We start from the raw sequence: 43,074 nt of genomic DNA on the forward strand, positions 1-43,074 counted from the left end.
AATCTATGAAAGTGGGTGCATAGCTCAGCTGGATAGAGTACTCGGCTACGAACCGAGCGGTCGGAGGTTCGAATCCTCCTGCGCCCACCACTTTCATAAACAAGCCGACATTAAGTCGGTTTTTTTGTGCCTGAAATAAAGTGAAATGTAAGCTACCACTCCTGTAGCCGCAGAGCTTGCTCGCGTGAGAAGCGCCAGCTTCTAATTACTTACCACCGACATAACTGATACTTTATTTACGAGCTTCGCTCGTCGCGTCAGCAAGCTGCACGCCTACAAATAAAACCAGCCCTAATCTTTAAATCTAAACTCCGAGCTTATTTATCCGTTGTAGACGCTGAGCTTGCTCGCGTGAGAAGCGCCAGCTTCTAATTACTTACCACCGATATAACTGATACTTTATTTACGAGCTTCGCTCGTCGCGTCAGCAATCTGTATGCCTACAAGTAAAACCAGTGCTAATCGTTAAATCCAAACTCCGAGCTTATTCATTCGTTGTAGCCGCAGAGCTTGCTCGCGTGAGAAGCGACAGCTTCTATTCCCCCCTCAAAAATATAATTTATAAGACTTTATTTATTGGCAACGCCAGAAATAAGTGATTTATTCACAAAGAGACTAAGAGGCGCTACGCTTTTAGAGATAGTAATAAAGCTAAGTTTATCTAATGATCCATGGCTTGTGTTTTCTCATTTACTTCTCTTTCGCTTCTCTTTGTGCAATAGATCTTTAAGTAGTTCATTGACCAAAAAATTAAATAAGCAGAAGCGTTTAAGCCCTAAGAAGGTTAAATACGGTTTGAAGCTTAAAATGAGAGAGGGTATTTCCAAGTAAAACCAGCCCTAATCTTTAAATCCAAACTCGAGTTTATTTATCCGTTGTAGACGCAGAACTTACTCGCGTGAGAAGCGCCAGCTTCTAATCACTGTATCTACTCAAGCCCACTTAACCCTTTTCTAAAGCTGCTCTTTATTATTACCTATGTTATTTTAAACGCCTTGTTTAAAAGGATATTGCAGTATGTTTAAAACCCTATTTATTACTTTATTTTTTATTTTTAGCACCATTTTTATTGCAAGCGTGCAAGCCAACGAAGCTAATAACTCACTCGTTGTAGGTGCGCAGCAATATGCTAAATATTTATCACAGTTAAAAAATAAACGCGTAGGGCTAGTAGTTAATCAAACATCAACAGTAGGGCAAACTCACTTAGTAGATGCGCTGCTGACTAAAAACATAAACATAACTAAAATTTTTGCACCTGAGCATGGCTTTCGCGGCGATCACGATGCGGGCGCCCATGTAAAAAATACCGTTGATAGCAAAACAGGTATTCCGCTTATTTCTATTTATGGTAAAAATAAAAAACCAAGCCAAGCTGCTTTAGCTAATGTTGATGTGATTATTTTTGATATTCAAGATGTGGGAGTGCGTTTTTATACCTACATAAGCTCTATGCACTACATGATGGAAGCCGCTGCAGAGCAGGGGATAGAATTTTTGGTACTCGATAGGCCCAATCCAAATATTGCCTACGTTGATGGGCCAATATTAGAGCCAGAATTTAAATCGTTTGTAGGCATGCACCCAATTCCTGTTTTACACGGCATGACCGTTGGCGAGCTTGCCAAAATGATCAAAGGAAAGGGCTGGATTAATAAAGCGCCCGATTTAAAATTAACTGTGATCCCTGTTGATCATTACACTCGCAAAAGTACATACAGCTTGCCTGTAAAACCCAGCCCTAATTTACCTAACGATCAAGCCATTGCACTTTACCCATCACTTTGCTTTTTTGAGGCAACGCCTATCAGTATTGGTAGAGGCACCGACTTTGCATTTCAAGTAATTGGCTATTCGCCAGTAGCATTAGGTGATTTTAATTTTACACCGCGCGCAATTAAAGGCGCTGCTTTAAACCCTAAATTTAAAAACCAAACCGTGCAAGGGCTTGATTTAAGACAAGCAAATATTTCAGGTTTAAATTTAACTTACTTAATAAACGCGTACACGGAACTTAGTAAAAATAACATCTCGTTTTTTGAGCGCGCTGACTTTATGGATAAGCTAGCAGGTACTAATAAATTGCGCTTAGCTATTGAAGCCGGGCAACCAGAAGCGCAAATAAAACAAAGCTGGCAGGTGGGGCTTGCGCAATTTAAAGCGCAAAGAGCGCCTTACTTGTTATATAAATAAGGGCTACCCATGTTTATCGCTTTAAAAAATCAAAGGTGTGGTTATATCAAACAAGCATTTATAGTGGCATTAAGCTTTATTATTGTGGGTTGTAGTACACCACCGGAGCCTATTAGCTCGTTGCTACCACTTACAAAAAGCCAACTTGTAGAGCTGCCTAATGCACAAGTGGTTGTAACGTTTCCGGAGGTCAATCCAAGTAGCCGGTTTTATGTAAATAACCGAGGAACGTTTAAAGCTTACAAAGGGCGCGGGCAATTATTAATACAAAACCACAACGCACAAAGCGCCGATATTTACATTAATAATCAAAAGCTCGACGTTAGCCAACTGAGCGCCAACACCTTATACAATTACAGTTTGGCAAAAAATACTCACAATGGTGTTAATACCTTTAAAGTTGAAAATATTCTCCCTGCTAGCGCAAGCTTAACACTGCGTTTTGCATTTCCTACTTTAAGTGATGAACCAAAAAAGCATATAGATTTTACTGAAGTAGATACATTAATTGAGCGCGATGTAAAAGCAGGTTTTCCTGGGGCTGTGCTGGCTGTTATTAAAAATGGCGAGCTAATAAAGTTAACAGCCTATGGCGATGCAAAGCAATATCAGCAAAGTGATTTAATGTTACTTCGACCAGAGCCCATGCAAACTAATACCTTGTTTGACCTTGCCTCAAACACCAAAATATTTGCCACCAACTTTGCACTTATGAAATTAGTAAGCGAAGGGTTGTTAAATATTAATAAACCCGTACAAAACTACCTAAGCGAATATAAAGGTGAAGGGCGAGCAAAGCGCACAGCAAAAGACTTACTTACACATAGCGCCGGATACCCGCCAGTATTTGACTTTCATCGTAAAGATGGCAGCTACGGCGACGCGTTTTATTCGCAAAACAGTAAAACCACCAAACAGCTATTACTTACCAGCGTGCCTTTTAGTAGTAAATCATCTGGGCAGCCTGTTTACTCAGATATTGATTACATGATTTTAGGCGTACTCATTGAGCGCATTACAGGGCAGCCCCTTGACGAATACCTAGAGCGGCAAGTGTATGCGCCACTAAAATTAACTAACACGTTATTTAATCCACTTAAAAAAGGCTTTAAGCCGCAGCAATTTGCAGCCACTGAGCTTAGCGGCAACACACGAGACGGGCGCATTAAGTTTGATAATGTTCGTACCACTGTTTTACAAGGCCAAGTGCATGATGAGCGCGCTTACTACTCACTTGATGGCGTAGCAGGGCATGCAGGATTATTTAGTAACGCCCAGGACTTAGCCGTGCTTTGCCAGCTATTATTAAATAGCGGCGGCTACGGCGATCAACAATTATTTAGTGCAAGTGCCTTAGCGCAATTTTTAACACCGCAATCAAGAGACGAAACCTATGGGCTTGGCTTTAGGCTTGCCGGTAATAACCAAGCAAGGCGTTGGCACTTTGGTCCTTATGCAAGCGCACAAGCTTACGGGCACACAGGTTGGACGGGGACAGTGACCGTAATTGACCCCGCCTACGACTTAGCTATTGTTTTACTTACCAATGCTCGCCATAGTGCTATTAAAGGCTCGCAAAAACGTTACGAATTTACAGGCAAACAATTTGAAACCGCGCAGTACGGATCGGTGGTGTCACTCATTTATGAAGCCCTACTAAATCAATAGGCTATCGCATAGGTTAAAACGTACTAACAGCATTACCCTAAGCGATTTATTTACAGGTGACTTGAGTAAAGCAATCTATTAAGCTAAGCGGCTTACAAATCTAAGCCAGCTTATGCTGCTAGGCTTAACAAATAAGCGATAAAACGCGTACAAAGCGAGAGTGGCTCGCTAATAATTAAGGTTAACTTTTTATGCATTGGTATTCTATTTTACCGCCGCTAATTGCGATTGCTATCGTGTTTTGGCGAAAAGAAGTAATTATGGCGCTACTTGTTGCAGTTGCTTCTTCAGAGTTTTTGCTCGCCTTGCAAGGTGAAGGTAGTAGCGTGTTTACTGCTTTTTTAAATACCATTGAACGTATTATTTCGGTTGCCAGTTCACCAGGTAATACACGCATATTAATATTTAGTATTTTAATTGGTGCACTGCTTGCCTACATTCGCGAATCTGGCGGCGTTGCAGCAACTGTTAATATGCTAATGAACAAAGGCATTGCAAAAAGTAAGCGCCAAGTGGGCTTTTTAACCATGTTTACCGGTATTGCGGTGTTTATAGAATCTAACTTGAGCGTACTTACCTCAGGTATTTTATCGCGTGGCTTGTTCGACAAATTTAAAATGAGCCGAGCGCGTTTAGCGTACATTATTGACAGCACCAGTGCGCCAGTGTGTATTTTAATACTACTTAACGGCTGGGGTGCATTTGTACTTGGTTTGTTAGGTAACTACGAGCTAGGTGAGTCGGCTGTATCGGTATTGTGGGGCAGCGTAGGGTATAACTTTTACGCCATAATTACCCTCGTTATTGTTTTTTACACAATCGCGTTTGATAAAGTGCATGGCCTAATGAAAGAAGCCGAAGAAAAACTAGAGCTTCAAATAACCGACTTAAAAGATGAAATAAAAGCCTCTAAAGCGCGTTACATGCTAATCCCGCTTATTACGCTAATTACCAGCATGGTTGGCTTTATGTATTACACCGGTAATGGTGTGTTGGCAGAGGGTAGTGGCTCTAAGTCAGTATTGTACGCAACGGTTTTAGCCATTGTTGTCGCTTACTTTTTAATGATTGGTTCTCGCAAATTTACGCATCATCAATTAGTTGATACCGGTTTTAAAGGTATGGGCGAATTAATGCCATTGGTCGCCATTGTACTGCTTTCGCTTACACTTGGCGCAAGCTTAAAAGAGTTGGGTACAGGTGTATTTGTAGCATCACTTGTTGGCGACTACCTACCTATTTACTTAATAGTACCAGTGCTGTTTTTAACCGGCGCGGTAATGTCGTTTACTACGGGTACATCGTGGGGCACGTTTGCTATATTAATCCCAATTGGTGTGCCACTTATTCAAGCGCTAGGTTTACCACCGTCGCTTGTGGTAGGTGCTATTTTGGGTGGTGGTATATTTGGCGATCACTGCTCGCCTATATCCGACACCAGCGCTGTATCGGCTATTGCATCGGGGTGTGACTTACTCACCCACGTTAAAACACAGCTACCGTATGCCTTATTTGGTGGCGCACTTACCTTTATAGCTTATTTGGTTATTAGCATTATTGTGTTGTAAACACATTTTAGAACACGACAGTTCCAAATACTCAAAAGCCTGCTTAATTGCAGGCTTTTTTTTCAAAATAAAGCATAAAGCGTGCGTAGATACCATCTCTTCTAACCAGCCTCAAGCTTTCTTTAAATAGCTTGGGGCTGATATTCAGTTTGATTCTTCACAACACCAAAACAGATATGTGTCAGCTTTCTCATTGCAGCACCAATTGCCTGCATTTTTGTTTTACCTTGCTCCACTAATCGCTTATTTTGGGCTTTTATATCTGGATTATGTTGTACAGCTACTACAGCAGCCATATACAATTTAGCCCTTATATACCCAGGCCCTTCTTTGCTTAAGGTTGTTTTTCCAGCCCGTTTGCCTGACTCATTAAGCTTAGGTATTAAGCCTAAGTAACAAGCTAATTGCTTGGCATTTTTAAACTGTTTACATGCCATCAAGGACACCATCATACGTGATATTACCTCTCCAACACCTTTGATACTTTGAAGCAATTGGCGGTTCTTTTTTAATTGTGGGTGTCTATCAATATGCTCATCAATGTCATTTTTTAGCTTGCCTATCTCAGTTTTTAGTACAGCTATCATATCTTCAATTGACTGAGTAACTCGAGTAGATGCACCTGAGAAACCAACAGCTTCATAACGATTTTCTTCGCGACGTAAGTCTTGCTCAAGTGCTTCAAGTCTACGCGTCATTACTTTTAACTCTCTCGCTTCAACAGGCTCAGGCTGCCAACTTAAAAGTGAGTGCTGTTGGTCATGACCATAACGAGCAAGCATTGTGGCGTCTGACTTGTCTGTCTTATGGACAAGCCCTAATGAACTTGCGTACTGTTTTGCTTTACCAGGATTTACATGTAATAAAATAAATCCTTGCTCATATAGGAAATACATCAGCGGCTCGCTATAAACACCTGTGGGCTCTGTTGTAATAACAATATCTTGTGCTTCTAAATTTGTATTCTTTATCAACCAGGCAACTAACTCTTGATAGCCCTGCGGGTTATTTTTAAAAATCTTCGTTTTCTTTTTACTTTTGACTACATCGCGTAGCCAGGAAATATCTAACTTTTCTTTACCCACATCAATGCCAATAAAAGCTTTCATCTCTATCTACTCCCCTTGTACATGCAGCGTCACCCTTAGTTGGGGCGCTAGGATACCATTCAGTTTAATGGAGGTTAGGAAGTCAGGGCTCAATCTACGTCACAGCATTTTCACACTCTGGTTGGGTACGAGCTCACTGTCTTCCCGATGTGACAAGTGCTAGCTAAACACTCATCAAGAAGAGATACAAGGTTGGGTTGAGTGACACGAAACCCAACGGATCTCCAATCCACTTTGCAGCTTTAACGTTAAATATATGCATTGTTTTTGTAGGCGCTTAGCTTGCTAGCGCGTCGGGTGTGAGTAAAAGAGGGGCTACCGTTACCCTCTCTTTAGCCACTCAGCGCACGCTTAATCCTTCAAAGCATAATTAATGTGAATGTAAACGGCGAAGGTAGGCCATCTATGGCCTAGTTTCGCCTTATCGCGCATATTACTCATCAATTAATTATTTTCAGGGCGTGATGATGGGGAAAGGGTGTTAAACGTTAGATTGGTTTTTAGTCTGTCAATATACAAAGCCGACTTTAAAAACCTAACATAAGTAAACTTCTGATTAAGAGCATTTTATTTATGTATGGTTTTAGGTAAACTATTATTCAAATCTCATTCACAAATATGGAATTAAAGTGTACTCAGGAAAACAAGTTATTAAAGCTGGAGAAACACTTTTATTATCCAACCTAAGCGATACAGACCCTGATTTATTTTCTCGTAGTATGGATATTTTGTCTTTTTGGCGCTTTTCGTTTGAAGATGCATTAGACACAGCCTTTTCAATATTAGTAAGGGAAACCTTACCACATGATAGTGAAGCAATTTTTGCCAAGAGATTAAAACGCCATCCTTCTATAGTTTCAAAACTAAAACGTTTTGATACGATGAAGCTAAAAAATATGCAAGATATCGGTGGTTGTAGAGTAATTTTAAAGGATGAAAAAAAATTACGCAAAGTAGTTCGAAGTTTAAAATTACTTCCTGAGTTTCAAAATAAAAATAGCAAATATAAATATAAGGATTATATCAAAACACCTAAAAAGGATGGTTATCGAGGGTATCATCTAATAGGGCGCTTCATTGATAGTGAAGGGAAAGAGAAGAGTATTGAAATTCAGTTACGAACAAATATTCAGCACTCTTGGGCGACAGCTTTAGAAATTGTCGACTTATTTACTGGACAAGCTTTGAAATCGAGTATTGGTGAAGATAAATGGAAAGATTTTTTCAGTGCTACTAGTGAACAATTTGAAGTTATTGAAAGGATGCCTTTATATTCTGGGTTATCGCCCCAAGAGTTTGTTTCAAAGTTTGCGAAAAAGTTAAGTTCGAGCAATGATATACAACTAATATATAGTCATAAATTATGCTTGTATTATTTAAAGGATTTAGGCGTTATAGAGCGTTTGGGTGCATTTGCAGGTTCTTTAAAGGTAATTGATAACCAACTTTTAGAAATAGATAGTAAGCCTGGTTACATACTTTTGGTAATTGACTTTGATGAAAATAATTTAACCTCTACTTTGTTTTCGGATGATCTGGATGGTAAGAGAGACGCCGAAAAAAGTTATATTGAAGCGGAAAAATATGCCGCTGCAGAAGATGGGATTGTCGTTGCACTCGTTTCATCGTCAAATGTAGGCGGAATAAGGGATGCTTATCCAAACTATTTCGCTGATTCTACAAACTTTTTAAAGTATTTAGAATTGTTAACTAAAATTGACAATCCTATTAGGCTAAATATGAAACGTAGAATGAAATTTGCTGGCGAAAGATAGCATTCAGTAAAAAGTTTGTGTAGTTTTACTTTTTTTGGTTGCCTTTAATAATATTTAAAATGCCACTACGGAACTAAAGGCATTAGGATCTACAAACCTTTACCCCAGCTCCCGCATGCTTAAGCGCAATAATTTGCCCTTTACCGTTATGCGCCATAGCCAGCATATCACCAGTGTTTATATTACTTTCTACCGCATGTTTACCTTTTAAATCACTTAACAGTGAATGCTTAATTTGCACGAGCACCTCGCCATGACAGCTGGCTATAAACCAGTCGTTGTCGACCTTAACGAGCGTGCCGTATTCTATGTGGCGTTGCTGATGGCGCCGTAAATCGTTAGCTAATTGACTATCAAGCGCGTGTTTTTGCTCGTTTATAGAGCTTGCGTAGCTACCAGCTTGGTTTATTTCGTGTGTTTTAATAATTGAATAGTCGTGAATATCTATAGTGTTAAGCACGGTTTTAGGCTCTGTATTTATTACGTTGTTATTATCAAACACAATAAAAGCAAACACACCGAGTGCGCAGGCAAGGCTGGTTAGCTGCAGCGTAAAGCCGAACTTTTTAGGCTTTGTTTGCGTGGACTTTTTAAGTAACACTTTTTGCTGATCGCTTGTAAGTGTAGTGCGCGCTTTTCGCTCTTTGTAATGTTGTGTGAGCTTTTGATCAAACGGCTCATCAGGCTTGTTCATTGTTTGCTCCTAATAAACGTTTAAGGTTTTGCTTGGCATAGCGCAGCCTTGTTTTAATGGTCTCAAGGCTGCTTTGCGTTATAAGTTCTATGTCGGTGAGCGAAAAGCCTTCTTGTTGTAAGGTTATGGCTTCACGCTGTACAAAGCTGAGTTGTTTTAGCGCGGCGTCGAACGCGTCATAGCTTATGTTTGAGCTGCCTATATGCGAGTTTCCACTAGTTAAGTCACTGCTATTTAAGTCGCTTTCGCTTTTATCATTTTGTGCTGCTAAATGCGTGTTTTCGTCAAGCTCTACAAAGTGCTGTTGCCTGCGGTATTCGTCAATGAGTGTGTTGCGGGCAAGTTTAAATAACCACGCTTTTGGTGTGGTTTGGGCTTGGTAAAGGTGGCGTTTTTCGATTACTTTTAGCCATGTTTGTTGGCTTACGTCGTATGCTAAATGAGTATTAGATTGCGTAACAAGGTAGTGGTATAAGTCGTTACTGTAGAGGGCAATAAGCTGCTCTAAGTAACGATTGTCGCCACTTTTTGCGTAACTTGCCATGCAGTCCTTGCTTGGCGTTTCAAATAACCATGACTTAATACTTAGTAGCATAGGCTCATCGCTTTTATTGTTGTAATTTAAAATCGAGCTGTACGGTTTGACCTGTTTGTAATTGTGCCACACCTTCAATTACTTTGGGGCGATATTTCCAGCGTTTAATGGCTCTTATTGCTTCGCGGTCAAAGGTGCGTTTTGGCTCGGCGTTAATAACTACAGGGTCGATTACTTCCCCCGTTGGCGAAATACTAAAACTTAGTTGCACCCAACCTTCAATACCATCGCGCGCTGCTGTGGTTGGGTATTTAGGGTTTATGCGCACTATGGGTGTTGCATCCCCTGTTGGGCGATTAATGGTGTTGTTAATGTCGCCACCAAAATCGTCAATAGTCACCGGCGTAAAGTCGCTAATTGCCAACACAGGATCGGCTGATGTATCAAGCGGTGGAGCTTTTTGCGGCACTTTAGGCATTGGCGGTGGCGGCTGTATTTTTTGTATATGCCTGACTTTTGAATCCTCAGGTGCCTGAAAAATCTCTACTATAATATCGCCCCCTGGTTTAACTGGTGCGCGTTGCTCGCCACTTATTAAATATTGCATAAACGCAAAAGCTGCAAAGGTCATTGCGGCGCCGCCAATAACGGCAGTCGATGTTTTAATAAATACTGGGCTGTTAGGTACTTCAAGTGTGTGCATAAGCCGCTCCAAATTTTATTGACCACTACAATTAGGGGGTTTTCAAAGCTATAACGGGTGGCAAATCAAAAAGGGGTGAAATAATTTTATAAAAAATGTGGGGTTTAGTTACAATAGCCATTCGCAAATATTAAAACTTAACTTTTTAGGCTGTTATGCAACTCATTGAAATAAATAAAGCGCGTTACCGTAAACATTTAAACCGTGTTATTGCAGGATGTGGTATTGGTTTGGCTGTAGGCAGCTTGGCTATATCGCAAACGCTGATTGCTTTATTTCCTGATGAAAGTGGTAGCCACTTTCATTGGAACTTAATAGGTGTTGCTATTACTAGCGTTGGGCTTGCGTGGTTACTTCATAAATATCGTACACATACGTTTATGATAGAAGTTGTTTATGTGTGGGAGCTTAAAAAAGCACTTAATAAAATAACCCGTAAAATGGCTAAATTAAAAGCCGCTGGCCGTGAAGGTAATGCCGATGCGTTATTAGCGATTCACTATAGCTACGCGGGCTCTCGGTTATTGTGGCAGTTAGACGATAACCTAATCACTATGGACGATTTAGCCATTAAACAAGCTGAGCTTGAATCTGTTGCAGCGCAACATAACGTAACGCTTAACGTTGAAGATTACGATGAAAGCATTTTAAAACAGTTTTAAAACGTAGGTTTTTAAATTAGTCAGAGGAGCCTTAATGAAAAAAGTACTCATAGTTTGTTTAGGTAATATTTGCCGCTCGCCAACCGCAGAGGCGGTATTAAAAGCCCGTGCTAAAAAGCTAGGTGTTAACGTTAAAGTCGATTCGGCAGGGACTATTGGTTACCACGAAGGTAAAACGCCTGATAGTCGCTCAATGGCAGCAGGGGAGAAGCGCGGTTATAGTTTTAAAGGTATTTATTCACGTAAAGTACGCACAAGCGACTTTACTGAGTTTGATTTAATTTTAGCGGCCGATACGCAAAACTTAGCTGATTTAAAAGCCCAGTGCCCTGAGCATCTACAGTACAAATTAGCGCTGTTTTTAGAATATGGCGAGCAAGCCCAAAGCGCTATTCCCGATCCTTATTACGGCGGCGATGATGGCTTTGAAAATGTGCTCGATTTAATAGAAGCGGCTAGCGATAAAATACTCGCTAAAATTTAATCCCTATTTTATTACTAAAGCTAAATTTAACGAGCTTTTTGTCGTATTGCATGATGTTCCTAAAGTAAGTACATTTTGTGCTTACTCAAAGGGAACTTTATGAAAACAAAAATATTACTACTCACTTTATCCATCGCTTCTTGTTCTACTTTTGCTAACGATGTTAGTTTTTCGATTGGGGGTGGCTATCCTTACTTAGTTATTCCTGAGGTGTCTTTATCGGCTAACGACAACACACAACGCTGGTATGCAAACTATAAACTAGGCCTTGATGATGGATTTTCTGCCGGTTTTGAACAAGCAGTAAGCGATAATAAAAAACATGCATTTGGCGTACTTGTGGGCGCTATTGGTGCAAGAGATACAGACCAAGAGTGTGAAAGTTCAACTAATGATGTAGCAACTGACTTTGCTAATACTCTCAGTTGTGTAATTGGCGGTATTTTTGATGAAGAAACAACAAACGGCATAGGGCTTACGTACAGCTATAACTTTAATGGACTGAACAGCGCTGGTTTTAGATTAGAGCTAGATGTTGGCTACGGTAAAGCAAGCGACAGCAATGAAAAAAGAGCTGATGGTGGTATTAGTGTAAGTTACGAATTTTAACTACGTAGAATTTGTATTAGTTGGTATTAAAAAATGCGCATAAAGCGCCTTTTTTAATGAGCCGCTTTTGGTGGCGGTTAATTTTAAAGTCGAGTTGTACCTGAGAAATAGCGCTAACGGGTTTGCCATTTTCAAACTTTGGCGTGTAACGCCATGCTCCAAGTGTTTTGTGCTGCGTTTAAAAATAATCCCAATTATTTATAATTATATTTTTAGGAGCATTGCAAGGTGACGCCATGGTTGTTTCTAAATCGGGTAAGTTAAAGTAAGCGTAAAGGTACTTTTGTAGGCTTATTTATTTGTTATTAGCATTGAAAATAGGAGCTGTCGTCGCCATATATTTGCCATAAACAGTCTTGTACTACGGTGTATTTATCCTATTTTGTGATATTATCACTTTATTATCGTGTCGTAGTTATTTAAATATTTGGATTTGTCGTGGCGCAAGTAAGAGCAAGAGTCCAGCTTAATGTTGGCAGAAATAGTGATATCCCTGCAGAAATAATCTCATTTACTGATTTAAAAGATGGTAAAGAACATATTGCTATGGTGTTTAACAACGCCGATATAGAGCAAGATGTACCGCTTATTCGTATGCATTCAGAGTGTTTAACAGGTGATGTATTTTACTCATCGCGTTGTGATTGCGGCGAGCAGCTAAATGAATGTATTGAAATGATGCACGAGCAAGGCGGTATATTATTGTATTTACGCCAAGAAGGCCGTGGCATTGGTTTATACAACAAAATTGACGCTTACGTACTGCAATCGCAAGGTATGAACACCTATGAGGCTAATAATCATTTAGGCTTTGCTGATGATTTACGTGATTTTTCTGATGCGGTACTAATGCTCAATGCGCTTAATTTAAGTCACGTTAAATTAATGACTAATAATCCTAAAAAGCTTAATGCATTAAAAGATGCGGGTATTAGTGTTGATTCGGTTGTGGGCACACATGCGCACATTAAAGCGGGTGTTGCGGGTAATAAATCGTACCTAGAAACAAAAATTAAGCATGGCGCGCATATGTTAGATATTAAGAAAATTAAAAAACCTTAACTATTTAATTACGTTTCGTCTATTAATCCCCCCTCACGCCAAGTTATACTTGGCGTGTTTCGTTTTAAATTAAGAGCAAGTATGTCTACACAATTACGAATTTTTAAAGCCGATGCAGGGCTAAAGTGGTTAAAAGCCGGATGGCTTATTTTTAAAACCCAGCCAGCAACCTTATTTTTATGCATTTATTTATTGGCATTGTAGGGCTGCTGTCTTTATTTTTACCACTGCTGCAAGTAGTAGCAGCACTAGCTACGCCATTTTTAACCGCAGGGTTTTACCAAGCGGTGCTTAGTAAGCAGCAGGGCGGAAAAATTATGCTAGCCGATATTCTCAAGCCATTTACGGCTAAGGGAAATCGTTTAGGGTTATTACGTTTAGCACTTTATCAAATGGGTGCGGGCATTTTAATGGCGTTACTTGCTAATGGCTTATTTGCCGATGCAGTGGCTGTTATGAGCCAACCAGGACTTGATCCAAACGTAGCGCTTGAACAAATGCTTGAGAGTATTTCGGGCGCGAATGTAATTTTATTTTTTATGGCAATGCTAATTTACTTAACTGCATTTGCGTACGCTGTGCCACTTGTTTATTTTAGTAAAGAAACACGCATTTTAACGGCGCTTAAAAAGTCGTTAATGGTGTTTTATCATAATATTTTGCCACTTGGTGTTTTTGGTCTTATTTGCGCATTATTTATGGCGCTTTCGATGTTCTTATCGTTCTTACCACTGTTGATTTTAATGCCGATTTGCTACATTAGCTTTTTTGTATCTTATCAAGCCATTTTTATGCCTGTTGTACCACCAAGTGACGACATTAATGTTAAGCCACTTAGCAGTGAAACAAGCGGGCGTTTTGACGCTTAATGGATGATAAATTAAAGCAAAAACTAAAAAACTATGTACTTTGGTTACTAGGGCGCCAAGAATATTCGCGTCGTGAGTTAACGCTCAAATTACAGCAAAAAGAAGCCACAGAAGAGTTTATTGAAACGCTGCTTGATTGGTGCGAAAAGCATAATTTTATTAACGAGCAGCGATACTGTGAAGGCTTTGTAAGAAAACACATATTTAAATGCCACGGGCTTAAGCGAATACAAAGCGAAGCTATGGGCAAAGGGATTGATCGTTCGCTACTTGAATTGGTAGTTGAAGAGCTTGAAGTAGATTGGTTTGAGCTTGCGCAGGATGCGTACAATAAAAAATATTCGAATACACCGGCCGATCTCGATTACAAAGATAAAGCTAAGCGCGTGCGCTACTTAATGTATCGGGGTTTTAGCTACGATGAAATTAATTTTGCAATGCAAGCACAGTAAATACAGGTGAGACTTTCAAATGCAGCACATGACTACCGCACAAATTAGGCAACAGTTTTTAGACTTTTTTGCCAGCAAGCAACATCAAATAGTACCTTCTAGCTCGCTTATACCGGGTAACGATGCCACGTTGTTATTTAACAATGCCGGCATGGTGCAATTTAAAGATGTATTTTTAGGCGCAGAAAGCCGCCCTTATACACGTGCAACAAGCTCGCAGCGCTGTGTACGTGCTGGCGGTAAGCATAACGATTTAGAAAACGTAGGCTACACTGCTCGCCACCATACATTTTTTGAAATGTTAGGTAACTTCAGCTTTGGTGATTACTTTAAGCAAGACGCGATTAAGTTTGCATGGGAGTTTTTAACTGAGGTAGTAAGCCTACCTAAAGAAAAACTTTTAGTAACTATTTATCACGATGATGAAGAAGCGTTTGGTTACTGGGCTAACGAAATTGGCTTACCAGAGGATCGTATTATTCGTATTGCGACCTCAGACAACTTTTGGTCTATGGGCGATACGGGTCCGTGTGGTCCGTGTTCTGAAATATTTTATGATCACGGCGAGCATATTTGGGGTGGTCCTCCAGGCTCTCCTGAGGAAGACGGCGACCGTTTCATCGAAATTTGGAACCTTGTATTTATGCAATACAACCGTCAAAGCGACGGTACAATGTTGCCTCTACCTAAGCAATCTGTTGATACGGGAATGGGCCTTGAGCGTATTTCTGCTATTTTGCAGGGCGTGCATTCAAACTACGAAATCGATTTATTCCAAGGCTTAATTGCCGCTGCTGCAAGTGTTACTAATGCACAAGACATGGACGACAAGTCACTACGCGTAGTGGCGGATCACATTCGTTCGTGTGCGTTTTTAATCTCAGACGGTGTTATGCCATCTAACGAAGGTCGTGGTTATGTACTGCGCCGTATTATTCGTCGTGCTGTGCGCCACGGTAATAAGTTAGGTGCACAAGGTTCGTTTTTCTATAAATTAGTTGCTGCGCTAATTGAGCAAATGGGTCAAGCGTACCCAGAGCTTGCTAAGCAACAAGAAATTATCGAAAAAGTATTACGCATTGAAGAAGAGCAGTTTGGTAAAACACTTGAACGTGGCTTAGCTATTTTAGAAGAAAGCTTAAGCGACCTTAAAGGCGATATTATACCGGGCGACTTAGTATTTAAACTTTACGATACGTATGGTTTTCCAGCTGACTTAACGGCCGATGTTGCGCGTGAGCGCCAGATGACGATTGATCATCAAGGCTTTGAAGAGTGTATGGCTGTACAACGTAAAACAGCGCAACAAGCGGGTAAGTTTGGTGCTGATTACAATGACCAATTAAAATCAGATAAACACACTGACTTTAAAGGTTACGATAGCACTCATTATAGCGCGACCGTGGTTGAAATTTTTGCCGGTGGCGAAGCTGTTCAGTTATTAGAAGATGGTCAACAAGGTATTGTAGTATTAGACCGCACACCGTTTTACGCTGAATCAGGCGGCCAAACGGGCGACACGGGTACTATTACAGTTGCGGGTGGCGAATTTAATGTTACTAATACCACTAAGCTTGGTAATGCTTTTGCTCACCACGGTACTGTGCAAGGGCGTATTGGTGTTAATGACAAAGTTGACGCCACTATTGATGATACGCGCCGCGACAGCATTAAGAAAAACCACACAGCTACACATATTTTACACGAAGCACTACGCCAATTATTAGGCGATCATGTAGGCCAAAAAGGCTCACTTGTTCAGCCAGATCGTTTACGTTTTGACTTTTCGCATTTTGAAGCAGTTACAAAAGATGAGCTACGTGAAATTGAGCGTGTAGTTAATGACGAAATTCGTCGTAACTTTGCACTTAATACTGAGCTTATGGCTATTGATGATGCTAAAGCGAAAGGTGCTATGGCGTTGTTTGGTGAAAAATACGATGACGAAGTACGTGTGGTAACCATTGGCGACTACTCTATTGAGCTTTGTGGTGGTACTCACGTTGAGCGCGCTGGCGATATTGGTTTATTCAAAATAGTATCTGAAAGCGGTATTGCAGCAGGCGTTCGCCGAATTGAAGCGGTAACCGGTGCAGAGGCTGTAGCGTACGTTAGCGAACAAGAGCAACAATTACATGATGTAGCTGCTTTAGTAAAAGGCGATAGCGCATCGGTACTTGAAAAAGTAACTGCGTTGCTTGAAAAGTCAAAAGGCCTTGAAAAGCAAATTGCACAACTTAGCGATAAGCTAGCAAGTGCTGCGGGCGCGTCTTTACTTGATTCGATTGTTGAAATTAACGGCGTTAAGCTACTTGTAGCAAACGTTGAAGGTACTGAATCTAAAGCGCTTCGCGGTATGGTTGATGACCTTAAAAACAAGATCGGCTCAGGTGTTATTGCACTGGGTGTTGCCAGTGGCGACAAAGTAAGCCTAATTGCCGGTGTAACGAAAGACTTAACAGGCAAAGTAAAAGCCGGTGAGTTAGTTAACCACATGGCAGGCCAAGTAGGTGGTAAAGGTGGCGGTCGTCCAGATATGGCACAAGCCGGTGGTAGTGAGCCACAAAACCTTGCTGCTGCACTAGATAGCGTGACAGCTTGGTTAACTGAGCGTACTTAAGCCTAAGTGGCGCTTATTGTTCAAAAATTCGGTGGCACTTCGGTCGGCTCAATAGAGCGAATTGAAGCAGTCGCCGACCTTGTTGTTAAAACCAGACAACAAGGGCATCAAGTGGTTGTGGTGCTCTCGGCTATGTCGGGAGAAACCAACCGCTTAATTAACCTCGCCAAACAAATTGATACTCGCCCGAGTAGCCGTGAACTAGACGTACTTATTAGCACCGGAGAGCAGGTTTCTGTATCACTGCTTGCTATGGCTATTATAAAACGTGGTCATTCAGCTGTAAGCTTATTAGCCGATCAAGTCAATATTCTAACCGACAACATGTTTGGTAAAGCTCGTATTGCTGAGGTTGCTGCTACGCGCTTAAAGCATGAGCTTGAGCATAATCGTATTGCTATTATTGCTGGGTTTCAGGGACGTGATATTGAGGGCAATATTACAACGCTTGGACGCGGCGGCACCGATACATCGGCTGTAGAAATAGCAGCGGCTATAAAAGCCGACGAATGCCAGATCTATACAGACGTTGATGGCGTATATACTACAGATCCTCGTGTTGAACCTAACGCGCGCAGAATGAGCCAAGTTACTTTTGCCGAAATGCTAGAACTGGCAAGTTTAGGGGCGAAAGTGTTGCATATTCGCTCGGTAGAAGCCGCAGGCAAACATAATGTGCCTCTTAGGGTGCTTTCTAGTTTTAATCCTGATGAAGGCACATTAATAAGTTTTGAGGAGAACGATATGCCTAACAAGGTAGTATCGGGGATTGCGTTTAATCGTGAAGAATGTTTAATTAAGGTACAAGGTGTGCCAACAGGTACGCAATATCTTTCAAAAATATTGAAACTTTTTGCCGAAAATGGCATCGAAATAGATATGATTAATCAAGTTAATCATAACTTTGAAAAAATAGACTATGCTTTTACTGTGCACTCGAATGATTATCTGCAAGCACTTGAATTATTGAGTGAAGATCAAGCTCAACTTGGTGCTCAAAATATAAGCGGATTGCAAGCAGTAGCTAAAGTTTCTGCTGTTGGCATGGGTATGAAATCTCATTCTGGTGTTGCTAGTTTATTTTTTGATGCATTAGCGCAGGAAAATATTAATGTGGTTTTAGTCTCGACTTCAGAGATTAAAATTTCAGTTTTAATAGATGAAAAGTACCTAGAGTTGGCAGTTCGTGCATTACACAAAGCATTTTTAACAGAAAATGGATAGATTGAGAGTTTTTACTTACTTTTCAGTCTAATTTTCATTAGTATGGAAAAGCGGAATCTTATAATTTTTATTGGAACATGGGAGCAAGAGAATGCTAATACTAACTCGTAGAGTAGGTGAAACCCTAATGATTGGTGACGAAGTAACAGTTACTGTTCTAGGTGTTAAAGGAAATCAAGTTCGAATCGGTGTTAATGCACCAAAAGACGTATCAGTGCATCGTGAAGAGATTTACATGCGCATACAAGCTGAAAAGTCGAACCCTAATCCGGGCAATGCTTAATCAACACGTATACGTAGTTGAGTGATTAACTCAGCTAGATTAAAAGCCACTCACTGAGTGGCTTTTTTGTTTATAAAAGCGAGTGTTTCTGGGGTTAATATTTGTTTTGAAATGTACTGCATGCCGCTTTTATTTTTAATGATGATACCTTGCTGCGTATCTATTATTTCGCTTATGTCTTGCCAAGTTAATTGAAAGCTTTTGTAATGATTAGCCGATTTAATGCCTTCTTCATCAAAGGTAAGTGTTACTTCAGAGCCTGATGCTCTGCTGAGCATTTGTCTGGTTACCCACCAAGGCCTGCGGTAGTAAAAAGCGACGCACTCTAGTACACCTAGCATGATCATAAACGAGCCTAGGTAATGGTCGTTTAAAACATAAATACCAAATAAACCAAGCGCAACCAGTAGTACAAGTAAAAAGTATTTAGGTTTTGCACGTTTACTGTAAGGGAGTGACTCATCAAAGCACTCGTAAAAGTAGGGTTTATCTAGTGTGTACGTTGTTGTAAATGCCATATTGCCTTACTTTAATTATCGTTTTTTTATTTTAACAAGCTAACCGCTAAATGAGCAGCTTTATAGTCATTGATTTTATTACAGGCACAAAAAAACGGCTCGAAAGCCGTTTTTTAGCGATACCCAGAAGAATTAACAGTTAGTTTCTTCGGCGTTTACGCCTTCTTTAACATTTTCACATGCATCTTCTACTTTGTTTTGCACGTCAGTTACTGCTTCGTCAATACGCTCACCAGCATCCTCTGCATGGTTATCTTCACAACCCATGATGAAAAAACTTGCGAATACGCCAATTAATGCTGCTTTTAAAGTTGTAGAGTTCATAATGTAATTCCTTGTAAGTATTAATTAAAATTAGTGTTTGTTAGTTGAATGCCTTATCTACCTGGGAGATTTACCACGTAGTGCACCTGAAACTAATGAAATCACTAAAAGTACTATAAAGATAAAAAATATAATTTTTGCTATACCAGCTGCGGCACCTGCGATGCCACCAAAACCTAACACTGCAGCGATTAAAGCAATAACTAAAAATGTAATTGTCCAGCGTAACATTGTTTTCTCCTTGGTTTGTCAAATTGTTCGAATTAACTGATGCCAGTTATATGCCAAAGTTAATTTTTGTTTAATATCAGTTTGTTATGTTTTTTATCTGTGTTTTTAGTTATTAGTAAGTTAGTAACTTTTACGCTTTGTTATGTAAGTTATTCACACTGTTACAAGTTGCTGGTAAATATTCACTGAAAATAATATTTATGGTAAGACCAATTAACAATTTTGCGTAATTTTCTACTTACTTATAATGTTTAGCGTTTATTTTTATTAAGTTAAATAGTTAATTAATAACTTTCATATAACTATTGGCTATAGTCGTTATTTTCTGTATGTATTGTAGGGCGCATGGTTGCTGGATTAAGGCATGCAAATTAGTTGAGTGTTGTGTTGTTTGTAGTTTAATTGGTTTTACCAATTTACAAGATGTAGACAAAGCCATTAGTTTTGTTATTATTCAGTGAATAAATATTTAATTAAATCGATTTTTTATTTTCGATATGATTTTCAAGGGGGATAAAAATGGATATAGGTGCTCTACTCACAACGGCTGGTAGCTTAATGTTAACTGGTATGGTTGGGGTGTTTGTATTTTTGTCGTTATTAATTGGTGCAGTAACGCTTATGTCTAATTTGGTGACGCGCTATAGCGAGCCAGAAGCATCACCAGTTAAATCACCGTCTTTTAAATCTCAAGGTGTGCCTAATGAGCACATCGCTGCTATTAGTGCTGCCATTGCTCAGTACAAATCAAATAACAAATAAGGGGCACACACATGGCTAAATTAAAATTAACAGAATTGGTATTACGCGATGCGCACCAATCATTGCTCGCAACACGTATGCGCTTAGACGATATGTTACCAATTGCTAGTAAGTTAGACGATGCAGGTTACTGGTCTATTGAATCGTGGGGCGGTGCTACATTTGATTCGTGTATTCGTTATTTAGGCGAAGATCCTTGGGAGCGTATTCGTGCGCTTAAAAAAGCGATGCCTAATACTAAACAGCAAATGCTATTACGCGGTCAAAATCTATTAGGCTACCGCCATTACGCTGATGACGTAGTTGAAAAATTTGTAGAGCGCGCACATAAAAATGGCGTTGACGTATTTCGTATATTTGATGCAATGAACGATGTACGTAACCTAGAAACAGCGATTAAAGCGGCTATAAAAGTAGGCGCACATGCTCAAGGTACTATTTCGTATACTGTAAGTCCTGTTCATACGCTTGAAATGTGGTTAACGCTTGCTAAGCAATTAGAAGATTTAGGCTGTCATTCAATTTGTATTAAAGATATGGCGGGTTTATTAAAGCCGTACGATGCTGAAAAACTAATTAAAGCACTCAAAGAAACCGTATCGGTTCCTATTGCTATGCAGTGCCACGCTACAACTGGTTTAAGTACTGCGACTTATCAAAAAGCGATTGATGCAGGCATTGATATGCTTGATACCGCTATTTCATCTATGAGTATGACTTACGGCCACACAGCAACTGAAACTATCGTATCGATAGTTGAAGGGACTGAGCGCGATACTGACCTTGATTTAAACCATCTAGAAGAAATTGCGGCTTACTTTAGAGATGTACGTAAAAAATATGCGGCATTTGAAGGTAGCTTAAAAGGGGTTGATGGCCGTATTTTACTCGCTCAAGTACCTGGTGGCATGCTTACAAACATGGAAAACCAACTTAAAGAGCAAGGCGCGGCAGATAAGCTTAATGAAGTTTTGCTTGAGATCCCACGCGTACGTGAAGATCTTGGCTTTTTACCTTTAGTAACACCCACGTCGCAAATTGTAGGTACGCAAGCCGTACTTAACGTGCTAACGGGTGAGCGTTATAAAACAATTACTAAAGAAACTGCTGGCGTATTAAAAGGTGAATATGGCCTAACACCAGCACCAATGAATAAAGAGCTACAAGAGCGTGTGCTTGATGGCGCTGAGGTTATTACTTGTCGCCCTGCTGATAACATTGCACCAGAGCTTGCAACGCTTGAAGCTGAATTATTAAAAGAAGCGCAAGAGCAAGGTTTAACACTTGCTGATGATCAAATTGATGACGTACTAACTTATGCATTATTTCCACAAGTGGGTTTGAAGTTTATTAAAAACCGTAACAACCCAGATGCATTTGAGCCAGTACCTTCTGTTGAAGATAAAAGTAATAAAGTAGCTTCTAAATCAGCTTCAAATAATAACAGCGTTAAAGCTGAGCAGTACAGCGTAAAAGTAGATGGTAAAGTTTACGACGTAGTTGTGGCGCAAGGTGGTGAGCTAAAAGAGGTAACATTAAAAGACTCTGAGCACATTCCTCAGTCTGCTTCGGTTGCATCAGGCGAAACGCTTAATGCACCTTTAGCCGGTAACATTTTTAAGATTAAGGTAAAAGCGGGTCAAGTTGTTAACGAAGGTGATGTAGTGATTATTATGGAAGCCATGAAAATGGAAACTGAAATACGCGCTACGCATACCGGAACAATTGCTGAGGTGTTAGTTGGTGAAGGCGATGCTGTAACTACCGGCGACGCTATGATTGCATTAGCTTAGGAGTAAATAGAGGATGGAAGGTATTTTAAACCTCTGGAATGCGACAGGCATTGCTAACTTTACAATCCCATCGTTAATTATGATTGCGGTAGGGTGTTTATTACTGTTTTTAGCAATAGCTAAAGGCTTTGAACCACTATTATTACTACCGATTGGTTTTGGTGCAATTTTAACAAATGTACCAGTGGCAGGTTTGTCAGACCCCGGTGGGCTTTTGTATTACGTTTATTACGTGGGTATTGATACGGGGATTTTTCCGTTATTAATATTTATGGGAGTAGGGGCGCTGACCGACTTTAGCGCGCTTATTGCAAACCCTCGTATGTTGCTATTAGGTGCGGCTGCACAGTTTGGTATTTTTGCGACTTTGTTTGGCGCAATATTATTAAACTATGTGCCAGGCTTTGAGTTTACTCTACAGGATGCATCGGCTATTGCCATTATAGGTGGTGCAGATGGCCCAACGGCAATATTTTTAGCATCAAAACTGGCACCTGATTTACTCGGCGCAATAGCAGTAGCTGCATATTCATACATGGCACTTGTGCCAATTATTCAGCCGCCAATTATGCGTGCGTTAACAACTCCAGAAGAACGTAAAATTAAGATGCCAGAGCTTCGCAAAGTATCTAAAAAGGAAAAGATTATTTTCCCACTGATGGTACTTAGTTTAACAGCTATGTTTTTACCGGCTGCTATACCGCTTGTAGGTATGTTTTGTTTAGGTAACTTAATGCGAGAGTCGGGTGTTGTTGATAGATTAAGCAACAGTGCTCAAAACGAAATCATCAATGTTACAACTATATTTTTAGGATTAGCTGTAGGATCTAAATTAGCAGCAGATAAGTTTTTAACTGTTGAGACGATTGGTATTTTAGTGCTTGGCGCATTGGCTTTTGCAATTGGTACGGCATCTGGCGTATTTATGGCAAAAGGACTTAACCGTATATCTAAAACACCTATAAACCCATTAATTGGTGCTGCAGGCGTATCTGCTGTGCCAATGGCAGCACGAGTAGTTAATAAAGTTGGCCTTGAAAGCAACCCACATAACTTTTTACTTATGCATGCTATGGGACCTAACGTAGCGGGTGTACTTGGTAGTGCAGTTGCTGCGGGTATTTTATTAGCACTTGTTGGCTAATAATTAACGTGGTAGTTAATAAATGATTTAGCGCAGTTTACTGCGCTTTTTTTTGCTCTTAATTTGTTCACCGCTAAATAGTTTCTTGTTTAGCGCTTTTTGTTTACAGTAACAGTTCTTCAAAATATTAAGGATAGTTACCATGCTTCACACACCGTTAGCAAAGCACTTACCTCATGTTAGCCAACTTGTATTTGGATGCATGGGTCTGGGCGGTAGTTGGAATAAAGACGCGATCACTGATGCACATGTTAAGCAAGCTCATGAATGCATAGATAACGCTATTGAAGGTGGCATTAATTTTTTTGATCTTGCTGATATTTATACTTTTGGTAAAGCAGAACAGGTTTTTGGTAAAGCATTAAGTGAGCGACCAGAGCTTAGAGAACACATGTATATTCAATCTAAGTGTGGGATTCGTTTTGAAGATGACTTAGGACCAAAGCGCTATGATTTTTCACCAAAGTGGATTGAGCAATCAGTTGAAGCTTCCTTGAAGCGATTAAATACAGACTATTTAGACGTACTTATGCTACATCGTCCTGATCCACTCATGGAGGTTAACGAAATTGCTCGTATATTTAGTTGCTTAAAAGAAAGCGGTAAAGTACGCAATTTTGCAGTATCTAATATGCAGCAACACCAAATGAATTTTTTACAGCATGCACTTGATATGCCGATTGTGGCTAATCAAATTGAGGCTAGTTTACAAAAACATCAGTTTGTTGATGAAGGTGTATATGCCGGTAACCGTGACGGTAAAGATCTTAATTTTACACCCGGTAGTATTGAGTACTGTCGCCATTTTGAAATTCAAATTCAAAGCTGGGGTAGTTTATGCCAAGGTTTATACAGTGGAAGTGATTTATCAAACGCATCGCAGGCTGATATAAACACCAGTCTTTTAGTTAATAAGCTAGCTGCACTTTATGATACTTCTGCTGAGGCGATTGTAATTGCATGGTTACTGCGCCACCCCGCATCTATTCAGCCCATTATTGGAACGACTAATGCTAAGCGTATTAAAGCCTCTTGTGATGCTGTAAACGTACAACTAACTCGTGAGCATTGGTATGCACTTTATGTAAGTGCTAAAGGCCATGAATTACCATAAGTAGGGCGTTAATATGAACATATTCGTTATTTTAATTGGTTTGTTTGTTGCCTTGGCGATACTCATTCCATTGCTTGAAAAATATCAAAGTAAAATAGGCCTCAACGGTGCAACCAAATACAGCAAATATATTTGGCCATTAGTGATGGTGTCTTTAGTTATTCAGCTAATATATGTATTAATGTATTAATGTATTAATGTATTTAGCGGATACAAAAAAGCCTTTGCAGGTTTAACCTGTAAAGGCTTTTTTAATGTTTATTAATAAACTTTATTTAAGTGCTAACTGTAGCTCGCGATTGCGCTCAAGCTGGGCAATAAAGTTATCTGCAATAGGTTTAAACTTAGCAAGTTCTGAGCGAGGTAATGGCTCTGACTTAGGAAGTTTTACTGTTTTAGGATTACGATGAACGCCATTTACTAAAAACTCATAGTGTAAATGCGCACCAGTAACTCGTCCCGTAGAACCCACAGTACCAATTTTTTGACCCTGTTTAACTTTTTGACCCGTTTTAACAAGTTTTTTATTTAAGTGTAAGTACTTAGTCACGTATTGCGTGCCATGGCTAATAAATACGTAGTTACCGTTGTACTTACTGTAACCGGCTTTAACTACCTTACCGTTACCTGATGCAACTACCGGCGTACCGGTGCGTGCAGCAAAGTCAATACCACGGTGAGCTTTGACTTGTCCTGTTACAGGGTGCAAGCGGCGAGGATTAAAACTTGAGCTAATGTATTTAAAGCTTACAGGTGCACGCAAAAATGCTTTTTTCATGCTACGCCCTTCAGGCGTATAAAAATTGCCGTCGGTGTGTCGAATTGCTGCAAAGCGCTGTCCTTGGTTTACAAACTCAGCCGCTATAATTTTGCCTGTACCAATAAATTCACCGTCAACATAATGAGACTCGTAAATTAAACCAAATAAATCGCCTTTACGAATATCGTTTGCAAAATCTACATCCCAACCAAATATGTCAGCAAAGTTCATTATTTGACGTTCGCTTAAACCTGCCGCTATCGCCGAAGTCCAAAAGCTGCTTGATATTTCACCGCCAGCTGTTTTGGTTAATGTTTCAATTTCTTTACTATCAATAGAGGTATCGTAATTACCTTCGTCATTTAAGGTAACAAATAAAGTGTCTGTTTTTGAAATTACATAACGCAGTTGAGCCAAAGAGCCATCTTCAGCTGTAGCAAAACTGAGTATTTCGCCTGGGTGAATTTTAGTTAGCTTACGTGTTTCTGCGTTTGTGTTAATAAGTTTATGAAGCGTTTGCGCAGAAAAACCAGCGCGTTTAAAAATTATAGCTAAATTATCGCCGTTTTTAACTTGATGGTCGACTAAATCGTATTCAGGTAGTTTTTCTGCTGCTTGTTCTGAATTTAATTCAGTTAACTTTTCGTTGTCGTCAACTTTAACTTGTAGTTCATAGCGCTTGCCTATTTCTAACGGATTTGCACTATTGTCTTTAGACGCAGTCGCTTTTTCAGAAGGAAGAAATGCCAATCCGGCAATAGCAGAAACCAAACCTAAAATAAGCCATCTGTGTTTTTTGGGGAGGGTGTTAACCACGTGAACCATAACGTGCCTTTTTCTGCTGTCAAGAGAATAAATACATAATATTGCAGGATATACCTAATAATGTGCGAATACTAGTGTTTTGTAGATTTAAACTGGCGCTGAATTACGCTAAAATCAGCGTTTGAATGCCCTTTTTAATTACCTGCTTGACTCTGACTATACGTATTTTGTTTAGTTGCATTAATCACTTAAAAAGTTGTTTTAATTAGGTAGAAATTTGTTATGTTAGTTGCAAATGTAAGTTTGGTTTAACCCTGTATTAAATTGAGTTTATGCAAATAACTAATAGCCCCCCTTCGTTGGCAGAATTTTGGAGTAATACACAGTGGATTTACAAACCGCTCTAGCAGAGATAAAACGCGGTGCAGAAGAAATATTAATTGAAGACGAATTAGTTGAAAAACTAAAGTCGGGTAAAAAGTTAAAAATCAAAGCGGGTTTCGATCCAACAGCGCCAGATTTACACTTAGGGCACACTGTACTCATTAATAAAATGAAAACCTTTCAAGATTTAGGTCATGAGGTTATTTTTTTAATTGGTGATTTTACTGGCATGATTGGTGATCCAACAGGTAAAAACGTAACGCGTAAACCACTTACCCGCGAAGACGTACTAGCTAATGCCGAAACATACAAAGAACAAGTATTCAAAATTCTAGATCCGGCTAAAACAACTGTCGCATTTAATTCAACTTGGATGGAAGAGTTAGGCGCTGCAGGTATGATTAAACTAGCAGCAAACCAAACTGTTGCTAGAATGCTAGAACGTGATGACTTTAAAAAGCGCTACGGTAGCGGTCAACCAATTGCTATACATGAATTTTTGTATCCACTGGTTCAAGGCTGGGATTCGGTTGCACTCGAATCTGACGTAGAGCTTGGCGGTACTGATCAACGTTTTAATTTACTCATGGGTCGTGAGTTACAAAAAGTAGAAGGCCAAAAACCGCAAACTGTATTAATGATGCCATTGCTAGAAGGCACTGACGGCGTTCAAAAAATGTCAAAGTCACTTGGTAATTACATTGGTATTACCGATGCACCAAATGATATGTTTGGCAAAATAATGTCAATTAGTGACGTGTTAATGTGGCGCTACTACGACTTGTTGAGCGCGCTTTCTATAGAGGACATTGCGGCTCAAAAAGAACGTGTTGAGCAAGGTACTAACCCGCGTGATATTAAAATAGAACTAGCGAAAGAATTAATTGCTCGTTTTCATAGTGAAGCCGATGCACAAAGTGCGCATGATGATTTTATCCAACGTTTTCAGAAAAAAGCGTTACCGGATGAAATCCCTGAGCTGACAATCACTATCGCAGAAGATACTATTTTAATTGCTAACTTGCTTAAAGAAGCAAACCTAGTCGTAAGTACATCAGAAGCAATGCGTATGATTAAACAAGGTGCGGTTAAACTCAACGGTGAAGATAAAATCACTGATACCAAACTTGAAGTAGCAAAAGGTACAACAGCTATTTATCAAGTTGGTAAGCGTAAGTTTGCAAACATCACTGTAGTTTAAATACAGTTTTAAAACTCAAAAACCAGCCTAGGCTGGTTTTTTTGTGCTCGTATTTTGGCTGAAAAATTAGTTACGAGATAACCACTAAATCACTTTTAATATTTCAATACTTACAATTACTAGCAACCAAAATACACGCGCCTGATTTAACCTATAAATTATTACAGGTACATCCTCGGGTGTAGGTAGTCTATCAGCACCAATACGCATTTTATTAAAGCGAGTACCTAAATAAACTGCAGGCCCGCCCAGCTGCACGCCAAGTGATGCAGAGCATGTACTTAGTAGCCAACCTGTATTTGTTTGATAAAAATGTCTGCCATAATGTTTTATGTAGTGCATGCTTTGTTTGCTCGCTCGACTTGCTGCAATAGTTAAAGCGAGTAAGCGCATTGGAATATACTCAATAATAAACAAGAGTGTTTTAAGCGGTTTTAAAAAGTAGCTATTTGGGGATATATCACTACGCCAGGCTTGTTGTATTAAAGTAAGTAATCGGTAGGCAAGGGCAGCAATAGGGCCAAAGGCTAAAAATATAAATATAACTACGAAATAGTATCGAGCAGTGCGCAGTATTAAGCTTTCAATTAATGCTTTGATAATACCAGCTGATGAAAGTCTATTAACTTCACGGGCAAGCAGTGGCTTTAGTAATTCGCGTGCGGTGGATTTTTGATTTTGTTTAGTTAGCTTTGCAATGCGAAGCGCTTTTTTATCAATGCTCTTACTTTCTAGGCATAAATATAAAATAAGACCTGCTAGTAATTCAGGGTAAAAAGCAAACTCGAGTAGTAACACTACAATAATGAGAATGACACTTAAAATAAGTGTGCTTGCGAGTATAGCTGCCAAATATTGATAGCTTTTAGGTTCTTTACTTTTGTATATGCGCTTGCCAATAGCACTAAAAACAGCATTTAACGCCGTATTAGGATGATACCAGCTAATAAGAGGAATAAAGCGCTCAGCAAGGAGCGCGAGTATGAAGGCAATAAAGTCCAAGTGGTTTTGAACAATATTGCTAAGCACTTACAGCGTCACTGCTGTTAGTTTTTCTAAAAGTGCGACAACCATTTTAGACGAGTTGATTGATGCTGTTTCTAGGTATTCTTCAAATGATTGTGGTGATTCTTTACCTGCAATATCAGACATTGAGCGAATTACAACAAATGGTGTGTCAAGTGTAAAACAGGTTTGTGCTATCGATGCGCCTTCCATCTCAACGGCAAGCATTGTAGGGAAATCACTACGTGCTTTGTCAATTCGTATAGGGTCACACATAAATGTGTCGCCAGTACAAATTAAGCCAACCAAGGTTTTTACTTCACTAATTTGTGCAATTGTTTGTTGTGCTGCTTCAACTAATTTAGGGTGAGCTGCAAAACCTGCAGGCATTTGCGGTACTTGGCCAATTTCGTAGCCAAATGCAGTGACGTCTACATCGTGATGACGTACTTCTGAGGATATTACTACATCGCCAACACTTAGCGAAGGATCAAAACCACCGGCAGAGCCTGTGTTAATTACGCAATCAGGTTTAAAGTTATCAATAAGTAAGGTAGTTGCAATAGTTGATGCCACTTTACCAATACCTGATTGAACAAGTGTTACTGTGTTACCAGCGAGCTCGCCAGTATAAAAAGTGAAACCAGCTTTGGTTAAAATTTTTGGGTTTTGCATCGCTTCACGTAAAATTTTAACTTCTGGCTCCATTGCGCCAATAATACCAACATTCATAATGTTTAATTCCTGAGTTTGAATTTTTTTATTATACGTGAAGTTAGTCACAAAAAACAAAAAAGCGAGCTTGTTTATAAGCTCGCTTCAAATACTTTTAGGAGAGTATTTAATTCGGTTTTTAAATTTCAGCTAAAGCGGTTGTTTGTGCTTTTGCTTGTGACGGTGATAGTACCGCTGGCTTATGAGTTCTATTACGCACAGGGCGCTGCGTTTGCGTGGATGAAGGCTTGCCTATTTTAAACATAATTGCATTGCGTACTTCTGAAGGTTGGTAGCCCGATTTTACCTTCATACGAATATGCGGAATTCCCGCAGATTCCAATGCCCCATTTACAAACCAGTCGCGCTGAGCTTTGTGGCCATCTTTGTTAGCATTATTAACTAAATCAACAGCAGCAACAATAGTCAGTTTTTCTTTATCAATTAGAACGTAATCTAGCTGTTTATTTTTAGCCTTAGCTAAAGCAGCACGTTTAGATTTAACCGAAAGACCTTGTTTGCAATCAATAACGTCAATTAATTTAACACGGCTAACAACTTTATACTGATCGCCTACAGCACGTTCAAGAAGATTTAAAAAAGCGCCTTCAACCTGCGTAAAAACAGTTTGTTTGCGGGTAAAAGGATACGGGTTTCCGCCATCGTCATTAAATTTTGACGCAACAACAGACGCCCCAACAACTAACACTAAAATTAATAATAAAGCGAACTCCATACGGTAACTCCATAACAACAAATTGACACTGCTCAAATAAAGCAATTAGCGTGCCTAAAAAATAGTTGTTAAAGATTAATTACCGTATGTGTTAATAAAGCTTAATAGCAAAGCTATTAAGCTTCATAACCGCCGTCAATACCTTTAACTGCAATAGCTACAGCATCGTGTGCATGTAGTGATTCATAATGGTTTATTTGCAGCCAATAATCACTGTAATTGTTTGCCTCTAGCAAGGCTTTAATTTTACGCGCTGCATCTTCACAAAACATAAGGTTCTGCCCATTCAAACGGGCAAATTCTTGCTCATCCTCGCGTTTTACTGCTGCTTGTACTGGTGTTTTAAGTTCGCTTTCAAGGGTATTAATTAGCGTAACTACGTCAAATTCTTGAATGTTGCTATCAAGCTTTACTTTTACATTTGCAATAGAGCGCTGAGAATGAGGTGTAGCTACAATACCTTGTGTAGTGCCTAACCATTCGTGCACATCTTTTTGGCTTAAGGTTTCTTGGTTAAACTTTTCGTTAAACGCGTTTTGTATAAGCTGACGCGCAAGTGCCGCTGAACAAGGGCATGTTGAAGAGTAAGTGACATTTACAGTTAATTCGTAACTAATAATATTGTTTTCAATTGTACTGGTAAGTACAACTGGGTAGCTTTTCCAGCCCGCTTTACCACTTAATAGTGACTTACGGCGTAGCGGTAATTCAAATTTAAACTCTATTTGTGCTTTATCGCTCAGGCCTTCATGGCTAGTTATAAATGTATCGAGTGCCTGCGCTATCGTTTGCGGATTGACTTGCTGCTCGGTTGAAAGCAAATCGAGCGCTAAAAATAAACGCGACATATGAATGCCTTTCGCATCTTCTTTATGTAAATTTACAAATGCACGAGCTTTGGCGTTTACTGTAACTGGAGATAAGTCTCGGGATTCAAAAATAAATGGCAGTTCTATTTCGCCCATGCCAACCCAGTCTAATTTACCTGTTTGTAAAGCGGGTGCAGTGTCTGCTATATCTGGCATATTGGTTTGCATGTGCGCTACTCGTTATTGGAGATAATAAAGTAGGAGATTTTACACTAAATAATTTATTGCTGAAATGATGAGTTTAAGAGATGAGCAAAATCAAACATGATAAATTCTGTTTTTATCGCACAACATGGGTAGTAGTAGGAGAAAAATGCTAAAATCTGGAAAAATGGTATGTTTGAACATACGCATAGCCTTCTTTATATTTAAGTACACAGCTAAGAGATAAAATTACGTATGACCGATTATTCTTTGAGCCCTTGGGCTCGGGTACTTTCCAGCTTAATAACGCGATTTGGTGAATTTAAAAACCGCAGCTATTTGTTACACTTTATTTTTAACTGTATCTCTTATTTTATCGAGCATGTTTTACTATGTGGCTATTGGTGAGCTGCATTTAGTTGATATTTTAGCTGTTGTGTTTTTTGCTGCGGTGGTGTCTCCGCTTATTATTAGCGTACTATTAAATTCAATCCGCCAGTTAGATGCTTCATATGCTCACCTAGACAGCGCAACAAAACAAGAAAAACTATTAAATCAAACCTTAAAAGACAATATTAACCGTTTAAATATTGAAATTGATGAACGTAAAATGGCATTTCATGCTAAGCATCGCGCCATTGAAGAGCTGCGCCGAGAAATTGCTGAACGAAAAAAACCCAACAAGAACTTGCCCAGCAGGGGATGTTATTGCGCTCAATTGTCGACTCTTCCCCTGATTTGTTTTATTACCGTGATAACAATGGCATTTTTGCCGGTTGTAATAAAATGTTTGAAGAAGTTATGGGTAAAACCAGTGCAGAACTTATTGGTAAAAGCGCAGAGCAAATATTTCCAACCCATTTCTTATCTGAAGTATTAACTACCGATAAACAAGTTGAACAAACCCATAAACCAATAACTATAGACGTAGGTTATGAAGTTGATGGTGAAAAGCGTTGGTTTGAACTGCGTAAATTGCCGTTTATTAATGATGAAGGTGATTACATTGGTTTACTTGGTTTTGGGCGTGACATCACTAGCCGTAAAGAAGCAGCACAAGACTTAGAAACGGCCTATAAAGATAAAGGAAAGTTTATTGCCACGCTAAGCCATGAGCTTCGTACGCCATTAAATGGCATTGTTGGTTTAACGCGTATGCTATTAGATACAGAGCTTAATAAGCAGCAGCGAAGTTGGAGTAATACTATTTTTTCGAGTGCTGAGACATTGGGTAATATTTTCAACGATATTATAGATTTAGATAAAATTGATAGAGATCAACTCGATATAGCGACTAATTCTATAAATGTATCTGATTTTATAAACGATGTAGTTAACTTTGCTGGTTTAATAACGGAGCAAAAAGAGCTTGAATTTGATATTAAGCGCAACGGCATGCTTGATATTTACGCATTGCTCGATCCTACGCGTTTACGTCAAGTCGTTTGGAACTTAATAAATAACGCAGTTAAGTTTACCCAGCAAGGTAAAGTAACGCTCGAATGTAGTCGAGAAAACCGAGTGGAAGGTCCATGGTTAGTTATTGAAATATCGGATACAGGCCAGGGAATTCCAGCAGAGCAGCTTTCTCGTATATTTGATATGTATTATAAAGCCCCAGATTTAAAAGGAACTAACGCTATAGGCTCAGGTATTGGTTTAGCTGTAACTAAGGCGCTTGTAAGTGCAATGAAGGGAATAATTACAGTTAATAGCACTGAAGGCAAAGGAAGTTGTTTTACAGTTCAAATACCGCTTAGTTTATGTGTTGCACCAACAGAGCAAAGTTATGTTGGCCGTGGCTTATATATATTATTAGTAGAAGATGTTCCTCTTAACGCCGAAATTGCTACAAACCTATTGGAGCAACGTGGGCATGAGGTGTTATGGGCTGAAACGGGTGAAGATGCACTCTCGTTTGTCGAAACAGAGGACGACCTAGACCTCGTGCTACTTGATATGCAGTTGCCAGATATAAATGGTGACGAAGTTGCTAAGCAAATTCGCTCAGATAGCCACTTTGATAAACTACCCATTGTTGCTTTAACTGCTAATGTGCGCAGTGCTGAAAAAGAGCTTGAAGGTATATCAATACAAGGGGCGCTTGCTAAACCAATTAACACTGTGAAGCTTGATAAAATGCTGGCTGACTTATTTGGCATTAAGCAAAGTGAATGCACAGAGCCACAGCTAAAAGTTAGTGAAGAAGCGCTAGAAGGCATTGATGCACACTTATTAGATATTGAAACAATAGAAGATTTTGTAAATTCGATGGGCTTGGTTGTGTTTAGACGCAGCAGTCAGTTATTCGAGAAGCTAAACCCACAGTACCAAAAAGAGTTACTGACTTCATTGAATACAGGTGATAGAGAAGAATATGAATCAGTGGCACATAAACTTAAAGGAGCAGCTGGGTCGGTTGGTCTTAATGATGTGCAGCTTCATGCCAAAATAATGGAGCATGGTGCAATAGATGAATCAGATGAGGTATTAAAGCAGTGGTTAGATGTTCTAGCAGATAAAATAAATGAAGGACAAAAAGCCCTTCATTTATTTTTACAGCAATTAGAATAAAACTAATTGGCTCTAATTAAGCGTCAATTTTACCAATGAAACGGTAACCTTCACCATGGATGGTGCTTATTAACTCTGACGTTGAGTTATCACTTTCAAAATGCTTACGAATGCGACGAATAGTAACGTCAACAGTGCGGTCATTTGCACGAAGTTCACGGCCTGTCATGTGTTTAATTAATTGCTCACGGCTAAAAATGCGACCTGGAGAATCAAGCATCAAACGCAGTGCTCTATATTCACCTTTTGGTAAACGTTTAGCGTCGCCATTTGGAGAAGTAAGGCAACGGCTATTTTCATCAAGTTCCCAACCGTTAAACGTAATAACACCATTTGTTTCTAGTGCTGACTCTTCACCGCCTAAAGCAGTACGAGTAATTAGGTTGCGCGCCCTAATAGTTAATTCACGTGGATTAAATGGCTTGGTAACATAATCATCTGCGCCAATTTCAAGACCTAATATACGGTCAACATCATTGTCACGACCTGTTAGGAATATAAGACCCACTTTACGCTTTTGACGTAATTCACGAGCCAAAATAAGGCCGTTTTTACCAGGAAGGTTGATATCCATAACTACAAGATTAACGTCGTCGTTATTTGTAAGCTTGTCATGCATATCATCGCCATCAATGGCTTCAATAACTTTGTAACCTTCAGCTTCAAATAAACTAACTAGGTTCAGTCGAGTTACGTCTTCATCTTCTACGATTAGAATGACTGGCGTTTGCATTATTAATTAACCTTTTGGAATATTTTATTTATAAAAGAAAACCGGTGATGAATATATAACCGATTACTAGAGATTATAGGATTATACCCATTTGTTAACAATTAAAAACAAATTGGATAAAAATAATACAGTAGGGTGTCCAGAGTCCATTAAATAAAGGCTGTACAAAAACTACTGTTTAATTTATATATTTTTGGATGTAGTCGTTTGAATCATAAAGTCGAAGCCATTTTCCTGTAATAATTGATACATCTGTCAATAAAACAAGGTACTTAAAAGTAATCAGACTAATTCAAAGCAAAAATATATCGTTTTCTAACCTTTCATCAATGTATGTGATACAACAAAGACAAAAAAGTTCATAAATCGCTTGGTAATATTTATTTAATGTAATTAAACATGTTGCGCTTATCACATGACTCTTAAATGAGGTCATTAAATACTAATTCAAGGATGAATTATAAATATATGCACTTTATAATAATCTTTGTTTAAGGAATAGTAATTATAAATCGAGCGCCTTGTTTTTCTTCTAAATCAAACGTGACTCTACCGCCAAGAGCCTGAGTTACTAAGTTGTAGACTAAGTGCATCCCTAAGCCGCTTGCGCCTTGTCCGCGCTTAGACGTGACAAAAGGGTCAAATATTCGGTTTTTAATATTTTTGTCAACTCCTTGGCCATTATCAGAATAAACAATTGTTAATTTTTTTCCTGTTAATTCAACATCAAAGCGTATTTGATTATTATCATCGTTTACAAAACCATGAATAACAGAGTTTATTAATAGATGCTGAAACACTTGTTGTAAAGGCTCTGACTTACTTTGTATTACTAAGTCGGTTGGGCAATTAATAGTAACAATTGGTTTTTTAGGCAGCAATTCAGATTGAATCGATGTTAAAACATCGGTTATTAGTTTATGAATATTAATATAAGTATTAATACCATCGTCTTGAATAACCGCTACTTTTTTAAAGTTAGATATAAGGTCGGCGGCCCGATTTAAATTACGATAAATTAAATCTAAATTTTCAATACCTTCATCGATAAAGCGTTTTAAGTGGCTTGAGGTCAGTTTTTTATCGTCAAAGCTTTGTTGTATATCTGCTAGTTTATCTCGCAATAGTGTAGAGCCTGTAATACCAAGTCCTATTGGCGTATTAACTTCATGGGCAACACCTGCAACCATTTGGCCAAGCGATGCCATTTTTTCGTTTTCAACAATTTGCGTTTGGTACTGATGCATTCGCTCAAGAGTCGATAAAAGTTCTTGATTTGCCTCTCTGAGGGCGATTGTTCGCTGGTTTACTTTTTCTTCAAGGCTTTGATTTAGTTTTTTTATTTCTTGCTTGTCTTTTTCATGGCGCTCAAGCTGCTTTTTAGTACGTGTAAGCATGATATTTAAACTATTAGACAGCGTGGTGATTTCTTTTACATCAGTTATTGGAGCGCGTGCATCGTAGTTATGATTTTTAGATACATCTTGTAATAACATGCTCAATTGCTCTATTGGCCTGGCTATACGTCGCTGAACCTTTGTAGCAATAAAGTAAACAACTACCAAAATTAACAGAGTTAACAGTATGTCTATTAATATTTTTCTCTCAATATAAGACTCTAAGCTTTCGAGGCTCCCTCGCATGTATACATAACCTACCAACTGTTCGTTATCGTAAATAGGACGGGTTAGTTCAATATTGTCGCTCGTAATTCTTGGCGTTTTTAGCTCATTTACACTGTCTATTCTTAGCGGTACAGGCGGCGTTTTTTTTGCGTTAAAGCTAATAAAAAAATAGGTTTTTGTGATGATTTTTCGATCGAATAAATATGAATATTTTTTACAAGAGGGATATTTTCAAATGATTTGAGGCGTTTTTCTTCTGTTTTTCTATCATCTTCAGTTACTGATTTACCAGCATCAAAGGCTACAATTTCAGAAAGTATGACGAGTTTATTAATGATTAATTGCTTTTGCTCTTTTACGCTTAAATACGTAGAGATAGAAATAGATAGCGATAAGCAAATAGCTGTAATAAGCATAATTAAGTTAATGAGTGCTCTACGAATACTACTTTGATGAACTTTTTTAGGCATTATTTCATTATCGCCTGAGTTAATTTTAATTATTTAGAATTTTAGTTTAGCAAATACGGGGAAAAATGAAGGAAAAAAGCTAAATTAATTCTTAGATTTATACGAAGGTTAACTTGAGCGCGTTTGCGCTCAAGCATTTTAAAAAATAATATTAGCTGCTATATACGGCAAACTTGTTATTTTTAAATACCGTTTGATAGCTTTCAAATTGCGTTTCTAAAATAGGTGGGTACTTTAAAAAGCTGTTAGCAACAATATTTAGCTTTCCTGTTTTAGTTAAGTGTTGTTTTGCATTCGCTAAAAATGTTTCTGCTACTGTGTAGTCCGTTGCAATACCAGTATGAAAAGGTGGATTGCTAATAATTAAATCAAACTTACCGGTAATGCTTTTAAGCCCGTCACTTAATATCGCTTCGCCTTTGATATTGTTAAGCTTTAGAGTTTGCTGTGTTGCATAAGTTGCCAATGCACTTACATCACTACACACAAACTCAAGGGCTGAGTTATGAAGCCCTAAAAATGTCGCTATTAAACCTGCGCCACAACCAAAGTCGAGAACCTTACCTTGTTTAACTGTTGGTGCGTTTTCCAGTAGAACTTTTGTTCCTATATCTAGACTACCGTGATTAAACACCCCAGGAATACTAATAGCTGTAAACTCAGTGTCGGCAACACTGACAACAAACTTTTTATGGTAGGTCGTAATATCAAAATGAGGATGTTTAGTGATTTCAGCAAATGAGTAAAGAACGCAGTGCTTGGCTGAATCAATTTTGTTACTAAATTCAGCTTTACCAGCTAATTGCTTTTCAATTGATTTAACACCACTTTTATTTTCACCCACCACCAATAGTTCAGCATCATCAGTAATAGCAGAGCGAATATTATCAAGTGCCATTAATAACTCTGGTTTTGATTTTGGATAGTAGAGAATAACTAAATCGTAGCCGTTGCCAGGTATAGTGTAGTTTACACAAATATCAACGTTTTTGGTGTTTTTAGCAAACTCCCCGTTGGCATGATTGTAACTAAATGCAGTTACCTTGCTTTGCGGGTTAAGTTTTTTAAGCTCTGTTAAAAAGCCATCTTGAACAAAGTTGACCACCAAGATAGATTTTCCCGTTAGCGCCTCGCTATTACGAAGTAACAGTAAACTTGGGTTGGTTAATACGCTCATAAATGGCTTTGCCTTACAGTATGTTTAATTTATTAAAAATAAAAGTTAGTGCTTAAAGTTACCAATTACTCAGTACGTTCAAACATTAAATCCCATACGCCATGACCTAGGCGATGTCCGCGCTGCTCAAACTTAGTAAGCGGGCGTAAATCTGGACGTGGAACATAATCGTTTGTTTCTGATTGATTTTTAAAACCAGGCGCTACGTTCATAACTTCAAGCATATGTTCTGCGTAGTTTTCCCAATCTGTTGCCATGTGAAAAACACCCCCCATTTTTAGTTGGGCTCTTAGTTTTTCAGCAAACTCTGTTTGTACAATGCGGCGTTTGTGATGACGCTTTTTATGCCAAGGGTCCGGGAAAAACAACTGCACAGTTGTGAGGCTTTCTTTTTCTATACAGTCGGCAAGCACTTCTATTGCGTCGTGTTCAAAAATGCGTAAGTTAGTAATGCCTGCTTCATCTGCATCCATTAAGCATGCACCTACGCCAGGGCGATGAACTTCAACACCAATAAAGTTTAGATGTGGAGCATTTTTTGCCATCTCGACAAGCGATTTCCCCATACCAAAACCAATTTCGAGTACTACATCATTATTGTTGCCAAAAACTTCGCTTAAATTAAGCATACCGTTTTTATGCTCTAAGCCCATTGTTGGCCAGCATTTTTCGATTGCAGCGGCTTGGCCTTTGGTTAATCGACCTTCGCGTTTTACAAAACTGCGAATGGTGCGGATGTATTTACCTTCTTGCTTAGCTTGCTCAAGGTTGGTGTTGCTTGATTCACTCATATTATTGGCCTGACAAAAACAAATGTGTTTAAAAATGGTTGCATATTATCCCTGACCAAGGCGCCAATCACAAGTAATAGCTGGTTTTACAGCTGCTATAGCTTGATCTTTTTATTAACTGCAATAGACTGATTCGCCATTGAGTATTAGAAAAAGTGTAATATGTTGGATTTAAATAAAGAGCAATCTGGTTGGTTTTCTAATCAAGTTGTTGATTGGTATCATCTTCATGGCCGTAAAACACTTCCATGGCAGTTAGGGAAAACGCCTTACAAAGTATGGGTGTCTGAGGTGATGCTACAGCAAACCCAAGTTGCTACTGTTATTCCTTATTTTGAAAAATTTATGCAAAGTTTTCCAAATATTATAGCTTTGGCCGATGCTGATGAAGATTTAGTGCTTCACCACTGGACTGGTCTAGGGTATTACGCACGGGCACGTAACTTACATAAAACAGCTAAAATAGTGCGTGACAGATACTTAGGCGAATTTCCGCAAACGCTTGATGAGGTAATGGATTTACCCGGAATAGGGCGCTCTACTGCCGGGGCTGTTTTATCATTGTCCCTTGGACAGCACCATCCTATTTTAGATGGGAATGTTAAGCGAGTATTAGCGCGCTACTTTATGATAGAAGGTTGGTACGGCGTTAAAAAAGTCGAAAACCAGCTTTGGTATTTATCAGAGCAATTAACACCTAAAAATAATGTTACCGAATTTAATCAAGCTATGATGGATTTAGGTGCGAGTGTTTGCTCACGTAGTCGGTTTGATTGCGAGGCTTGCCCATTAAATTCAGGTTGTGGTGCCTTTAATGCTGGTAAAGTAAAAGAGTTTCCACATTCTAAACCTAAAAAAGCAGTGCCGAAGAAGAGTTGCCATCAGTTAATTGTTCAGTGCGGCGATAAAGTGCTTATGGAAAAACGCCCTAACAGCGGTATTTGGGGAGGACTATTTGGCTTTTTTGAATTTAATGAGTACGAGGATCTTCAAATGTTTTTAGCTCAGCAAGGATTAGAAGCCGACTTAGTAGAGCTTGAAGCGTTTATTCATGTGTTTTCACATTTTGAGCTGAGGATTAATCCGCATGTGCTCAATGTTAAGAAAATTCCTGATGTAGTAAATGACAAACAACTAGTGTGGTATCCGCTTGATCAATCAATAGAGGTTGGCCTAGCAGCACCAACTAAAAAGTTGGTTAAACAAATTACAGCAATAGTATAGAATAGCCCCATATTTAGCGTTAGAGAGAATCAATCATGGCACGTACAGTATTTTGTCAAAAGTTACAAAAAGAAGCCGAAGGGCTTGGCTTTCAGTTATACCCTGGTGAAATTGGTGAAAAGATTTTTAATAACATCTCTAAAGAAGCGTGGGGTCAGTGGCAGCATAAGCAAACAATGTTGATCAATGAAAAGCATTTAAATATGATGGATCCAGAGCACCGCACATTTTTAGAACAGCAAATGGTTGGCTTTTTGTTTGAAAACAAAGATGTAGAAATTGAAGGTTATCGACCGCCTGAAAAATAATATTTTAAAACATAAAAAAGGGCTAAATAGCCCTTTTTTTTATGTGCGATTATTTAATCACTTAATTCATCTTCTTGCTCAGAGATTTTAATTTGTTCTTTTAAAAATTGAGCTGCCTTAGAGTATTCAATTTCTAACTTATCTCTTAAGTCTATTAATTCATCAGTTGTGAGTTCACCTTCTTTACATTTGTCTTCAAATGCATTTGAAAGTTCTGCCACAGTTTGGGCACCAATTGTTTTGGAGATCGACTTTAATTGATGACACCCTTCAATAATTTCATCTAAATCGTTAACCATAACGCCTGAATTAATCCCCTTAATTAACCCTTGGCTTTGTTCTAAATACATTTTGAAAAAGCGTAACTGTTTAGCTTCGTCACCATTTACATATTTAGCAACTGCTTCCATATCAATAGGTAGCGCCATGGTTTGATGGATCACTACATTCGGGTTTTGACTTTGTTTATCGCTCCAGCGTTTTAGCGTGTCTTCTAACGCGTTTAGCTCTATAGGCTTAGTAATGAAGTCGTTTATACCTACGGCTAAACAGCGCTCTTTTTCGCCTTTAAGTGCGTTTGCTGTTACAGCAATAATATAAGGTTGTGCGTCAATTGATTCTAATAGCTCGGCTTCATTACGGATTTTTTCGACCATATCGTAACCCGACATTTTAGGCATGTGTAGGTCGGTTAAAATAAGTGAATAATCACCTTTTCTCCACATATCTAAGCCTTCTTCACCATTGTTCGCTATTTCAACGCCAAAACCTAATATATGCAGTTGATCACTTAATACTTGTTGGTTTAGGAGATTATCTTCAACAAGTAAAACCAATTTGTTTGATTTACGAGCTTGCTCAACATTTAAATAGTTGTTAAGTGTTTTGGTTTTTTAATTTGTTTAGGTGTATGTAAACCTGCTGCCACTAAAATAGAAAGCATAAAGTTAGACTTACAAAGAGGTGATGCATTAATGTAAAAAACATTATTATGATTTATAGCTGCTTCATCAAGCTTACTAAGTACAACAACTTGCTGATTGTAATCCTCTAACGAGTAAAACAAGCGTCTTAGCAGTGCGTTAGTTGTATCTATATTATCTATGCCATCAGCTACCCAAATAACATCTTGCGAATGCTGGTGTGCTTCAATTTCTTCTTCTGTGTGTGCATAAATTATTTTAGCGCCCATAAACGATAAATAACGATACATAGTTTTTTCGCGTTCTAGGTGATTACTAACTACAACAATCTGCTTGCCAATTAAAGCGCCTTTGTGAGCATATTTTATTTTACCAGATGTGCTAAACGGCAGCTCCACAGTAAACTCACTACCAATTCCTGTATGGCTAGTTACATGGATGGTACCTAGCATAAGCTCAGTTAAGCTTTTACAAATAGAAAGACCTAAACCTGTCCCTCCATATTCCCGGGTAATCGAGTTTTCGGCTTGAATAAACGGATTAAATATTTCGCGTAGTTGTGCCTGCGACATGCCTTTACCGTTATCAGTTACACAAAAGCGTAAGGTAAAGTGATCAGTTGTATTATGTACCACCTCGACTGATATTTTTACATGGCCTTGGGTTTTTTCATCAGTGCTAGTGAATTTAATGGCGTTGCTACATAGGTTATAAAGAACCTGGCGTACACGTACGCTATCACCGGTAAGGTTTATAGGAATATCAGGTGCTATTGCCAGCTCTAAATCAAGATCACGTTTTTTAGCAACAGATGAGAGCACACGAGCAACTTCTTCTATGGTATCGGTTACTGAAAATGGAATAGGGTCAATATTTAGTTTTCCAGCCTCAATTTTAGAAAAATCTAAAATATCATCCAAAATACTCAATAAGGAGAAGGCTGATTCACGAATAATTGTACTTAAACGATGCTGAGCGCCATCAAGTTCGGTTTGACGCAGTAAATCAATAGTACCTATAACACCGTTCATTGGTGTTCTTATTTCATGGCTCATTGTTGCTAAAAATGTTGTTTTGGTTTCGCTCGCGCGTTCAGCTTTTATAGTCGCTTGTTCAAGTGCCAAAGTGCGGTTTTGTACTTCTGTCTCTAAACCATTTTGTAATTTTTGAAGCTCTTTTTGTGCAACATTGTTATTGATCATTGCGCTTTGTACTTTTTGCAGCAATAGATTGATATGCTTAGCTACCTCACCTAAACCGATATCGAGTTGTTCATTAACATTGCTGTCGTAATTAGCACCTTCGGTAATCTCTTGAAGCTCTTGCGTCAGTGAATCAGTGCTTATACGTAAGCGATTGTTAATGTATACGTTAAAAAGCAAAGTAAATATAAACAATGTAATCACGCATGCTATAGCTATTATATAAGCAATTACCTGTGAGTCTTTAGTACTCAAAGGGACTATAGGAGGATTTTTTTTAAGAATAAGCTCGCCGATTGGCTGATCGTTTAACAATAGCAGGTGATGTAAAATACCTTGCTCAACTAGGTGAGTATCAGTTTTAATTGAGGCGATAGCAGGCTTGCTACTGCTATATACTAACTCGGTATCAGATGTCGCATTAAAACGGTATAAAGTATATTCAAAGTCACCATCTAATAACGATGTTAAATCAAGTAGCTGCTTTACTTTACCTTGCCCATACATAGTTAACGCATCAACCATTGGCAAGTCTAATTTGTTGGCAAGGGTTGCAATACTAATTGCGGGCTCAGGCTGAACTTTATTAACTTCAGTTTGTGTATAGAAAGAGTGGGCAACAATAGCGAGCGCTGTTACAGCAATATTAATGATTAAAAAAAGTGGCAGTAAGCCTTTAACTGGCGATGAGAATTTACTCTGCATTGATTGTTTCCAATTGATGTGTTTTTACTTACGATAAGTCCCTATCGTAAGTATCTAGGCTAATAGTAGCATTTACAAAAAATAACTTACTACGGTTTTAGTTTGATTTAGTTATATTTATTTATAGTTATAGTCCGGTTTGTGGTAAAAATGAACGTTATTAATAAAAAATGTACTGGGTTGTCTGAAAACCGTTCAAACAGTTATAAAAGAATAAAAAAAAAGTTGACTTGTAAGGGCAAAACTCGTTTAATACGCCGCACGCACAAACAGCTCAGTCGGTAGAGTGTTGTGGGAATTACATTGAAATCCTTGTTAAGGGTTTTATTAAAACCGAGTATTGCCCAGATAGCTCAGTCGGTAGAGCA

General features: G+C 38.8%; 35 protein-coding genes, 1 tRNA gene and 4 pseudogenes. 23 read left to right on the plus strand and 17 right to left on the minus strand.

Annotated elements, in window-relative coordinates:
* The first annotated feature begins 13 nt into the window (after positions 1–13).
* The 4 genes from P20652_RS18930 to P20652_RS03145 all read left to right on the plus strand — a co-directional run bounded on the left by P20652_RS18930 (position 14) and on the right by P20652_RS03145 (position 5,429).
* A tRNA-Arg gene (locus tag P20652_RS18930) sits at positions 14–90 on the plus strand.
* A 927-nt stretch (positions 91–1,017) separates the two neighbouring features.
* Positions 1,018–2,193 (plus strand): exo-beta-N-acetylmuramidase NamZ domain-containing protein, encoded by a 1,176-nt coding sequence (locus P20652_RS03155; RefSeq protein ID WP_008171586.1) that lies wholly within the window; start codon positions 1,018–1,020, stop codon positions 2,191–2,193.
* Positions 2,194–2,202: 9 nt separating this feature from the next.
* Positions 2,203–3,861, plus strand: coding sequence for a penicillin binding protein PBP4B (gene pbp4b / locus P20652_RS03150; RefSeq protein ID WP_008171588.1), 1,659 nt, complete (start codon positions 2,203–2,205; stop codon positions 3,859–3,861).
* A 191-nt stretch (positions 3,862–4,052) separates the two neighbouring features.
* Positions 4,053–5,429, plus strand: a complete 1,377-nt coding sequence (locus P20652_RS03145) for a Na+/H+ antiporter NhaC family protein (protein WP_008171590.1) — start codon at positions 4,053–4,055, stop codon at positions 5,427–5,429.
* A 122-nt stretch (positions 5,430–5,551) separates the two neighbouring features.
* On the opposite strand, the gene P20652_RS03140 is transcribed toward P20652_RS03145, so the two are convergent.
* Positions 5,552–6,538 (minus strand): IS110 family transposase, encoded by a 987-nt coding sequence (locus tag P20652_RS03140; RefSeq protein ID WP_008171592.1) that lies wholly within the window; start codon positions 6,536–6,538, stop codon positions 5,552–5,554.
* A gap of 629 nt (positions 6,539–7,167) precedes the next feature.
* On the opposite strand from P20652_RS03140, the gene P20652_RS03135 reads away from it, so the two are divergent.
* The gene (locus P20652_RS03135) at positions 7,168–8,313 is read left to right on the plus strand and encodes a RelA/SpoT domain-containing protein (RefSeq protein ID WP_008171594.1); all 1,146 of its coding nucleotides are present in this window, start codon (positions 7,168–7,170) and stop codon (positions 8,311–8,313) included.
* A gap of 82 nt (positions 8,314–8,395) precedes the next feature.
* Here the strand turns inward: P20652_RS03135 and P20652_RS03130 are convergent, their stop codons facing one another.
* From P20652_RS03130 to P20652_RS03120, 3 genes are read right to left on the minus strand one after another with little or no spacing between them, the layout of a single operon-like run.
* Positions 8,396–9,007: a hypothetical protein gene (locus tag P20652_RS03130; protein ID WP_008171596.1), complete on the minus strand. Its 612-nt coding sequence runs from the start codon at positions 9,005–9,007 to the stop codon at positions 8,396–8,398.
* The gene (locus P20652_RS03125) at positions 8,994–9,602 is read right to left on the minus strand and encodes a sigma-70 family RNA polymerase sigma factor (RefSeq protein WP_033017947.1); all 609 of its coding nucleotides are present in this window, start codon (positions 9,600–9,602) and stop codon (positions 8,994–8,996) included. Before P20652_RS03125 ends, P20652_RS03130 begins: the two co-directional genes overlap by 14 nt.
* A gap of 13 nt (positions 9,603–9,615) precedes the next feature.
* Complete coding sequence (locus P20652_RS03120; RefSeq protein ID WP_008171600.1) at positions 9,616–10,245, minus strand: energy transducer TonB; 630 nt, start codon at positions 10,243–10,245, stop codon at positions 9,616–9,618.
* Positions 10,246–10,400: 155 nt separating this feature from the next.
* Here P20652_RS03120 and P20652_RS03115 point away from each other — a divergent pair, with 155 nt between their 5' ends.
* From P20652_RS03115 to csrA, 9 genes and pseudogenes are all read left to right on the plus strand, one after another.
* A complete protein-coding gene (locus P20652_RS03115; RefSeq protein ID WP_008171602.1) occupies positions 10,401–10,907 on the plus strand; it encodes a DUF3087 domain-containing protein in 507 nt (168 codons plus the stop codon).
* Positions 10,908–10,941: 34 nt separating this feature from the next.
* Positions 10,942–11,391 carry a low molecular weight protein-tyrosine-phosphatase gene (locus P20652_RS03110; protein ID WP_008171605.1) on the plus strand — a complete coding sequence of 150 codons (450 nt, stop codon included), beginning with the start codon at positions 10,942–10,944 and terminating at the stop codon, positions 11,389–11,391.
* A 99-nt stretch (positions 11,392–11,490) separates the two neighbouring features.
* Positions 11,491–12,000, plus strand: coding sequence for a hypothetical protein (locus P20652_RS03105; protein WP_008171607.1), 510 nt, complete (start codon positions 11,491–11,493; stop codon positions 11,998–12,000).
* Between the two features lie 438 nt (positions 12,001–12,438).
* A complete protein-coding gene (gene ribA / locus P20652_RS03100) occupies positions 12,439–13,062 on the plus strand; it encodes a GTP cyclohydrolase II (RefSeq protein WP_008138917.1) in 624 nt (207 codons plus the stop codon).
* A gap of 81 nt (positions 13,063–13,143) precedes the next feature.
* A pseudogene (locus P20652_RS03095) lies at positions 13,144–13,931 on the plus strand (BPSS1780 family membrane protein).
* The gene (locus P20652_RS03090; protein WP_007583805.1) at positions 13,931–14,383 is read left to right on the plus strand and encodes a regulatory protein RecX; all 453 of its coding nucleotides are present in this window, start codon (positions 13,931–13,933) and stop codon (positions 14,381–14,383) included. Before P20652_RS03095 ends, P20652_RS03090 begins: the two are co-directional and overlap by 1 nt.
* A gap of 19 nt (positions 14,384–14,402) precedes the next feature.
* On the plus strand, positions 14,403–17,003 hold the full coding sequence (alaS, locus tag P20652_RS03085) for an alanine--tRNA ligase (protein ID WP_008171616.1): 2,601 nt from the start codon (positions 14,403–14,405) through the stop codon (positions 17,001–17,003).
* Between the two features lie 6 nt (positions 17,004–17,009).
* Complete coding sequence (locus tag P20652_RS03080; RefSeq protein WP_008171618.1) at positions 17,010–18,227, plus strand: aspartate kinase; 1,218 nt, start codon at positions 17,010–17,012, stop codon at positions 18,225–18,227.
* Positions 18,228–18,318: 91 nt separating this feature from the next.
* Entirely contained in the window at positions 18,319–18,510 is a 192-nt protein-coding gene (gene csrA / locus P20652_RS03075) for a carbon storage regulator CsrA (RefSeq protein WP_004587515.1), read from the plus strand.
* A gap of 50 nt (positions 18,511–18,560) precedes the next feature.
* Here the strand turns inward: csrA and P20652_RS03070 are convergent, their stop codons facing one another.
* The 3 genes from P20652_RS03070 to P20652_RS19965 form a co-directional block, all read right to left on the minus strand.
* Positions 18,561–19,028, minus strand: a complete 468-nt coding sequence (locus tag P20652_RS03070) for a YcxB family protein (protein ID WP_008171620.1) — start codon at positions 19,026–19,028, stop codon at positions 18,561–18,563.
* 132 nt (positions 19,029–19,160) lie between these two features.
* Positions 19,161–19,352 carry a hypothetical protein gene (locus tag P20652_RS03065; protein ID WP_008171622.1) on the minus strand — a complete coding sequence of 64 codons (192 nt, stop codon included), beginning with the start codon at positions 19,350–19,352 and terminating at the stop codon, positions 19,161–19,163.
* 57 nt (positions 19,353–19,409) lie between these two features.
* A complete protein-coding gene (locus tag P20652_RS19965; RefSeq protein WP_006794345.1) occupies positions 19,410–19,583 on the minus strand; it encodes a DUF1328 family protein in 174 nt (57 codons plus the stop codon).
* A 519-nt stretch (positions 19,584–20,102) separates the two neighbouring features.
* Between P20652_RS19965 and P20652_RS03055 the strand changes: the two genes are divergently transcribed.
* The 5 genes from P20652_RS03055 (at position 20,103) to P20652_RS20500 (ending at position 24,586) form a co-directional block, all read left to right on the plus strand.
* Positions 20,103–20,345, plus strand: a complete 243-nt coding sequence (locus P20652_RS03055) for an OadG family protein (RefSeq protein WP_008171624.1) — start codon at positions 20,103–20,105, stop codon at positions 20,343–20,345.
* 11 nt (positions 20,346–20,356) lie between these two features.
* Positions 20,357–22,138: a sodium-extruding oxaloacetate decarboxylase subunit alpha gene (gene oadA / locus P20652_RS03050; protein ID WP_008171626.1), complete on the plus strand. Its 1,782-nt coding sequence runs from the start codon at positions 20,357–20,359 to the stop codon at positions 22,136–22,138.
* A gap of 13 nt (positions 22,139–22,151) precedes the next feature.
* A complete protein-coding gene (locus P20652_RS03045) occupies positions 22,152–23,282 on the plus strand; it encodes a sodium ion-translocating decarboxylase subunit beta (protein ID WP_002961942.1) in 1,131 nt (376 codons plus the stop codon).
* 142 nt (positions 23,283–23,424) lie between these two features.
* Positions 23,425–24,396 carry an aldo/keto reductase family oxidoreductase gene (locus P20652_RS03040; protein WP_008171630.1) on the plus strand — a complete coding sequence of 324 codons (972 nt, stop codon included), beginning with the start codon at positions 23,425–23,427 and terminating at the stop codon, positions 24,394–24,396.
* Positions 24,397–24,409: 13 nt separating this feature from the next.
* Positions 24,410–24,586 carry a hypothetical protein gene (locus P20652_RS20500; protein ID WP_007583822.1) on the plus strand — a complete coding sequence of 59 codons (177 nt, stop codon included), beginning with the start codon at positions 24,410–24,412 and terminating at the stop codon, positions 24,584–24,586.
* Between the two features lie 81 nt (positions 24,587–24,667).
* Here the strand turns inward: P20652_RS20500 and P20652_RS03035 are convergent, their stop codons facing one another.
* Positions 24,668–25,981 (minus strand): peptidoglycan DD-metalloendopeptidase family protein, encoded by a 1,314-nt coding sequence (locus tag P20652_RS03035; protein ID WP_008171632.1) that lies wholly within the window; start codon positions 25,979–25,981, stop codon positions 24,668–24,670.
* Positions 25,982–26,306: 325 nt separating this feature from the next.
* Here P20652_RS03035 and tyrS point away from each other — a divergent pair, with 325 nt between their 5' ends.
* Complete coding sequence (gene tyrS, locus P20652_RS03030) at positions 26,307–27,506, plus strand: tyrosine--tRNA ligase (protein WP_008171633.1); 1,200 nt, start codon at positions 26,307–26,309, stop codon at positions 27,504–27,506.
* 84 nt (positions 27,507–27,590) lie between these two features.
* Here tyrS and P20652_RS03025 read toward each other — a convergent pair whose 3' ends face one another.
* The 4 genes from P20652_RS03025 to folE2 all read right to left on the minus strand — a co-directional run bounded on the left by P20652_RS03025 (position 27,591) and on the right by folE2 (position 30,998).
* The gene (locus P20652_RS03025; RefSeq protein ID WP_008171635.1) at positions 27,591–28,535 is read right to left on the minus strand and encodes a regulatory signaling modulator protein AmpE; all 945 of its coding nucleotides are present in this window, start codon (positions 28,533–28,535) and stop codon (positions 27,591–27,593) included.
* Positions 28,536–29,243, minus strand: a complete 708-nt coding sequence (gene mtnN, locus P20652_RS03020) for a 5'-methylthioadenosine/S-adenosylhomocysteine nucleosidase (protein WP_008171636.1) — start codon at positions 29,241–29,243, stop codon at positions 28,536–28,538.
* 121 nt (positions 29,244–29,364) lie between these two features.
* Positions 29,365–29,961, minus strand: coding sequence for a DUF2726 domain-containing protein (locus tag P20652_RS03015; protein WP_008171638.1), 597 nt, complete (start codon positions 29,959–29,961; stop codon positions 29,365–29,367).
* A 116-nt stretch (positions 29,962–30,077) separates the two neighbouring features.
* The gene (folE2, locus tag P20652_RS03010) at positions 30,078–30,998 is read right to left on the minus strand and encodes a GTP cyclohydrolase FolE2 (protein WP_008171640.1); all 921 of its coding nucleotides are present in this window, start codon (positions 30,996–30,998) and stop codon (positions 30,078–30,080) included.
* Between the two features lie 231 nt (positions 30,999–31,229).
* On the opposite strand from folE2, the pseudogene arcB reads away from it, so the two are divergent.
* A pseudogene (gene arcB / locus P20652_RS03005) lies at positions 31,230–33,548 on the plus strand (aerobic respiration two-component sensor histidine kinase ArcB).
* 16 nt (positions 33,549–33,564) lie between these two features.
* Here the strand turns inward: arcB and arcA are convergent.
* The 4 genes and pseudogenes from arcA to trmB form a co-directional block, all read right to left on the minus strand.
* Entirely contained in the window at positions 33,565–34,281 is a 717-nt protein-coding gene (gene arcA / locus P20652_RS03000) for a two-component system response regulator ArcA (RefSeq protein WP_002962549.1), read from the minus strand.
* Positions 34,282–34,772: 491 nt separating this feature from the next.
* A pseudogene (locus P20652_RS18935) lies at positions 34,773–36,376 on the minus strand (ATP-binding protein).
* A gap of 151 nt (positions 36,377–36,527) precedes the next feature.
* Positions 36,528–37,553, minus strand: coding sequence for a methyltransferase (locus P20652_RS02995; protein ID WP_008171648.1), 1,026 nt, complete (start codon positions 37,551–37,553; stop codon positions 36,528–36,530).
* Positions 37,554–37,618: 65 nt separating this feature from the next.
* Positions 37,619–38,344 (minus strand): tRNA (guanosine(46)-N7)-methyltransferase TrmB, encoded by a 726-nt coding sequence (trmB, locus tag P20652_RS02990; RefSeq protein WP_008171650.1) that lies wholly within the window; start codon positions 38,342–38,344, stop codon positions 37,619–37,621.
* Between the two features lie 162 nt (positions 38,345–38,506).
* Here trmB and mutY point away from each other — a divergent pair, with 162 nt between their 5' ends.
* Complete coding sequence (mutY, locus tag P20652_RS02985; protein ID WP_008171651.1) at positions 38,507–39,568, plus strand: A/G-specific adenine glycosylase; 1,062 nt, start codon at positions 38,507–38,509, stop codon at positions 39,566–39,568.
* A 35-nt stretch (positions 39,569–39,603) separates the two neighbouring features.
* Positions 39,604–39,876 carry an oxidative damage protection protein gene (locus tag P20652_RS02980; protein WP_008171655.1) on the plus strand — a complete coding sequence of 91 codons (273 nt, stop codon included), beginning with the start codon at positions 39,604–39,606 and terminating at the stop codon, positions 39,874–39,876.
* A gap of 53 nt (positions 39,877–39,929) precedes the next feature.
* Here the strand turns inward: P20652_RS02980 and P20652_RS18940 are convergent.
* Positions 39,930–42,706 (minus strand): annotated as a pseudogene (locus P20652_RS18940) (ATP-binding protein).
* Positions 42,707–43,074: the final 368 nt, after the last annotated feature.

Origin of the sequence: Pseudoalteromonas sp. BSi20652 (assembly GCF_000239855.1) — a bacterium.
Lineage (GTDB): Bacteria > Pseudomonadota > Gammaproteobacteria > Enterobacterales > Alteromonadaceae > Pseudoalteromonas.

Bases quoted from the DNA above. Each gene is read 5' to 3' on its own strand.
- pbp4b (WP_008171588.1), top strand. From the start codon at position 2,203: ATGTTTATCGCTTTAAAAAATCAAAGGTGTGGTTATATCAAACAAGCA.
- P20652_RS03045 (WP_002961942.1), top strand. From the start codon at position 22,152: ATGGAAGGTATTTTAAACCTCTGGAATGCGACAGGCATTGCTAACTTT.
- P20652_RS03105 (WP_008171607.1), top strand. From the start codon at position 11,491: ATGAAAACAAAAATATTACTACTCACTTTATCCATCGCTTCTTGTTCT.
- P20652_RS03125 (WP_033017947.1), bottom strand. From the start codon at position 9,602: ATGCTACTAAGTATTAAGTCATGGTTATTTGAAACGCCAAGCAAGGAC.
- P20652_RS19965 (WP_006794345.1), bottom strand. From the start codon at position 19,583: ATGTTACGCTGGACAATTACATTTTTAGTTATTGCTTTAATCGCTGCA.
- P20652_RS03110 (WP_008171605.1), top strand. From the start codon at position 10,942: ATGAAAAAAGTACTCATAGTTTGTTTAGGTAATATTTGCCGCTCGCCA.
- P20652_RS03140 (WP_008171592.1), bottom strand. From the start codon at position 6,538: ATGAAAGCTTTTATTGGCATTGATGTGGGTAAAGAAAAGTTAGATATT.
- P20652_RS03040 (WP_008171630.1), top strand. From the start codon at position 23,425: ATGCTTCACACACCGTTAGCAAAGCACTTACCTCATGTTAGCCAACTT.
- P20652_RS03070 (WP_008171620.1), bottom strand. From the start codon at position 19,028: ATGGCATTTACAACAACGTACACACTAGATAAACCCTACTTTTACGAG.
- P20652_RS02980 (WP_008171655.1), top strand. From the start codon at position 39,604: ATGGCACGTACAGTATTTTGTCAAAAGTTACAAAAAGAAGCCGAAGGG.
- P20652_RS03115 (WP_008171602.1), top strand. From the start codon at position 10,401: ATGCAACTCATTGAAATAAATAAAGCGCGTTACCGTAAACATTTAAAC.
- mtnN (WP_008171636.1), bottom strand. From the start codon at position 29,243: ATGAATGTTGGTATTATTGGCGCAATGGAGCCAGAAGTTAAAATTTTA.
- folE2 (WP_008171640.1), bottom strand. From the start codon at position 30,998: ATGCAAACCAATATGCCAGATATAGCAGACACTGCACCCGCTTTACAA.
- arcA (WP_002962549.1), bottom strand. From the start codon at position 34,281: ATGCAAACGCCAGTCATTCTAATCGTAGAAGATGAAGACGTAACTCGA.
- P20652_RS03120 (WP_008171600.1), bottom strand. From the start codon at position 10,245: ATGCACACACTTGAAGTACCTAACAGCCCAGTATTTATTAAAACATCG.
- P20652_RS20500 (WP_007583822.1), top strand. From the start codon at position 24,410: ATGAACATATTCGTTATTTTAATTGGTTTGTTTGTTGCCTTGGCGATA.
- P20652_RS03035 (WP_008171632.1), bottom strand. From the start codon at position 25,981: ATGGTTCACGTGGTTAACACCCTCCCCAAAAAACACAGATGGCTTATT.
- trmB (WP_008171650.1), bottom strand. From the start codon at position 38,344: ATGAGTGAATCAAGCAACACCAACCTTGAGCAAGCTAAGCAAGAAGGT.
- P20652_RS03055 (WP_008171624.1), top strand. From the start codon at position 20,103: ATGGATATAGGTGCTCTACTCACAACGGCTGGTAGCTTAATGTTAACT.
- P20652_RS02995 (WP_008171648.1), bottom strand. From the start codon at position 37,553: ATGAGCGTATTAACCAACCCAAGTTTACTGTTACTTCGTAATAGCGAG.
- oadA (WP_008171626.1), top strand. From the start codon at position 20,357: ATGGCTAAATTAAAATTAACAGAATTGGTATTACGCGATGCGCACCAA.
- mutY (WP_008171651.1), top strand. From the start codon at position 38,507: ATGTTGGATTTAAATAAAGAGCAATCTGGTTGGTTTTCTAATCAAGTT.
- P20652_RS03090 (WP_007583805.1), top strand. From the start codon at position 13,931: ATGGATGATAAATTAAAGCAAAAACTAAAAAACTATGTACTTTGGTTA.
- P20652_RS03155 (WP_008171586.1), top strand. From the start codon at position 1,018: ATGTTTAAAACCCTATTTATTACTTTATTTTTTATTTTTAGCACCATT.
- P20652_RS03065 (WP_008171622.1), bottom strand. From the start codon at position 19,352: ATGAACTCTACAACTTTAAAAGCAGCATTAATTGGCGTATTCGCAAGT.
- alaS (WP_008171616.1), top strand. From the start codon at position 14,403: ATGCAGCACATGACTACCGCACAAATTAGGCAACAGTTTTTAGACTTT.
- P20652_RS03015 (WP_008171638.1), bottom strand. From the start codon at position 29,961: ATGGAGTTCGCTTTATTATTAATTTTAGTGTTAGTTGTTGGGGCGTCT.
- P20652_RS03130 (WP_008171596.1), bottom strand. From the start codon at position 9,007: ATGAACAAGCCTGATGAGCCGTTTGATCAAAAGCTCACACAACATTAC.
- P20652_RS03145 (WP_008171590.1), top strand. From the start codon at position 4,053: ATGCATTGGTATTCTATTTTACCGCCGCTAATTGCGATTGCTATCGTG.
- csrA (WP_004587515.1), top strand. From the start codon at position 18,319: ATGCTAATACTAACTCGTAGAGTAGGTGAAACCCTAATGATTGGTGAC.